The sequence below is a fragment of the Mesorhizobium wenxiniae genome (assembly GCF_002284535.1).
GTDB lineage: Bacteria > Pseudomonadota > Alphaproteobacteria > Rhizobiales > Rhizobiaceae > Mesorhizobium > Mesorhizobium wenxiniae.
The window spans coordinates 1-56,805 of record NZ_NPKH01000020.1; the positions used below are offsets into that span (position 1 = coordinate 1).

Below are 56,805 nucleotides of genomic sequence, written 5' to 3' on the forward strand. Positions count from 1 at the left end.
AAACCATCGAGGCTACAGAATGCAACAACTACTTTGCTAACGCCGGATACGCTTCCGTCAAAACGTGAAAGATTCTAGCGGCTGTCGAACATCCAGCTTCGGTCGCGCCACATTTTCTCGCCGACCTGACAGTCGGTGGCCGGCTTGTCTTGCGCCAGTATCACCGGCGGATGCGCCGCTTCGTCCGCCGCCCATTGCGGTGAGGCAGGCCCGGCAAGCTCGAGCACCAGCTTGCGGCGGATCGCTTCGGGAAACTGCGTCCACTCATTGACCGGGATCATGAACGCGCCGGGCCCACCGATGACGCAGTCGGTGTAGTAGCGGTCGAGATAGTTCACGTCGTAGACACTGGTGAAGCCGCTCCGAGTCATCAGCGGCAGGCCGTTGATGGTGATGCCTTGCTTCACCAGCTCGTCACGGATGATGTCGACTGGAGCACCTTGATTGTTGGGGCCATCGCCTGAAATGTCGATGACGCGCTTGACGCCCTGAAAGCCGCTTTCGGCGAAGAGATCGCTGCCGAATTGCAAGGCACCGGAAATCGAGGTGCGCCGTGCGCTGTTGGGCGCATGGGCGGCGAGCTGTTCGACCACCCGCTCGGCGTCGGCACGATTGGCGATCACCGTCCACGGCACGATGACGTGCTGCCAGGTCGTGCCGGCCCATTCGACATAGGTGACGGCAATCTTGCCATAGGCGCCATCGGCTATCGCCTGCAGTACCGTGTCGTGCGTCAGCGCCGCGACATAACCGCGACGCTGAATTTCGAGCTCCGCCGGTGACATCGACAGCGAAACGTCAACCGCCAGCACCAGTTCGATATCGACGGGTTCGGCGGCGCGGGATTCCGGCGCCAGCCCCAGCATCAGCGCCAGTGCAGCGGCGCCTGAAAGGAGATGTCTTGCGTGGGGAAAAGCAGACATTGCAGCAAGGTAAGCGATAATCGTCGCGCCACAAAGCGAAAAGCCCAGCGCCGGGCTAATGCATGTCGCCAAAAGTGTGCAGCGGTTTGGGGTAATGACATGCATATAAACAATAACTTAAAGCGCGTCGCATGACTCCCCTCAGACACGACGCGCTTTAAGGCTTTGCGTTCACATTTTTGCGAGTCCGCCCCTCACCATCTATTGTGGGAGGCTCAGCTGCGTGGATTGAGGTTCTCCGGGTCGTAGAGCGGCCTGTAGCCGACGGCGGCCACTTCGACCGGGTATGTCTCGCCGAAATATTCGACGTTCAGCTTGCGGCCTTCCTGGCAATACGCCCAGGGCAGATAGGCGAGCGCGATGTTCTTGCCGATGGTCGGGCCATAGGCGATCGAGGTCGTGAACGACCGGCGGCCGAGTTCGTCGACCAGCGTCTCACCCGTTTGCGGGTCCATCACCGGCATCGTGCCGACCGGATAACGGGCTACGCCCCTGGAATCGACATTGTCCGTCATGACAAGCGTGCAAAGCATGACCGGCTGATGCGCGCGGGCGCGATACTCCAGATGCTTTGCCTTGCCGCTGAAATCAGCCTCCTTGACCTTCGGACGGGCAAGATCGGCCTCCAGCAGATTGTACTCGGTCAAAAGATCCGCGTTCTGCAGGCGCAGGCTCTTTTCCATGCGGCGGCTGTTGGCATAGGTCTCGACGCCAAAAGCCATCACGCCGGTCGAACGCAACGCGTCCCATACGGCCAGCCCGTCTTCATATCGCATGTGCAGTTCCCAGCCCTGCTCACCGACATAGGAGATGCGGAAAGCGGTCACGTCCTTGCCGCCGACCTTGACGGGCTTGATCGCTGCAAAGGCAAAGTTCTCCGGCGTCAGCCCGTCCGGGTCCTCGACGACCTTCTGCAAGGTTGAGCGCGCGTTCGGACCCCAGATGCCGACGGTCACGTAGTTCTCGGTCACATCGGTGATGGTGACGTCGAACCCTTTGTCTTCTGCCGTCCGCCGCATGTAGTGGAAGTCCCGCGGGCCGGCATCGGCACCGTCGATGACGCGGCACCGGTCGGCCATGCGGATGACGGTCAGGTCGGCGCGCACCATGCCTTCATCGTCGAGGAAATGCGTGTAGATGCCTTTGCCGATATTGCCGTCGCCGCCGATCTTGGCCGCGCACAGCCATTCCATCAGCGCGACATGATCCGGCCCTGCCACGTCGTACATCGCGAAATGCGATAGATTTACGATGCCGCAATCCTCGCTCATGGCGAGATGCTCGGCATTGGAGACGCGCCAGAAATGGCGGTTGTCCCACTCGTTTTCGCGCACCGGCACCCGGTTGCCGTATTTCTCGAGCAGGTGCTCGTTGGCGGCATAGCCATGGGCGCGCTCCCAGCCGCCGAGCTCCATGAAATAGCCGCCGAGTTCCTTCTCGCGCTCCCAGAAAGGCGAGCGGCGCACGTTGCGAGCCTTGGAGAAGGGCTCGCGCGGATGGACGGCGGGATTGTAGACCTTCATCGCCGTTTCGGTGCAGCGGTCCCAGATGAACTGCTCTTGCGTCTGGTGCGGATAGAAGCGCGAATAGTCGATGGCGTGGTGGTCGATCGACGTCCGGCCGTCCGTCATCCAGTCGGCGATAAGCTTGCCCATGCCGGGGCCGTCCTTGACCCATATTGCGACGGCATACCAGAGGCCCCGCACCTTCTGGCTCTCGCCCATAGAGGGGCCGCCGTCTGACGTCACCTGCAGAAGCCCGTTGAAGGAATGGCTCTCATTATAACCCAGTTCGCCCAGGATCGGCGTCAGTTCCATGGCGCGCTCGAGCGGTGCCAGGATCTGTTCCATGTCGAGGTCGCGTTGCGAGGGCGAAAGACGGGCCTGGTGTTTCTCCAGAAGGTCGCGCGGATGGCAAAGGCGCGGATTGGTCTCCTCGTAATAGCCCCATTCGATCTGCCCGCCTTCGGCGGTCTTGGGGTCGCCGGTGTCGCGCATATAGGCCGAGTTGCCCTGGTCGCGCAGCAGCGGCAAGCCGATCTCCTTGCCGGTGCCGGCGAATTCGGTGTAGGGCCCGAAGAAGGTAAGCGGATGGTCGATCGGCATCACCGGCAGGTCCTCGCCCACCATTTCCGCGATCAACCGGCCCCAAATACCCGCGCACACAATCACGTAGTCGGCCTCGATTGTGCCACGGTCGGTCACCACGCTCTTGATACGCCCGTTCTCGACGACGAGCGACTTGGCCGGCGTGTTAGCGAAGGATTTGAGCTTGCCGGAGGCTTCCGCCTGATCGACCAGCTTGCCGGCGACCGTTTGCGAGCGCGGGATGACGAGACCGGCATCGGGATCCCACAGGCCGCCCTGCACCTTCTCTTCTTCGATCAGCGGGAATTTCTGCTTGATCTCGGCCGGATCGATCAGGCGGGCACGCGTGCCGAAGGCCTTTGCCGAGGCGATCTTGCGCTTGATCTCCTCCATGCGATCGTCGTCGCCGACGCGAGCGACCTCAAGGCCGCCGATGCGGGCGTAATGGCCCATCTTCTCGTAGAAATCGATGGAATAGAGCGTCGTCCAGCAGGACAGGAAGTCATGGCTGGTCGTGTAGCAGAAGTCGGAGGCGTGCGCCGTCGAGCCGATGTCGGTCGGGATGCCTGATTTGTCGATGCCGACGATGTCGTCCCATCCGCGCTCGATCAGGTGATGGGCGACCGATGCGCCGACAATGCCGCCCAGCCCGACGATGACGACCTTCGCCTTTTCCGGAAACCCTGCCATGCCCGCGACTCCAAAAGTGCTGTTGCGGGCGCCGGCGCCCGCTGACCGGCGCACAATATGCAGACGACGGCCATCGCGCTACCGCCTGTTTGCGACACGCCACAGGTGCGGCGCGACCCCGGCGCATGCCCCCGAAAAATTCGAATCGATTTTCGCCTGGATCATGCGCGGAAAAATTCCACAGCGTCCTTTGCGCGCCCAAAAAGACGCGGGGCACTGCAGTTGAGATCAGCTGCTTCAAGGGAAAATGATGCGCGCCAGGCTGGAGACGGACCTCATGGTTCATCTCCCGAAACGACGTGCAACACTGGGGCGCGACGCCCTTCGATGCTCGCCCACAGCGCCATGAAGGGGCCGGCAAGCAGCAGGAACGGCGGGATCAGATAGGGAAAGTAGATGCGGGTGTCGTGGATGGGGAAGACGGTGAACTTGGCCAGCGCGCCGAGCACCAGCGCCGCAAACAGGATACCGGCACGGCGGTCGAGCTTGAAGCCGGCGCGGCTGGTCGCATACCACCCCGCCAGCGCCAGCACCGAGACGCCGACCCAGCTGTTCAGGCTGACGGCGCGGACCAGCGAGGCGGCAAGAGCCCGGAGATAGACGACAGCCGAGAAGGGTGGATCGAAACCGTCCATGTTGTAGTGCTGCTCGACGCTGGAGAACCACAGATGCGGCCACCAGCCGGGATGCTGTGCCCAATGCGAGATGGCGAAATAGGCGACCAGGGAGGCGGCAAATCCGGTCAGAGCGCCCCACCCCTTCTGCCGGAAGGCGACCAGCAATGCGGCGAAGATGGCAAGAAAGACTATGTTGTCAGGCCGCGCCATGAAAGCGAGGAAAAGCAGGATCGCGGTGGCCACTTCGCGACCGCGCACATACGCAAAAAGCCCGCCGAGGAACAGGGCGGAGCATAGCAGATCAGGTGTATTTGCCCGCGCCGCGTCGCCGAATTCGGCCATGATCAGCACCGCGCCGGCGACCGGCGCCAGCGCCAGCGCGCCTTCGGACCGCAGCCAGAGCAGCGCGATCGCACCGAACAGCAGCACCGACAATACTGAGATCACACGCATCGCCTCGACCGGCGACATCACAGAACTCATCGTCGAAAGGATCTCGGCGTAGAGGAACTTGATCCGGTACATGCCGAGCAGCGAATGGAAGTCGGTGGCGTTCCCAGCCATATGACTGCGGAAGCCGCCGCTGTCGTCCGTCAGTGTCTTGTACTCGCCCGCCGAGACGCCGTCCCTAACCGTGCCATAAGCATAGTCGTGCAGCGCCTGCACATCGGGATAGCTGCCCTCCTCGGCGATCGCGAGGTAGGGCAGCATGTCCCAATTGGCGTCGGGGATGAACCATGTCGTCACGGCGATCAACACGATGTAAAGCGCGAAGGCCGCCGCCCCGACCGGTGCGGCAAGACGCGCATAGGTGCCCTCGCCCCACGCCAGACCGGCCTCGGTGACCCGGTCGAGCAGGTTTGTCGAAACGGGAGATTGGGTCAGCATGGTTTCGCTCGGCGGACCTGGCTAGCGGACCTGGCTTTTGACGAAATCCTTCACGATCGACACGATGCCGCGCGACAACAGGCTGTCGAGCGCCTCGACAAAGCGGTCGACATGTTCGCGCTGGCAGATCAACGGCGGTTCGAGACGAATGACATTGCGGTTGTATTCGGTGAAGGCGACGAGCACGTCGTAGTCGCGCAGCAACAGCGCTCCGACGAAGCCGGACAAGGATCCCTTCAGCTTCTCGTCGAGCACGCTGACCACCGGCCGCAGCACCATCGGCAGGGTCTGCGAAAAATCGTGGAATTCCAGCCCGACCATCAGGCCCTTGCCGCGGACCTCCTTGATGATCTTCGGGTATTTTTCCCTCAACGCCTGAAGGCGTTGCAGCAGGTAGTCGCCGGTCACAGCGGCGTTGTCGATGAGCCCCTCGTCGTAAAGCACGTTGAGCGCCTCGATCGAGGTGACGCAGGCCTCACCCATGCCGCCGAAGGTAGCCATGGCGTGGATCATCGCCGTCTTCGGCGTGCCATAGGCCTTCATGTAGACCTCGCGCCTGGCAATCATCGCGCCGACCGCCGCCTTGCCGCCGCCGAGCGATTTTGCCAGCGCCGTCACATCAGGAACGACGCCGTAATGCTCGAAGGCATAGAAACGGCCGGAGCGGCCATAGCCGCACTGCACTTCATCGGCGACCCACAGCACACCGTACTGGTCGCATAGCGCACGCAGCTTCTGCCAGTATTCGGCAGGCGCCTGGATGATGCCGCCACCACCCTGGATGGTTTCCAGCACGATGACGCCGATCTCCGGGTCCGAGCGGAAGGTGCGCTCGACCGCTTCGATGTCGGCGAAAGGGATGCGCACGACATTGTCGGCCACCTTGAAGTCGGCGCGGTAAAGCGAGCCGTCGGTGATCGCCAGCACACCCTTGGTCTTGCCGTGGAAGGAATTCTCGGCATAGACGACCTTTGGCCGCTTCGGGCCGGCGGCGCGCTCGCCGAGCTTCACGGCCGCCTCCATGGCTTCCGAGCCGGACGAGCCCAGAAACACCATGTCGAGATCGCCGGGCGAGCATTTGGCGAGATTGTGCGCCAGGGCGGCCGCATATTGCGACATGAAAGCGATGGCGATCTCCTGCCGCTTCTCCTCCTGGAATTTCTTGCGCGCATTGAGAAGGCGCGGATGATTGTGGCCGAAGGCCAGCGAGCCGAAGCCGCCGAAGAAATCCAGGATCCTGCGGCCGTTCTGGTCGATGTAGAACATGCCTTCGGCGCGCTCGATCTTGATCTTGTGGAAGCCGAGCAGCTTCATGAAATGCAGCTGGCCGGGATTGAGATGCGCCTTGAACAGGTCGGTCATGCGCGCGACGTCCATCGCCTTGGCCTGCTCGACGCTGATCAGAACGGGCTTGGCGGTGATGGCAAGCAAAAGCGCCGGCGCGCTGACCGTGGCGCGCGCAGTCGTGTGGTCTGGTTTCGTCATGACGGTCATCTCAAGGGTCTCCTGCTGCCCTTCACTCGGCGGGCACATGTCTGGCGGCGACGGCATGGCCGTCTTTCTTGGCGCGGTATTCGCTATAGGCGGCGATCAGCATGTCCTCGTCGCGATATTGCGGCACCCAGCCGAGTTGGCGTTCGGCCTTGGACACGTCGAGCACGCAGTCCTCGTCGGCGATCAGATACTGCTCCGGATCCATGATCGGCATGTTCAAGAGATCGAGCAGGTCGAGCGTGCGCTTGACTGCCCAGCCCGGTGTCGGGATCAGGATCGACTTCGACCCGGCATGCCTGATCAGATCGCCGAGCAGTTTCCGGACCGGCGGCGGGTTGAGCGAACCGAGATTATAGGCTTCATCAGGCACGCCGGCTCTCCAGGCAGCGCGCGCTGCCTCGGCGCAGTCGAACACCGAGATGAACTGATACGGGTTCTTGCCCGAGCCGATCATAGGCACCGGAAGATTCCTATCGATCAGCTTGAACAGTTTTTCGAGGATGCCCAGGCGGCCGGGACCGATGATCAGGCGCGGCCGAAACAGCGAGATCGACATGCCGCGCTTGCGCCATTCGGCGGCCAGCTCCTCGGTCTTCTGCTTCGACCAGCCATATTCGCCGAGCGGCGCGACCGGATGTTCCTCGGTCATCGGTTGCGTGATCGTATGGCCGTAGATCATGTCGGTCGTGTAATGGACGAGCTTGGGCGCGCCGGCTCTGTCCATCGCCTTTATGATGTGCTCGGTGCCGTGGAAATTCACCGGGAAGAAGAACTGGCGGCGCTTGGCGCGCACCTGGATCGGCGACAGCATTTTCGCCGAAAGATTATAGACCATGTCGTCGGCCTTCAGCCTGACCGAAGCGACCGAGGCCGGATCGGTGACGTCGCACCTGACATATCGGACCGAACGGTAATGCGGCAGGTCGCTCTTGGCGATGTCGGCGACGACCACCTCCTCGCCGTCGGCCAGAAGTTTCGGGGCAAGGTGGCGGCCGACGAAACCGTCGCCGCCAAAGATCACATGTCTCATCGAACAATCCCGCTGGTGTGAATCTTGTCGGGGGAAAGGCCAGCCGTCTCGTCCTCGTGCTCTCGATCGCCCAAGTCCCGGCCACTTTGGGCGATCAGCACCGTGCCGACGCAGATGAAGGCGATGCCGGCGATGCGCCAGGCATTGAGGTCTTCGCGGAAGATGAAATAGGCGAAGATAGCAACGGCGACATAGGCGAGGCTGAGGAACGGATAGGCGAAGCTGAGCTCGACCTTGGACAGCACATAGAGGTGCGAAGCCATCGAGATGACGAAGGTGCACAGGCCGAAGAAAACCCACGGGCTGAAGACAATCTGCAACAGCTTCAGCAACGGATTGGTGCCCTCGAAGGAGATTGTACCGAGTGACATCATGCCCTGCTTCAGCATGAGCTGCGCAGCGGCGTTGGTCATGACCGTGAACAGAATGAAGACGATGTATTTCATGTTTCTTCCGCCAGCCCTTCAGCCGTTCTATTACAAACCTGCAAACGCTTCATGAACTGTTCTAATTTTATCTATTCTGCGGCTTCAGCGGTTTCGCGCCGAGCCTCGAGTTTTTTCGCCGTTCGCGCCCAGAAACTCGACATGAAGGCGGGATCGCGGATCGCTTCGAGGCGTTGCCATTCCGGAAAGGATGCGGCGAAAGTGTCGGCGCCCATGCGGGCGTCCTTGTAGGGATTGACCGCGCCACCGGCCGCGACCGTGATGTGGTCGAGCTCCTTCAGCAGCGCCAGCGTCCCCCGGCCACGGTTGGAAAAATCCAGCGTCAGCGTGAAACCCGGTCGCGGAAACGACAGCAGTGCCGGCGAGCGGATCGAGCCGAAGCGCTTCAGGACGGTCAGGAACGAGCCCTGCCCCGCCCGTTTTGCCGCCGCAAGCAGCGCCGGCACCGCTCGGCGCGCGACGTCTTCCGGCACCACGCTCTGGTGCTGGAAAAGCCCGTTCGGTCCGTAGAGCCGGTTCCAGTTGCCAACGCCGTCGAGCGGAAAGAAAAATTCCTGATAGCCGACCTGGCGCGGCGCGGTAGACCTGCCTTTCTTCCACCGGTAGGCGGCATTGAAGGCAGTCAGGAACGGCCGGTTGAGCACATTGAACGGCGGCTGGAACGGCACCGAAAGGTTGCCGCCGGCACGAGAGGCCACATGGGAGCCATGCTCGGCGTGATTGCCGCTAAACAGCAGCCCGCGCCCACGGCCGTGGCCGCCGGCAAGCTGGTCGATCCATGCGACGACGTATTCGTTGGCTTGGTCGGCCGCGTCGGCAAGCTCGAAGAATTCGCCGAGGTCGCGGAACGGCGTCGCCGTCTCGACGATGTCGAGGGATGGCACCCGCATCAGCCGGATCGATGCGGACAGGATCAGTCCGGTCAGCCCCATGCCGCCGATCGTCGCCGCAAACAGGCGTGCATTGTCGGTGGCCGAGCAGTAATGGGGCCGTCCATCCGATTTTAGCAGCGTGAACGATTCGACGTGGCAGCCGAAGGTGCCGCGCCGGTGATGGTTCTTGCCGTGAACGTCATTGGCGATGGCGCCGCCGAGCGTGACGACCTGCGTGCCTGGAACGACGGCCGGAAAGAAACCGTATGGCGCTGCATGGGCGATGATGTCGGACAGAAGCACGCCGGCCTCGGCCTCTATCACGCCTGTCTCGGCATTGAAGGCGCGGATCCTGTTCAGCGGCCGCATGTCGACGACCATGCCGGCCTGGTTCTGGCAGGAATCGCCGTAGGAGCGGCCGTTGCCGTAGGCGAGCAAGGCATTTCTTGCCGCCTTGCCGCTCTTCAGCAGCGCAACAGCGTCGTCCGCCGGGATCACATCGAGTGCCGGCGGCGTGGCAAGACCGAAGCTCTGGAACCGCTGCTTCGCCACGCCTACCAGCCTCCGGCGACCAGGAACACGGCGCCGATGAGCACGACGATCTGGCTGCGCCAGTCGCGGATGATGAAGACGACCGGATCGTCATGCATCTCGTCGCGGCGGGCGAGAATCCAGACGCGGATGGTCAGGTACAGGACGATCGGCGCCAGGGGCCAGACCAGCCACGGGTGAGGATAGAGTTCGCGCACCGCAACACTGTCCATATAGAGTGCCAGCACCAGCGCCGAGGAAAAGGCCGAGGCCATGCCCGCCTGGGCGACGATCTCCTGGTCTTCGGTGCGGTAGCCGCGGCCGGCAATGCGTTCGCCGGCCGGAATCGCGGTCGTGCGCAGCTCGACAAAACGCTTCACCAGCGCCAGCGACAGGAAAAAGAAGATCGAGAAGGCCAGCAGCCAGAACGAGACGTCGACGCCGGTCGCCGCGGCGCCCGCCAGAACGCGGATCGTGTAGAGTCCGGCCAACGTCAGCACGTCGATCAGGAGCATGCGCTTGAACGACAGCGAATAGGCGGTGGTCATGACTATGTAGCCGCCGAGCACGCCGAGGAATTCGATAGGCAGCAGAAGCCCTGCACCAACGCCCATTGCAAGCAGCACCATCATCGAACCGAGGCCGAACGGGATCGACAGCGCGCCGCTGGCGAATGGCCGGTTGCGCTTGGTCAGGTGTTTGCGATCGAGCGCGAGATCAAAGAAATCGTTGAGGATGTAGATGGCGGAAGCGACTGCGCTGAACGATACGAAGGCCAGCAGGCATTCCCAGACCATGTCGGCGTTGAAGTATTCGTGCGACAGTACCATCGGCACCGCGATCAGCGAGTTCTTCAGCCACTGATGAACGCGCAGCATCTTGACGATGGTTCTGAACGTCGGCTTCGGCGCCGGCATCATTTCGGCACCGTGGGCGGCCTGCCATCGCGCAGCATGGCGGTCGGGCGCGACGACGATTGCAGCGCGCGCGGCGTCGAATACCCTAAGGTCGTGCCGGCTATTGCCGGCATAGTCGAAGCCGCCATCGCCATAGGCGGCGACAAGCGAGGCGCGCTTTCTGCCTGAGGTCATGTTGTGGGGGCCGTCGGTCGCCAGGACGCGATCGAATATCCCGAGATGTACGGCGATCGCCTCGGCCAATTTGCGCGGCGTACCGGTCGCCAGCACGATCTGGCGGCCCTCGCCATGTTCAATGCGAAGGCGCTGAAGCAGCGCCTCGCGGTAAGGCAGCGACGCAGGATCGATGTCGATGCGTTGAGCGATGGCCTGCTTCAACCGCGCCGGCCCGCCGGCGAGCCAGAACGGCACGAGGAAAAGATAGAGCGGATTCTTCTTGAGAAGGATGAACAGCCCTTCCCACAACAGGTCCGTCGCGATCAGCGTGCCGTCGAGATCGACGGCAAGCGGAATTGCGTTCCTGTCCGACCGCGCGTCCATTTTCCGTTGCCCTGCCTAAAAGCCCATGATCCCGAAAACCGATTTCTCGGAAAGGATCATGCACCATTCCAAAATCCGCGCCGTGCTTCGGCGTCTTCGGCCCGTTATAACGGGGAACAGCGCAGCGAATGTTAAAACGCCCAGCCTGGCCTTGCTTGCGTGACGGTATTTCGCCCTTCATCGTTAAGTTTCGCTGCCCCGAAACCATAAAAGGCCGGGCATTGCCCGGCCTTCGAAAAATCGTCAACGTTTTTTGACGCGGCTACTTGATACGGGCGACGCCGCCCGAGATTTCGATCGTTTCCGAACCGGTCAGCGCCTCGAGGTCGCCATTCGGCATGGTAACGAAACAGCCGGTCGGGCAGAATTCCGCGGTTTCGCCGGCGGCCAGCGCCAGCTCCGTCTTGCCACCGCCTTCGGTCACGACGAGTGTGCGGGTCTCGGCGTCCTTGTTGGTCGCGCTGGCGCCGAAGGCTGAACCGCCCACGGCAAGAAAAGCGATGGCGGCGACGAGAGACTTCCACATTTGCAATATCGGTGTTTCCACCGCCTCTGTTTGCATTTCGCAAGGCATTCTCGCCCTTTGCATGTGAGCTTATATGAGATGCAAGCTGAACGGCAACTGAATGCCGCATTCATGCCGCAATTGCTTTCGCTGTGTCGAAAGCCGGTGATACCTGGATATCAATATTACCCTAATCGGGATCCGGCTTGCGGGTCTTGCGCCCGGATCTGGCCAGGCGTTTCGTCTCGGCCGCGGCTTCGGCCGCCGCGCGCTCCTTCTCGGCGAATTCAGCCTCGATCTGGTCATCGTCGATCGGCCATGCGTCATGCTTTTTGGTCTCGACGACGGCGCGCGGCGCCGACGGAATTTCGATATGCTGATCCGCGAACTCATCGAGGACGGCAAACCGGATGTCGTTCTGTACGATGTTGCCATTCATGACGTCGGCCAGGAACACACGGATTTCGAATTCGAGAGCGGCCGGCCCGAAATTGGTGAACAGCACGAAGGGTTCGGGATTCTTCAGCACCAGCGGATGGCCGCGCGCAATCTCCAAAAGGACAGCATGGACCTGCTTGACGTCGCTGCCGTAGGCGACGCCGACCTTGATGTCGATGCGACCGAGCTTGTTGCGGTGCGTCCAGTTGCCGACGGCATTGTTGATCAGGTTTGAATTGGGCAGGATCACCGACTGCCGCTGGAACGTCTCGATCTCGGTAGCGCGCACACTGATCTTCTTGACCGTGCCGCTGATGTCACCGGCGACGATCCAGTCGCCGACCTTGAACGGCCGCTCGGCCAAAAGGATCAGACCGGAGACGAAGTTGGAGACGACGTTCTGCAGGCCAAAGCCGATACCGAGGGACAAGGCGCCGGCGACAAGCGCCAGATTGGAGAGATCGATGCCCGCCGCCGAGACGCCGACGAGTGCTGCGAGCGCCACGCCGGCATAGCCCACCGCCAGCCGGATTGAGTTTCGCACGCCGGTGTCGACCTTGCCGCGCGCCATCACCGAGCCGTCGAGCCAGCCCTGGAACCAGCGCGTCAGGAAATAGCCGATAATGAAGACAATGATGCCGGTCAGAATGCCGGTCACCGAGATCGTCACCGAGCCGATGGTGAGGCCCGTCGCCAGCTTATAGCCCCAGGCCTGGATGTCGCCGGGCTGGAAGCCCCACGTCAACAGGATCAGCGGCAGGAAAACCAGCACGATCATCAGGTTGATGGCGACGCTGACGACCAGGCCGAGCTGGTCGAGCGCGGACTCCTCATAGCTGGAATTGGTCGATAGCCAGCGCCCGATCGACGTGTTGGCAAAGCCACCTTCCTCGCTGATCGCCCGCGCCGACAGGAAGCCGATATAGGCGGTGACCAGAATGGTTCCGGTGACCACGACTTGCAGCGAGACGAAGATTGCGAGGCCGATATAGCCGAGCAGCGCCGTGGCGATGGTGAAAACGCCGAGCGCGACAGCCGTGTAGCGCAGCCACGCCGGCCAGGGGCGCCAGCTTCCGTCGGGTGCCTTGAACGGTTTCAGCAGCCCCATCAGGATCAGGATGACGCCGACGATGATGGTGGCGACAAAACTTCTGGCGATGGTCAGCGACAGCGGCGAGCCCATCTTGTCGTTGACGACCGACAGGAAATTGTTGACGCCGATCACCACCGCCATGGCGGTCGTCAGCCGCACCAGCCAGCGTGCCGGACCCGTTTCAACGGGTATGAGCCGCCAGTTCGGCAGCCGCGGCTCCAGCGCCGCATTGGTCAGCCGGTTGACGCAGAACACCACCGCGATGACGGCGACCAGCGCATTCAGGAAAACGCCAATGTCGCCGCGCAACACGTTGTAGTAGTTGAAAAAGAACACGGTCGAGACGAGAAAGACGCCGACCGCCAGCGTCGGCAGCAATGTCGACCAGAACGCCACCGACAGCCGGCTGAGATAGGACGGATCCTCGACGGAAGGGTCTGCTTCGAAGACACGTCCGAACAGACGCCGCCCACCGACAAAAAGCACCGCCGCCAGGGAGAGCGCCGTCAAGGTCGCGGCCAGCACGGCCTGGAACTTGAACTTGAAGGCGAAGGTCAGCCAGGACGACACCGCCTTGTAGAAGCCGGTAAATTCACCGTTGGCATCGGAAATAACCTCAGGGCTCAGAGCGTCGGACAGCACGTAGCGCTTAGTGAGCAGATTGCGAAACAGCTCGCTGCGCATATTGGCGATCTTGTCGATGAGGCCGCTGATGCGGATCGACAGGTTTTGCGCCGTGGCGATGACAGCATTGATCTCGGCCTTTTGGGACGCCAGCGCCTGGCGTTCGCTGGTCACGATGTCGGGTTCGGGCGGCTGGCCCGCGGCCGGCGGCACCCCGAGCTGATCGAGCCTTGCGTTGATCTCCGAAAGTCGCGGGCGGAAGGCAAGCGCGCTGTTCAGCGCACCTCGCGACATTTCCTCGAGCTGCAGGCGGATATCGACAAGGCTGGCGTCGTCGGCACCGTCCTCCTGGATTTTCTTTTCGAGATTGTCGGTCCTCGTCGTCAGATCCTGCAGGATTTTCTGCTGGTCGGCGACCACCCCGGACGCAGCATGGTCAAGTCCCTGCGCCGCCGCATCAAGCGAAAGCGGCGCCGAGGCAACGATCGCCAGGACCAGAACGAAGCGGAGCAGTCGGAAAAGCATGATCGTTTGGCGACTCACAGGCGGTAAGGCGTTCTAAAGCTCGTCCTTGATAAAGACGCTCATACCGGGGAGCAAGCCGTCCGCTCTGTCCGGCGGTCTCGGCGTCGGCCAGTCGAAAAGCGATGGCGCAATATTGGCTTTGCGGCAGCGGCCTGCTCTATAGTGTGCCCCATCGCCCAAAACGGATGACAAAAAGCCAGAACGGATAACAAAAAGAATGGCGGAATATTCGGTCTTTTCGCTTCTCAAAAACGCGCTGACCGGCAACAAGGACTGGAAGCCGGCCTGGCGCAAACCGGACCCTAAGGCGTCCTATGACGTGATTGTCATCGGCGGCGGCGGCCATGGCCTGTCGACTGCCTATTATCTCGCCAAGGAGCACGGCATCACCAATGTCGCCGTGCTGGAGAAGGGCTGGCTCGGATCCGGCAATGTCGGCCGCAACACGACGGCCGTGCGGTCCAACTATCTGCTGCCGGCCAACACGCGCTTCTACGAACATTCGATGAAGCTGTGGGAGAACCTCTCGCACGACCTCAACTACAACGTCATGTTCTCGCAGCGCGGCTGCCTCAACCTCGCGCATACACCCGCCCAGCTCGACGATTTTGCCCGCCGCGGCAACGCCATGCGCCATCTCGGCGTCGACGCCGAACTGATGACCACGGCCGAGATCGCACGCCTGGTGCCGGCGCTGGACGTCTCCGCCACGGCGCGCTTCCCAATCGTCGGCGGCCTGATGCAGCGGCGCGCCGGCACCGCCCGCCACGATGCCGTCGCCTGGGGCTATGCGCGCGGCGCCGACCGTCGCGGCGTCGACATCATCGAGAATTGCGAGGTCACCGGCTTCCTGCGCGACGGCGACCGCATATCAGGCGTCTCGACGTCGCGCGGAGAGATCCGCGCCAAGAAAGTGGCGGTCGCGGTGGCCGGCAGCACCGGGCAAGTCATGCGGCTCGCCGGCATCGATACCATGCCGATCGAGAGCCATGTGCTGCAGGCCTTCGTGACGGAATCGCTGAAGCCGTTCATCAACACGGTTCTGACTTTCGGCATGGGCCATTTCTACATGTCGCAGTCGGACAAGGGCGGGCTTGTCTATGGCGGCGACCTCGACGGCTATAACAGCTACGCCCAGCGCGGCAGTTTGCCTGTCGTCGACGAGGTGATGAGCGAGATGCTGGCACTGTTTCCGGGTCTCGCCCGCGTCCGCATGCTGCGCTCATGGGGCGGCGTCTGCGACATGTCGATGGATGGTTCGCCGATCATCACCACCGGTCCGCTGCCGGGCATGTATCTCAACTGCGGCTGGTGCTACGGCGGTTTCAAGGCGACGCCGGCCTCCGGCTGGTGCTTTGCCTGGACCATCGCCAAGGACGAGCCGCACGACTTTAACGCCCCCTTCACGCTCGACCGTTTCCATCGCGGCCTTGTGATCGACGACAAGGGCCAGGGCGCAACGCCTAGGCTGCATTAGGTAGGACATCGATGCTCATCACCTGCCCCTATTGCGGCCCGCGCGACGTCATCGAGTTCACCTATCAGGGCGATGGCAACCGCGAGCGCCCTCAGCCTGCCTCCCAAAACCTCGATGCCTGGAACGCCTATGTCTACAACAGGTTGAACCCGGCGGGCGACCACAACGAGATCTGGCAGCATTCCGGCGGCTGCCGCGCCCACCTCAGGGTCGTGCGCAACACGCTGACACACGAGGTCTCCAGCGTCGCCTTCGCGCGCGGCGACCACAAATCCGCCGCGCGCCACAAGGCGGAGGGCAAGCCATGAGCCCGCGCCGCACCGATGCCGGCGGCCGGATCGACCGGCTGCGAACCATCCGGTTCACCTTCGACGGCGCGCCCTACATCGGTCATGCCGGCGACACGCTTGCCTCGGCGCTGCTGGCCAACGGTGTCACCCTGTTCGGGCGCTCGTTCAAATATCACCGCCCGCGCGGCGTGCTGACATCAGGCGTCGAAGAGCCAAACGCCCTGGTGACGGTGCTGCGGGGCGAGGTTCGCGAGCCCAACATTGCCGCGACCATGGTCGAGATCTATGACGGGCTGACCGCCGTCAGCCAGAACCGCTTTCCATCGCTGTCCTGGGATCTCAGCGCCGCCAACCAGCTCGGCGGCAAGCTTCTGTCTGCCGGCTTCTATTATAAGACCTTCATGGGACCTGCGATCGGCCCGCTGAAAGGCACGCGTTTCTGGATGTTCTGCGAGCATTTCATCCGCCGCGCCGCCGGTCTCGGCCGTGCTGGGATCGCTGCCGACACGGCGCGCTATGAGCGCATGAACGCTTTCTGCGATGTGCTGGTGGTCGGCTCCGGTCCGGCCGGGCTGATGGCTGCCAGGGCCGCCGCCGATCAGGGCGCGCGTGTCATCCTCAGCGAGCTCGAACCGCATTTCGGCGGCTCGGCCAACTGGTCGGGCGAGACGATCGACGGCATGCCGGCCGCCGACTGGGCAGCGCGAGCCGCCGGCCAGCTCGAAGGCTATGACAATGTCCGCCTGCTGCCGCGCACCACGGTCTGGGGCTACTACGATGGCAACACGCTCGCCGCGCTCGAACGGGTCACCGATCATAAGGAGAGGCCCGGCAAGGGCGAACCGCGCCATCGCTACTGGACCATCCGCGCCAAATCGGTGGTGCTGGCCACCGGCTCCTTCGAGCGGCCGCTGGTGTTTCCGGGTAACGACCGGCCGGGTGTGATGCTGGCGCATGCCGCCGAGCGCTACGCCAACGAGTACGGCGTGCTGCCGGGCAACAGGATCGCGCTCTTCACCAACAATGACAGCGCCTATCGCTGCGCGCTTGCGCTGAAGAAGGCCGGTGCGGCGATCGTCGCCATCGTCGACGTGCGGCCGGAGCTTTCGAGCGAGATACGCGAGCTCGCCGACGAAGTGGAGGCCAAGAACCTTTCCGCTCACGCCGTGGTCGCCACCGAAGGCGGCAAAGCGTTGGCCGGTATCAAGGTGCAGCGCTTCGACATGGTCAACGGCGCGCTTGCCGGCGATCGGCGCAGCATTCAAGCCGACTGCCTGCTGATGTCGGGAGGCTGGTCGCCGACCATCCATCTGGCCAGCCAGGACGGCGCCAAGGCGGAATGGAATGCCGCCAGACAAGCCTTCCTACCACCGAACGCGACGCAGCGATGGATTGGCGCCGGCGCCTTCACCGGCAGCTTTTCCACCGCCGAGGCAATCGCCGAAGGCCGCGCCGCCGGCCTTTCCGCGGCGGGTGGAACGGGCACGCCAGCGGCCTTGCCGGTCGTCGAAGCCGCACCCGGCGATCCCGATCCGGCGCCGGTGTTCGAAATCAAGGCTGATGGAAAAAGCTTCGTCGATTTCCAGCACGATGTGACCGCGGAGGATGTGCGGCTGGCGCATCGCGAGGGCTTCATCTCGGTCGAGCACCTGAAGCGCTACACCACGCTCGGCATGGCGACCGACCAGGGCAAGAGCTCCAACATACCGGGCCACGCCATCATGGCCGAAGCATTGGGCAAGCCGATCCCCGAAGTCGGCACGACACGTTTTCGCCCACCCTTTTCGGCGGTGTCGATCGGCTCGCTCGCCGCGGAACGGTTCGGTGATCTGAGGCCCGAGCGGCTGACGCCGATGCATGACTGGCACGTCGCCAACGGCGCAACCATGTATTCGGCCGGCCTCTGGTATCGCCCGATGATCTACGGCCACGCCGGCGAAACGATCGAGCAGGCCTATGTACGCGAAGCTAAGGCGACGCGCGAGAGCGCCGGCATCGTCGACGTCTCGACGCTGGGCAAGATCGCCGTGCAGGGTCCGGACGCGGCGGAATTCCTCGACCGGGTCTACACCAACATGTTCTCGACGCTGGCCGTCGGCAAGGCCCGCTACGGGCTGATGCTGCGCGAGGACGGCCTCGCCTTCGACGACGGCACGACATGGCGGCTCGGCGAACAGGACTTCTTGATGACCACCACCACCGCCAATGCCGGCAAGGTGATGCAGCACCTGGAATATTTCCTCGACGTCATCTGGCCGGAGCTGAAGGTCCACGTCACCTCGGTGACCGACCAATGGGCGGGTGCGGCGATCGGCGGGCCAAAGGCGCGAGCCATTCTTGCTGCTTGCGTCACCGGCACTGCCGTCGACAACGCCGCACTGCCCTTCATGGGCATCGTGCATGGCAAGATATCAGGCGTGTCGGTGATGATCTGCCGGCTTTCCTTCTCCGGCGAAATGGCCTTCGAAGTTTACTCCGGCGCAGGCTACGGCACCCATGTCTGGGAAGCGTTGATCGAAGCCGGCAAGCCGTTCGGACTGGTGACTTACGGGCTTGAGGCGCTGGGCACGATGCGCATCGAGAAAGGCCACGTCACCGGCGCCGAGATCGACGGCCGCACCACGGCGCGCGACCTGCATCTCGACTGGATGCTGTCCAAGAAGAAGCCCTTCATCGGCTCGGCGATGATGGATCGCGAGGGCCTGATCGCACCCGGCCGTTTGGAACTCGTCGGGCTGATTTCGCTCTACAACCAGCCGCTCAACGGCGGCGCGCATATCGTCGAGGCGCTTGACGAAGCCAATCCGCACGATTCCATCGGCCACATCACCGCTTGCTGCTATTCGCCGGCCCTCGGCAAGTACATCGCGCTCGCTTTGGTCAAGGACGGCAAGGCACGGCGCGGCACGCGCGCCCATATCTCCGATCCCCTGCGCAACCGGTTCGGCCCGGTCGAGATCGTCTCCAACCACTTCTTTGATCCGGACGGGAGCCGCATGCATGGTTGAGCGCCAATCACCGCTTGAGCCGGCACCGCTTGAGCCGGAACTGCGCACCGGCTCGCACGGCGATTTCGAACACGGCATCGATGTCATCCTCTCCGAAATCAAGCCGGGGTCGATCCTGCAGCTCGCTGCCTGGCCGGGCCAGGAGAAGGAGTTGATCGCCGGTATCCGCACCGTGACCGGCCTTGCTCTGCCCGATGGCGCCGGCGCCGGCAGCACCGACGGCGTGAGATCGGTGTTCGGTTTCGCGCCAGGAAAATTCACGGTGGTCGACGAGGCCGAGGGCCTGGTGTCGGGCTTTGCCGGTGTCGTGACGCCGGCGATCGGCACGGTGACCGACCTGTCGCATGGCCGCACCGCGATCCGCATCGCCGGACCGAAGGCCGAATGGGTGCTGGCGAAATTCTTCGCCATCGACTTCGCGCTGCCGGCCTTTCCGGTCGGTGCCGGCCGTTCGACCATGCATCATGACGTCTTCGCCCAGATCCAGCGCACCGGCGCCGACCAGTTCGACATCTATGTGTTCCGGTCGTTTGCGCGCTCGTTCTGGAAGGCGCTCTGTCACGCCAGCGAGGAAGTCGGTTACGAAGTGCAGTAGACCGAGACGGCGCGTCGTCGCCTCACTTGGCGCCATCTCATTTGGCGAACGTCACCCACTCGTCCAGCGGCGCGCGGTCGGTGCGGAACTCGTTTTCGGGCTTGGACGTGTCTTCATGGCCGAGCGCCATGCCGCAGACGACGATCTCCTCGTCTGGAATGTTGAGCACCGGCCTGATCTGCTTGTGATAGGGTGCAAAGGCGGCCTGCGGGCAAGTGTGCAGGCCCCTGCCCCGTGCCGCCATCATGATATTCTGCAGGAACATGCCGTAATCGATCCACGACCCCTTGTTCAGCCGCCGGTCGACGGTGAAGATCATGCCGACCGGCGCGTCGAAGAAGACGAAGTTGCGGTCGTGCTGCGCGCGCATCCTGTCCACCTCACGCCGGCCGATGCCGAGAACGCTGTAGAGGCCGAAGCCATTGGCCCGCCGCCGGGTGAGATAGGGTTCGAAGAACTGGTCGGGATAGTAGCGATACTCGTCCCACTCGGCCTTTTCGGCACGGATGCCGGAGTTGAGGATGGCATCGGTGATCCGCTGCTTGACCTCGCCCTTGGTCACGTAGACCCGCCAGGGCTGCATGTTGGTGCCCGAAGGGGCGCGCGCGGCAACGGTGAGAATGGCGCGGATCGTCTCGTCGTCGACCATGTCGGGCAGAAAGGCCCGCACCGAGCGGCGCGACGTGATCGCCTCGTCGACGATCGCCGCATCATCTCTAATCTTAGTCCTGTTTTCCAGCATCGGCGTCCTTTGCGCCTGACCCGGAAACCGGAATCGATTCCGGAAAGGATCATGCGCCGTCCAGAAAATGAAAGAGCACCATTGCGGGTCCAATTTGACGCGTGGCGCTCTATCGTAAGCCTCGACCGGACGCCCTCACTCGCCGTTCGTGGCCGAGCCTTTGCCTGAACTGCCAAAATGGCGCAAGCAATTCTTGTGGCCCTATGAAAATCCTCTTGATTTTTTCACGAACCTGACGTCTCATGAAATTTGCCCCGACTTTTTCACGAAGGGGATTTCTCACCAAGAAATTTCATCAAGAGAAATGGCTTTGCCTTCAACCGCGCTCAGATCGGAGCAGGAAAACCGCGAACGGCTGCTGGCCGGCGATATCAGGGCGCTGCGCAGGGCGCGCGGTCTGACGCTTGCCGAGATCGGCCTGAAGCTCGGCCGCTCCGTCGGCTGGGTCAGTCAGGTCGAGCGCGGCCTGTCGATACCATCGCTGAGCGATCTCAGAGCCTTTGCGGAATTGTTCGGCGTGCCGGTCAGCCTGTTCTTCAGCCACGACGTGCCTGTGGAGAACGAGCGCGGCGTGGTCGTGCGCGCCGGCAGCCGCCGCACGCTTGGTACAAGCGATTCCGGATTGGTGGAGGAGCTTCTGTCGCCCGATCTCGGCGGTAGCTTCGAAATGCTGCGTTCGGTCTTCGCGCCGGGTGCTGAACTGAAGACCGAAGCGCGCCGGCCGACGGAGGAAGCCGGGTATGTTGCTTCCGGCAGCTTCGACATCGAGATATCAGGCGTCTGGCACCGGCTTGGCGAAGGCGACTCCTTTCGCTTCGACGGCAAGCCGTTCCGCTGGCGCAATCCTGGAGCAGAGCCGGCGGTAGTCATCTGGGTGGTTTCGCCACCTGTTTACTGAATGCATGTCCCCCAAAAGTGTGCAGCGGTTTTGGGATAACGACATGCATCAAAACAGAAATAAGCGCGCTGGACCGCGCTTTAGGTTTGGAGAAAAACATGGCCGGTTTGCCGATCACGGCACGTGTGGTGATCATCGGAGGCGGTGTCGTCGGCTCCTCCTCGCTCTACCATCTCGCCAAGGCGGGCTGGACCGACTGCGTGCTCCTGGAAAAGAATGAGCTCACCTCCGGCTCGACCTGGCATGCGGCCGGCAACGTGCCGACCTTCTCCTCGTCATGGTCGCTGATGAACATGCAGCGCTATTCGACGGAGCTCTATCGCGGGCTGGCCGACGCGGTTGGCTATCCCATGAACTACCACGTCACCGGTTCGCTCAGGCTGGCCCATACGGCCGAGCGAATGCAGGAGTTCGAGCGCGCCAAGGGCATGGGCCGCTACCAGGGGATGGACATCGACTTGATCGGGCTCGACGAGATCAAGCGCCGCTACCCGTTCATCGAAACGCATGAGCTGAAGGGCGCGCTCTACGATCCGAACGATGGCGACATCGACCCGGCGCAGCTGACCCAGGCGCTGGCCAAGGGCGCCCGCGACCTAGGTGCGAAGATCATTCGCTTCTGTCCGGTCACCGGCGTGCGCCGCGAGAACGACGAGTGGGTGGTCGAGACCGCGCAGGGCGAAATCCGCTGCGAGGTGGTCGTCAACGCCGCCGGTTACCGTGCGGCCGAAGTCGGAAAGATGTTCGGCCGCGACGTGCCTATGATGGTGATGAGCCATCAATATATCCTGTTCGAGGAAATCCCCGAACTGGCCGCATGGTCGAAGGAGCAAGGCAAGAAACTGCCGCTGCTGCGCGACGTCGACACCTCCTATTACCTGCGCCAGGAAAAGAACGGCATGAATCTCGGCCCCTATGAACGCAATTGCCGTGCGCATTGGGTCGGTCACAACGACCCGATGCCAGACGATTTTTCTTTCCAGCTGTTCCCCGACGATCTCGACCGGCTGGAGGACTATCTGGCCGATGCCGTCGCCCGCGTGCCGATCCTTGGCACCGCCGGTCTGTCCAAGGTCATCAACGGCCCGATCCCCTACGCACCGGACGGCAATCCGCTGATCGGGCCGATGCCCGGCGTGCCCAACGCCTTCGAGGCCTGCGTCTTCACCTTCGGCATCGCCCAGGGCGGCGGCGCCGGCAAGGTGCTGGCCGAATGGGTGACTGAGGGCCAGACCGAGTGGGACATGTGGTCCTGCGATCCGCGCCGCTTCACCAGCTTTGCCTCGGCCCCGGATTACTGCGTCGCCAAGGGCATGGAAATCTACGGCAACGAATACGCCATTCAGTTTCCGCGCCATGCATGGCCAGCTGGGCGCGACCGCAAACTGTCGCCGATCCATGATCGCATCAAGGCGCTCGGCGCCCAGTTCGACGCCTATAATGGCTGGGAGCGCGCCACCTGGTACGCGCAAGCCGGCGACGATGTTTCGGAAGCCGCGACGCTGACCTTCCGTCGCGACGGGCCATGGCAGCATCGCGTCCGCGAAGAATGCCTCGCCGTGCGCGACGCCGCCGGCATTTTGGACCTGCCCGGCTTTTCCCGCTTCAACCTCGACGGCCCTGGCGCTGCGGAATGGCTGAGCCAGCAGGTTACGGGGCTGGTGCCGAAACCCGGCCGCATCGGCCTCGTCTATTTTGCCGACGACAAGGGCCGCATCGTGACCGAAATGTCGGTGGTGCGCCACGATGAGAATTTGATGACGCTGATCACCGCCGCGGTGGCGCAGTGGCACGATTTCGAGTGGCTGAAATGGCGCATGCCGAAGGACGCTTCATTCAAGCTGGTCGACCGGACCGAGGAATACTCCACGCAGATCCTCGCCGGGCCCAATTCGCGAAAAATCCTCGCCGATGTCTGCGCCGCCGACCTTGCTCTGCCCTGGCTGACGCACCAGGAGACGACGGTCGCCGGCCGTTGGGCAAGGCTGGTGCGCGTGTCCTTCGCCGGCGAACTCGGCTGGGAAATCCACACCAAGGTCGACGCCACCGCCGCCGTCTTCGACGCTGTCTGGGCGGCCGGCCAGAAGCACGGCCTGACGCCGTTCGGCATGTACGCGCTGGATTCGCTGCGGCTCGAAAAAGGCTATCGCGCCTGGAAAGGCGACCTGTCGACCGACTATTCGATCCTGCAGGGTGGGTTGGAGCGTTTCGTCAGATGGGACAAGCCCGACTTCCGCAGCAAGGCAGCGCTTCAGAACGAGAAGCAGCAGGGCGTCAAGAAACGCTTTGTCACGCTGATCATCGAAAACCCCGGCGACTGCGATGCGCCTACCATGTCGACGCTGTGGCATGACGGCCGGATAGTCGGCGAGACGACGTCCGGCGGCTGGGGTCATCGTATCGACAAATCGATCGCGCTCGGCATGCTGCGGGCCGATCTCACTGAGCCGGGAACTACGGTCGAGGTCGAGATCTTCGGCGAGCGCTTCAAAGCGATCGTGCAGAAGGACGAACCGCTGTGGGATCCAAAGAACGAGAGGTTGCGCGCGTGAATACGGTTATCCTCACTGACGGCGGCATGGGTCAGGAACTGGTACGCCGCAGCAAGTCCGATCCCACCCCGCTATGGTCGGCCAGGGTGCTGATCGACGAACCGGACCTGGTGCGCGACCTGCATGCGGAGTTCATCCGGGCCGGCGCCCGTGTCATCACCATCAACACCTATTCGGCAACGCCCGAACGGCTGGCGCGGGAGGGCGCGGAAGAGCTGTTCAAGCCGCTGCAGAAGCGCGGCATGGAACTGGCAAGGCAAGCTCGCGACCAGGCCGGCGACGCGGCAATCGCCGGCTGCCTGTCGCCCCTGTTCGGCAGCTACGCGCCGGCACTGACGATATCCTTCCAGGATACGCTCGACATCTACCGCCGCATCGTTGCCGAGCAGGCTGACGGCGTCGATCTGTTCCTGTGCGAAACCATGGCGTCGGCCGAGGAGGCGCGCGCGGCTGTCACCGCGGCGTCGGAAAGCGGCAAACCTGTGTGGGTGTCTTGGACACTTGCCGATCACGGCGCACCACGACTGCGCAGTGGCGAAGCCATTGCGGCTGCGTCGAGCGCTCTCGACGGGCTGCCGGTCGCAGCTAGACTGGTCAATTGCTGCAGGCCCGAAGCGATTGCTGCAGCGTTGCCCGAACTGATCTGCCTCGGCGGCCCGGTCGGCGCCTATGCCAACGGCTTCACCTCGATTGAGGCGCTCAAGCATGGCGGCACCGTGGAAGTGCTGCACGCCCGCCACGACCTTGATCCGGACGCCTATGCAGGCCAGGCAGTCGGCTGGGTTGAGGCCGGCGCCGGCATCGTCGGCGGCTGCTGTGAAGTCGGACCGCCCCACATCGCCGCCCTGCGTGACCGGCTCGAACAGGCCGGCTACGAAATTTCGGGAGTAGCATAATGCCCAAACCATCATCGCGCATTTCCGGCATCGTGCCTTCCGGCAAGGATGGCTGGGAGGTTCATTTCGCTGCCTGGACACGCAAGGAGGCCGGCGAGGACATCATCATGCTGTCGGTTGGCGACCACGATTTCGACACGCCGGCGGAGACGATCGAAGCCTGCGTGACCGCGGTTCGCGCCAGCAACCACCACTACACCCCGCTTCCCGGCATTCCGCGCCTGCGCAAGGCAATGGCGGCGGCGTCGACCGTGTGCACCGGCATTGCGACCAACCCCGACCAGGTCATCGCCACGCCAGGCGGACAGGCAGCGCTTTACGCGGCGGTACAAGCCGTTCTCGACCAGGGCGACCATGCCATCGTGGTGGCGCCCTATTACGCAACCTACCCCAACACGTTCAGTGCAGCGGGCGCCGATTTCACCGTAGTCGAGACACCCCCCGAGGATGGTTTCCAGCCGCGAGCCGCCGACATTCGTGCCGCGCTCCGGCCGAACACGCGCGCCATCCTCATCAATACGCCCAACAACCCGACGGGTGCTGTCTACTCGCGCCAGCGGCTGGAAGACCTGGCGCACATCTGCCGGGAACATGACCTCTGGCTGCTGTCGGACGAGGTCTATTGGACGCTGGGCGGCGGCGAGCACATCTCACCGCGCTCGCTACCCGGCATGGCGGAACGCACGCTGGTCATCAATTCCATGTCGAAGAGCCACGGCATGACCGGCTGGCGCATGGGCTGGCTGACCGGGCCAGAAGAGATGATCTCGCTGCTGACCAACCTCAATCTGGTGACGACCTACGGCCTGCCGGCCTTCATCAGCCTCGCTTGCGCCGAGGCGCTGGAAAACGGCTATGGCGTCAAGGAGATCGCCGAACGCTATGCCGCAAGGCGCAGCGTCGTCCTCGACGCAATGCACGGCATGAACAACATCACCGTACGCGGCTCCGAAGGCGGCATGTATGTCATGCTCGACATCTCGGCCATCGAGCCGGACGACGAGAAATTCGCCTGGGCTTTCCTCGACAAGGAAAAAGTCGGCGTCATGCCGGGCTCGAGTTTCGGCGATGCCGCCGCCGGCCACATCCGCGTCAGCCTCTGCCAGCCCGAGGCGATACTTTTGGAAGCAGCCCTTCGGCTGCGCCGCTTCGCTTCTAACTATCGCCGTGAGGCGGCATGAGCGCCCTGCCCCAGAATACCATCCCGACAAAGGCCATTCCTCCCAAAGCAAGGGCCGTCATCATCGGCGGCGGTGTTTCAGGCTGTTCGGTCGCCTACCATCTGGCCAAGCTCGGCTGGACCGATATCGTGCTGCTCGAACGCAAGCAGCTGACATCGGGCACGACATGGCACGCCGCCGGCTTGATCGGCCAGCTGCGCGGTTCGCAGAACATGACGCGGCTGGCGAAATATTCGGCCGACCTCTACGTCAAGCTCGAAGCCGAGACCGATGTCGGCACCGGCATGCGGCAGGTCGGTTCGATCACCGTGGCGCTGACCGAGGAGCGCAAGCACGAGATTTATAGGCAGGCGTCTCTCGCCCGCGCGTTCGATGTCGACGTGCGCGAGATTTCGCCTGATGAAGTCAAGGAGATGTACCCGCATCTCAACATTTCCGATGTGGTCGGCGCCGTGCATCTGCCGCTCGACGGCCAGTGCGACCCGGCCAATATCGCCATGGCGCTGGCCAAGGGTGCGCGCCAGCGCGGTGCGACGATCGTCGAGAACGTGAAGGTAACCAAGGTCCATACCAGGGATAGCCGCGTTGCCGGCGTCTCCTGGACGCAAGGCGACGAGCAGGGCATGATCGAAGCCGATGTCGTCGTCAATTGCGCGGGCATGTGGGCGCGCGAGCTCGGGCGCCAGAACGGCGTCACCATCCCGCTGCATGCCTGCGAGCACTTTTACCTCGTCACCGAACCGATCCCCGGCCTGACCCGCCTGCCGGTGCTGCGCGTGCCGGACGAATGCGCCTACTACAAGGAAGACGCCGGCAAGATGATGCTCGGCGCCTTCGAGCCGGTGGCCAAGCCATGGGGCATGGACGGCATCCGCGAAGATTTCTGCTTCGACCAGTTGCCGGAGGATTTCGAGCATTTCGAGCCGATCCTTGAAATGGGCGTCAACCGGATGCCGATGCTGGCCAGCGCCGGCATCCACACTTTCTTCAACGGTCCGGAGAGTTTTACGCCTGATGATCGCTACTATCTCGGCGAGGCGCCGGAGCTTTCCGGCTACTGGATGGCGACCGGCTATAATTCGATAGGCATCGTTTCCTCCGGCGGCGCCGGTATGGCCCTGGCGCAATGGATCAATGACGGCGAGGCACCCTTCGATCTGTGGGAGGTCGACATCCGCCGCGCCCAGCCGTTCCAGAAGAACCGCCGCTACCTGAAGGAGCGCGTCTCCGAGACGCTCGGCCTGCTCTATGCCGACCATTTTCCGTACCGCCAGATGGCGACGTCGCGGAACGTCAGACGCTCGCCGCTGCACGACCATCTGAAGGCGCGCGGTGCGGTGTTCGGCGAGGTTGCCGGCTGGGAGCGCGCCAACTGGTTCGCCAGTCCCGGCCAGGAGCGCGAATACCGCTATTCATGGAAGCGGCAGAACTGGTTCGACAACCAGCGCGAGGAACATCTGGCCGTCCGAAACGGCGTCGGCCTGTTCGACATGACCTCGTTCGGCAAGATCCGTGTCGAGGGCCGCGATGCCTGCGCCTTCCTGCAGAAACTCTGCGCCAACGACATGGACGTGGCGCCGGGCAAGATCGTCTATACCCAGATGCTCAACCAGCGCGGCGGTATCGAGAGCGATCTCACCGTCTCACGGCTATCTGAAACGGCCTACTTCCTGGTCGTGCCTGGCGCGACGCTGCAGCGCGATCTCGCGTGGCTAAAAAAACACCTCTCCCATGAATTCGTCGTCATCACCGATGTCACGGCTGCCGAAGCCGTGCTTTGTCTGATGGGTCCGGATGCGAGGAAGCTGATTCAAAAGCTGAGCCCGAACGATTTCTCCAACGAAACCAACCCGTTCGGGACGTTTCAGGAGATTGAAATCGGCATGGGGCTGGCCCGCGCCCACCGTGTAACCTATGTCGGCGAACTGGGCTGGGAGCTTTATGTCTCGACCGACCAGGCCGCCCACGTGTTCGAGGCGATCGAGGAGGCCGCCGCCGATGTCAGCCTAAAACTCTGCGGCCTGCACACGCTGGATTCCTGCCGCATCGAAAAGGCCTTCCGGCACTTCGGCCACGACATCACCGATGAGGACAATGTGCTGGAGGCAGGCCTTGGCTTCGCAGTGAAGACTGCCAAGGGCGATTTCCTTGGCCGCGACGCCGTGCTAAGAAAAAAAGAAACCGGATTGGACCGGCGGCTGCTGCAGTTCCGCCTGAAAGACACGCAACCCTTGCTCTTTCACAATGAGGCGATCCTGCGCGACGGCAAGATCGTCGGCCCGATCACCTCGGGCAATTACGGCCATCATCTCGGCGGCGCCATCGGCCTCGGCTACGTGCCTTGCAAGGGCGAGAGCGAGGCGGACGTGCTGTCGTCGTCCTACGCGATCGAAATCGCCGGCGAGCGCTTCGCCGCCGAGGCATCGCTGAAGCCGATGTATGATCCGAAATCGGAACGGGTGCGGATGTAGATCAGAAGCGCTCCAGCTTCGTTCGCACTTTCTCCAGGAACGCCGCCCTCGTCTTCGGTGTCGATGAGTCCATCAGGTAGTGCGCCAGAAAGAACGTCCTGCAGCGGGTGGCGCAGAGTGCCCGCATGCCGCGCAGGATTGTCTTGCGTCCCGGCTGGCCGACGACGATGCTCCACCAGGTCGGTGCGCCGCAGGTCGTGATCACCCCGATCTTCGTCACATGCCTCATCAGCGACTGAATCCGTCGCTTGCCGGCCGGCAGCCGGAAGGCGACGTCGGTCGCCCAGACCCGGTCGAGCCAGCCCTTCAGCATTGCCGGCAGCCCATACCACCATGTCGGATAGATAAAGAGGATTGCCTGGGCCCAGTCGAGATTTTCGATGTGCGGCTTGAGCGCCGGATCCTGTGGGGCGTGTTCATTGTAAGAGCGTCGCTCGCCGCAGCCCATGACCGGATCGAAATTTTCCGCATAGAGGTCGAGCAGCCGCACCTCCCAGCCCCTCGCCTTCAGCACCTCGATGGCACTATCCCGGATCGAGGCGCAAAAGCTTTCCGGGACCGGATGGCAGTAAACCACCAGGACCCGCATCAGAAGGCATCCATGCTGGCGGCGACTTTCGCCGTGAATCTCTTCCGCGTTTCATCGGTCGACAGGTTCATCGAATAATGCGCAAGATAGGACACGGAGGCACCTGGCTTGACCGTGGCGCGCAACACTCGCTTGACCAGCTTGCGCGGCGGGTCGCCCATCAGCATGGCGTGCAACCGGCTGCCGCCATAGGTGGTGACCGCCGCCAGCTTGCGGATGTTGTGCAGCGACGGCTGCACCTTGCCATTGACCAACTTGAACGAGACGCCGGGCAGGAATACGCGGTCGAAAAAGCCTTTCAGGATCGCCGGATAGCCGAAGTTCCACACCGGAAACGACAGCACCAGCGCCTCGGCCCGCAGCAGGCGCTCGACATAGGGCGCTGCCGGATCACCGGCGCCGCGATCGTTGTGATAACCGAGCCGCTCGGCCCGCGTCAGCCGGGGATCGAAATTCTCGGCGTAGAGATCGCAGTCGTCGACGGCGTGGCGGGCTGCCGTCAGCCGCTCGACGATCACCTTGTGCAAACCGGCATTGAAGCTGGTCTCGACCGGATGGGCGTAGAGAACGAGGATGTTCATCACCCCGCCTTCTGCAACCCCTTGAACAGGAACGACTTGCCCGAGCGATAATCGTAGTCCGGGTTTTCCCAGGCGATCATCTTGCCGGGATTGAGCAGCCCTTGCGGATCGGTCTCGTGCTTGAAGGCGAGCTGCACCTCGTCCGTCTGCTTCATGCCGCCCTCTTCCAGCGTGTAGCGGTGCGGGTTGAAGACCCAGCAGCCATTCTCTTCGTGGATGCGGATTATCTCGTCGAGCCGCTCGGCCGTCGTGAAGCGGACCAGCGGCAGCCCGGCCACGCCGATCGCGCCGTCGAAGCGGATGAATTCGAGATGTGTCGGCACTTCGTCGCCGAAGCGGTCGATCATCGCCTTGACGTAAGCGAGGTGATCCGGCGAAGGATAGCGGGTCTGCAGATAGGTAATCGTCGGGTCGACCCTGATGGCGCGCAGCGTCGTGTGGTTCCAGGTCAGCTCATAGGCCGGCGGCAGGCCCTTGAGATCGGCCTCCTTGTCGGCGCGGAAGACGATCTCGCCCTTGCTGCGCGCAGTAAGAGCGACAAAGGCGTCCATGGCATGCGGCGTGATCATGCAGACGACGATGCTTTGCTCGCGCCTGAAAAACCGCTGGTGCCGCTTGAAATAATCGTAAGGGATGGGCGCGGCGATCGGCGTGATCAGCTTCGCTAGAATGCCGTCCTGAATGGCGAGATCGTTGCCGAAGCCGGCCGCATCCATGAAATCGTCGAAGCCGACGATGACGTCGATCCAGTCGTAAGATGCGGTCAGCGGCATCTCGACCTCGGTGATGATGCCGTTGGTGCCGTAGGCATGCATCACCTTCAGCACCTCTTCGCCGGTAAGATCCATGATGCGAGGCTCCGCCTCCATCGTCACGGTCCTGAGCCGGATGACATTGCCGAGGTCGCGCAGCCCACCCCAGCGGATCGAGCCGACGCCGCCCGATCCGCCGGCGACGAAACCGCCGATCGACGCGGTGTTATAGGTCGATGGCGACATTCGCAGCTCCTGGCCGGAATGCGCGCGCGTCGCCCTGTCGATGTCGGCGAGGACGGCACCGGGTCCGGTCACGACGCGGCCGGGCGCGATCGTCTTGACTGCATTCATTTCGGCGAGATTGAGCACGACGCCGCCGGACAAAGGCATCGCCTGCCCGTAATTGCCGGTGCCGCTGCCGCGCGGCGTCACCGGCATGCTATGCCGGTGACAGGCGGCAAGCACTCGGATCACCTCGTCTTCCGTCTTCGGCGTCACGATCAGATCGCCGGTCACATGGTCGAGCTGTTGCTTCAGCACCGGGCTGTACCAGTAGAAGTCACGGCTCTTTTGCTGGACGATCGCCGGATGGTCGTCGATCTTCAGACCGTCGAGATCGCGTTTGAGCGTAGCCAGGTCCATCATCCCACCATCAGATCATCGAGTTCGGCATAATCGGGCAATTGGCGCTCGATGGCGCGGCCGTCGCGCACCACGATGCGATCCGATTCAGGCCGCGACAGCAATTCCGTCCAGCTCCGCCCCTTGAAGACGACGAAATCGGCGGCGCCGCCGGCTGCAAGGGTGCCGAAACCGTCGAGCCGCATCACCTGGGCCGGAGTTGAAGTCACCGCCTGTGGCCAATCGCCGACCGGGTGATCGAAATGCAGGATGCGTGTCGCCATGCGGTAGACCTCCAGCATGTCGAGATCGCCATAGGCGTAGAACGGATCTCGGGTATTGTCGGAGGCGACGGCGACAGGAATGCCGCGCGCTTTCATCTCGTGCAGCAGCGTCACGCCGCGCCAGCGCGGCGTGGTCTTGTCGCCGCGCCGGTCCTGCAGATAGAGATTGCACATCGGCAGCGACACCACGGCAAGCCTCGCCTTCGCCACCTTATCCAGCGCGTCGAGCACATCGAGATCGGGCTGGCGTGCCAGCGAGCAGCAGTGGCCGACGAGGATGTTTCCCTCAAAACCGTTCCACAAGGCCGCCTCGGCGATCTTCTTCAGCGAGATCGCCGAGATATCGTCAGTCTCGTCGGCGTGGAAATCGAGGTCGAGGCCATGCTTGATCGCCTGCGCGAACACCTGGTCGAGAAGCTCTTCCAGGTCCGGCAGCATATAGGTGACGACGCCGAGCACGCCGTTGGCCGCGGCGACGCGTTTGGCCAGCCTTTCGAACCACTTCCTGTCGCGCACGCCTTCGATGCCAAGCAGGCAGGCCGCTTGCAGCTCGATGCGGCCACGCCATGTCTCCCGTATCGTCTCGAACACCGGCCAGGAGATCTCTTCCTGCGGCGCGACGCTGTCAAGATGGGTGCGCATAGCCCTGGTGCCGTGCGCGTAGGCTGAGCGCAGCGAAAAATCCATGCGGCGGGCAACGTCGTCTGCGCTCCAGCGGGCAGCGCGATCGGCGCCGGTGGCGTTCAACGCGCCCATGAACGTGCCGTTCGGATTGGGTTTTCGAGGCCAGATATGGCCCTTGTCGATATGCGTGTGGCAGTCGACGAAGCACGGCATGACGACGCGGCCGCCGAGGTCGGCGGCAGCTGCAGGCGAATTGGACTGGCGATGCGCGACGATGCTGGAGATTTTGCCGTCGGCGACGGCGATATCGGCGAGCGCAAAGCCGTCGGCATCGAAGGCTGCGGCAAGGCCCGGCGTCAGTGATGCGTGAAGCCGGACGTTGGTAAGATGGTAAGGACCAGAGGCCGGTATCTCCAACATTTCATCGCTCCTGCTTCAGCGCGCTTTCATGCCAGCGCCGCAAAATGAGATGCGAGATCAGCGACAGCACCAGGAAGATCAGAATGCCGGTGAACGAGATCAGGATCAGGGCCGCAAACAGCCGCGGGGCGTTAAGCCGGTAACCGGCCTCGATGATGCGCGAGGCAAGCCCCGACGACTGGCCGGTTGCCCCGGCGACGAACTCGGCCACCACCGCGCCGATCAGCGACAGGCCGCCGGCGATCTTCAGCCCGCCAAGAAAATACGGCATCGCTGCCGGCAGCCTGAGATAACGCAATTGCTGCCAGCGGGTCGCGCCGTTAAGCCTAAACATGTCGCGCAGATTGCGGTCGACGGAATTGAGGCCGAGCGTGGTGTTGGACAGGATCGGAAAGAAGGCGACAATCCAGGCACACAGCAGAAGCTTCGTCGTCTGGTTGTCGACGTAGATGTTGATCAATGGGAAGATCGCGACGATCGGCGTCACCTGCAGGACGATGGCAAACGGGAAGAACGACATCTCCACCCATTTCGATTGTGCGAACAGGACCGCCAACCCAACACCGCCGACGATGGCCAGAAGCAGGCTGAGGAAGGTGACCCTGAGCGTCACCAGCAGCGAGGAAAACAGCAGCCCGGCATCGTCAAACAGCGTTTGCAACACCACACCGGGGCGCGGCAGGATATATTTCGGGATGTCGTTCCAGACGCAGATGCGGTCCCACAGCCAGATGGCCAGAATCATGATCGCCAGCGGCAGCACCCATCGGCCGATGCGCTCGAGCCGCTCCTGGCGCACGCGACGCGCCTCCTCGGGATCGAGCCTCAGCACGTGTTCTTCAATGGCCGTCATGGTGCGGTCCGGCAGTTGAGTTGATGGCGCCGATCAGCACATCGGACGCCTGACGGCAAAGCGCGGCATAGGCGGGCGAAGTACGGAAGGCTTCATTGCGCGGATAGGGCGCATCGATGACGAGTTCTTTGAACACCCGGCCCGGTCGCGCCGCCATGACGACGACGCGGCTGGAGAGGAAAACGCTTTCGAAGACGCTGTGGGTCACGAAGACGACGGTAAAATGCTCGTCCTGCCATAGCTCCAGAAGATCGTTGTTGAGCTTGAAGCGGGTGATCTCGTCGAGCGCTGCGAACGGCTCGTCCATTAAAAGCACGCGCGGCTTGGTCACCATGGCGCGGGCGATCGAGACGCGCATCTTCATGCCGCCGGACAGCTCGCGCGGCACGGCATGCTCGAAGCCGGTCAGGTGGACCCGCGCCAGCATCTCCATCACGACAGGCGCAGCCTTGGCCCGCGACACGCCCTTCAGCCGCAGCGGCAGCCAGACATTGTCGAAGACATCGGCCCAGGGCAGCAGCGTCGGCTCCTGGAAGACGAAGCTGATATTCGAGCGGTCGACAGAGCTGCTGCCGCGCCAGTCGAGCACGCCGGAGGTCGGCGTCGCAAGACCAGCAATGAGGCGCAAGGCCGTCGACTTGCCGCAGCCGGACGGGCCGAGAAGGCTGAGAAAGTGGCCTTCCCGGATCGTCAGGTCGACATCGCTGAGCGCCGTCACGCCGTTGGAAAAGACCTTGCCGACGCCACGCAGCGCCAGCAGCATCGGACCTTTGCCCGATGCGCTTGCCGGCGCTTGCGGCACTTTCTCCTGCATCATGCCTGGGTGCTATTTCTTCAGGTCGATCCCGACGCCCTTGTTAACGAAGGCCAGCGTGTAGGACTTCTTGATGTCGACGCCGGCCGGCACGACCTTGGCCTTGACCATCTTGTCGTAGAAGCTTTCGATGCGCGCGTCAGTCATCGCACCGATGCCGAGTTTTTCCGTGTCGCCGGAATCGACGATGCCGAATTTCTTCATCTGCTCGATCGAAAACGCGATCTGCTCGTCGCTGATGTCGGGGTTATCCTTCTTGATCGCCGCGTTGGCGGCAGCGTTGTCGCCGTAGAGATAATTGTACCAACCCTTGGCCGAGCCATCGACGAAGCACTGAACCACCTCCGGCCGCTTGTCGATCGTGGCCTGCATGGTCTCGATCGTCGTCGCATAGGTGTCGAAGCCGTAGTCGGCGAGCAGGAACAGATTGGGCTGGAAGCCGCCTTCCTTGGCGACGGCGAAGGGCTCCGAGGTCACGTAACCCTGCTGGATCGACTTCGGATTGGCGATGAAAGGTGCGGGGTTGAACGTATAGGGCACGCGCTTGGCCGGATCGAAGCCGAACTCCGTGATCATCCATTGGAAGTAGCTCTGTGCACCTTCGTCGCCAATAATGTACTGGTCCGCGTCCTTCAAATCCTCCCATTTGTCGAGGCCCTGACCCGGATGGCTCATGATCACCTGCGGCTCTTTCTGGAATGAGGCGGCGACCACGCGCAGCGGAATGTCCTGCTGAACGGCGTCGAAGGCCTGCAGCATGTTGCCGCCCATGTAGAAGTCGATCTTGCCGGCGAGCAACAGCGGCCGACCGCTGACCTGCGGGCCACCTTGCATGATCGTCACGTCGAGCCCGCAAGCCGCATAGGTGCCATCAGCGGCCGCCTGATAGTAGCCACCGTGCTCGGCCTGGGCGAGCCAGTTGGTGCCGAAGGTGACCTTCTCGTTCGCTGCCGCGCTTAGCGTGCTTGCGGCAAGCAGCACGATCGCGCCCACCGAAATCTTAAGTTTTCCGTCCATCCACACCACCCTCTGTTGGCTCCGGTGCGCCACGCACCGGGCTCGACACCATCGACTCAAGAAGCAAGACACATGCCATCACCGAGGCCGCCCGCCTGCGCAACGGTGGTGCACGAAGGCCGGACGGTCATGCTGTACCGGGGGCATCGTGCCTATTTTTTGAACGCCTGTCCACAATCGCCCTGATAGTATGCACTGCATCTTGAACGGGCCGCCAATCCGGCTTTAGGCTGACATCAGATTGGAGATTTTCATGTTCAAATTCCTGGCGCCGAAGTCGATCAAGCCGCCCTTCGCCCGCTACAGTCATGGCATCGAGGTGCCTCCCGGCAAGAGGCTGGTGCTGTGTTCGGGCCAGGTCGCCATCGCTCCGGACGATCAGATCCCGGAGGATGCCGACGCACAGGCCGAACTCTGTTTTCAGAACATCGCGGCGATTCTTGGCGAGGCCGGGCTTGGACTTTCCGACATCGTCCGCATCAACACCTATGTCACCGACCGCGCCTTCCTGCGGCCCTATATGGACGTTCGCGATCGGCTGTTCACCAGCCCGGCGCCGGCTTCGACGCTGATGATCGTGTCCGGTTTCGCGCGGCCGGAATTCAAGGTCGAGATCGAGGTCATCGCGGCAGGGTGATCGACAGGCGATCCTTCCCGCGCTAGGTCTGGCCGTGCATCGAAGAGGCCAGTCTATCGAAAAGGCCAGTCTATCGAAAAGGCATGACATGACCGCTGCAAACAAACGCGTGTGGTGGGGCGACTACCGGACCACCGAATACGCCACGATCGATCCGGAGGCGACGATCGCCGTTCTGCCGGTGGCGGCGATCGAACAGCACGGCCCGCATCTGCCGGTTTCGACCGACACCTCGATCATGACCGGCATGCTCGACACGGTGATCGCCCGCCTGCCCGCCGATCTCGACATCCGCATCCTGCCCGTCCAGGCGGTGGGTAAGTCGAACGAGCACCTGCATGCACCGGGAACCCTCACTCTGCCGGCGCCGATCTTGATCGAGGCGTGGACCGAGCTTGGCCTGTCGATCGCGCGGGCCGGGCTAAGGAAACTGATCGTCGTCAACTCGCATGGCGGCAACGAAGAGATCATGGGCATCATCACGCGCGAATTGCGCGTGCGTGCAAAGATGCTGGCGGTGAAGACGAGCTGGCAGCGCTTTGGCCGGCCGGCCGGCATGTATACCGAGCTTGAGGATCGCCACGGCATCCATGGCGGCGATGTCGAGACCTCGCTGATGCTGCATTTCCGGCCGGATCTGGTCGACATGGCAAAGGCCGACAATTTCGTGTCCAACGTCGCCCGCGCCGAAAAGGAATTTTCACTGCTGCGCCACACCGGAACGCACGCCTTCGCCTGGATCGCCACCGATCTCAACCCGAACGGCGTGGTCGGGGACGCCAGCATTGCAACGGCCGAAAAGGGCAGGCTTACCGCCAACCATCAGGCCGACGGCTTCATCAGCCTGTTGAAGGATGTGCGCAAGGCGAAGCTGGCCGACTGGCTGGCATAGTCAGGCCATGGTCCCGAACTGAAGGTCAGCGCAGCAAACAGCGGAAACCGGGTTTCGGAAAAGATCTTGGTCAAACTCTAAAGCGCGTCGCGTCTGAACGGATTTATGCGACGCGTTTTAAGCTCTTGTTTTTATACATGTCGTTACCCCAAAACCGCTGCGCACTTTTGGGCGACAGCATTAGGCGTCGATCTTCAACTCAAAAGGCGTACCTTCGAAGGCGTCCGCGCCGCGCCCGATCGCCTGGATCGCGCCGATCATGCGGCCGTTGCGATCGAGCAGCGTATCGGCGACCGCGATCAGCCGCGGGTTAGGTGTCGCCGTCGGCGACAACGCGCGCAGCGTCTCAGCCAATTCGACCTCGCAGCGCTTCGGCGCCAATGCCGCCGCGATGATGTAAGCCGAGGCGGTCGAACGGCTGATGCCGGCATAGCAATGCACGACCAGCGGCCTTGCACGATCCCATCGGCGCGCGAAATCGAGCAGATCGCGGACATGGATTTCGCCCGGCATGGTCATGCCCTCTTGCGCCACCGCAATGTCATGCATGACCAGATGCAGATGGTTTTCCCGGGCGATCGACGCCGGCCGCATCACCTCGGTACCTGCAGCCAGCAGGGAAAGCAGCCGCTCGGCGCCGGTTCTCGCGACCGTTTCCTCGACCTTCGATAGCGAACAGACATGGATCATTGCTTGACCTCCTTGGTGTTATCGTCGCGCTGTTGCGCCCAGTCGGCAAGAGCCGATTCGAGCCGCTGCCATTCCTCGTCAGGACCCGGCAGCCCGGCGCGCAGCACATGCGGCCGGCCGGAAAAATGCCGAAGCAGGATGCCGCGCTCGCCAAGCGCCGAAAACAGTCCGGCGGCGTCCGCCAGCCCGATATAGCGGAACAGCGTGGTCCCGCCGGCGACTGAGACGCCGAAGCGGCCGAACAACGCATCGAGCCGTGCTGCATCCTCTGCCAGACGGCATCGCATCTCGGCCCGCCAGCCGCTGTCGGCAAGCGCGCGGATACCGTATTCGAGCGCTGGGCCGGCGACCGCCCATGGCCCGAACTGCGCCTCGAGCTGTTCGACCGTCAGCGCGTCGGCCAGTGCAAAGCCGAGCCGCAGGCCGGCGAGGCCAAAGAATTTGCCGAAGGAACGCAGCACGACAATGCCGCCTTGCTCGACATCGCCGGCCAGGCTTTCCGCGTGCGGCCCGACATCCATGAACGCCTCATCGACGACCAGCAACCCGCCTTTGGCGCGCAATTTTCCGGCAAGATCGAGCAGCTTCTTGCGTTCGATGATGCGCCCGTCCGGATTGTTGGGGTTGACGATGATGGCGAGATCGGCTCCTGCCAGGACCTCGAAAACATCGACCTCCGTCACAGCATGGCCGGCGATTGCCGCTGCCCGGTGATGTTCAGCATAGGTCGGCCCGAGCACCAGCGCCTTGCCGGGGCTCGCCAGCGAGGCGACGCGCGGCAACAGGATCTGCGTGCCCGGCGTCGCCACCACATTCGCTGCCGATGGCGCGCCATAAACGCTTGCCGCGACTTCGGCCAACTCGCGGACCCGCGCTGCTTCCGGCAATCTGGACAGGGCGGTGGCGGGCAGATCGAAAAACGGATAGGAGTGCGGATTGATACCGGTCGAGAGGTCGACGAAGGGCTGCGGCGCATGCGGAAAAAGCGCCCTCGCCCGGCCAAGGCTTCCGCCGTGATCCACCACTGTCGCCGCTCCATCAAGAGACTTCATGTCGATCCTGACCGCTTTCCTGTCACTGGTTGTTGAATTCGCCGTGGGTTACCCGGCCTGGCTGTTCGGCGCCATCGGCCATCCCGTCACCTGGTTCGGCAGGCTGATATCCTTTCTCGACCGCAGGCTCAACCGCGATACTGATTCCGACGCCCTGCGTCGCCGGCGCGGTGTTCATGCGCTGCTGATCATCGTGCTGGTGCCGGCCGCCATCGCCTTCGCCGTGGAAGCCATGCTTTCGGGCATTCCAGCTGGACTGGTCCTCACGGCAATCCTGGCGACGTCGCTGCTGTCGCAGAAGAGCCTGGCCGAGCATGTCGAGGCGGTGGCCGACGGACTGGACAATGGTGGACTCGACATTGGCCGTGCTGCCGTCTCAAGGATCGTCGGCCGCGATCCGGAAAAGCTCGACAGAGCCGGCGTCTGCCGCGCGGCGATCGAAAGCCTGGCCGAGAATTTTTCCGACGGCGTCGTTGCGCCCGTCTTCTGGATCGGCGTCGGCGGGCTGGCCGGCGGCGTCGCCTACAAGGCCGCCAACACGGCCGATTCGATGATCGGCCACCGCACCCCGCGCCACGAGGCCTTCGGCAGGGCGGCAGCGCGCTTCGACGATCTGATCAACCTGCCGGCGTCGCGGCTGACCGCACTGCTCATCGTGGGTGCCTCTTTCTTCGTCAAAGGCGCCGATGCCGGCAACGCCTGGCGCACCGTGCAGCGCGACGCGACAAAGCACCGCTCGCCCAATGCCGGCTGGCCGGAGGCGGCGATGGCCGGCGCGCTTGGCCTGGCGCTCGCCGGCCCGCGTTCCTATGACGGCGTCATGGTCGACGATACGTTCATGGGCGAAGGCGGCCACCGCGATGCCGAGAGCGCCGACATCAGGCGGGCGCTGAAACTCTATCGGGTCGCCGACTTTTTGCTGATCGCGCTGTTCGGCGTGCTGTCGGTGATCGTCATCGCTGCGTGACCCATCGGACGGGTCGGGAACTCAAGTCACCAAGTAACGCGGACTTCCCTTGCTCTTGAATCAGCGGCCTTGCCAAACCTTTTGATCGCATAGCCACCGACAGCTGCAGGAGAAGATTTCAATACTGGTTCAATCACAACAAAGAGTCGCTCAGCATCTGGCCCGTACATATAGAGGATGCACTTGCCGTCGCCAAACTCATCGCCATCAAACTCACCGACCGAAGCATTGCCGAGGACTTGCTCTAGCCGATCTTCCAGCGCGAGAATGGAAGCGCGTTCTTTCGACGTTCCAAACTGCCCGTCATTCAGAAGAAGATAGACGATTACCGCTTGTTCCAACAGACAGTTCTCCTGCTGCGAAGTGATCAGAACTCGATTCCTTGCTGTGCCTTCACGCCAGCGGAAAAGTGATGCTTGGTCACGCCCATCTCGGTGACAAGATCGGCGGCATCGACCAGCGCCGGCTTGGCGTTGCGGCCGGTGACGACGACATGCAGGTTTTCGCGGCGGCCTTTCAGCGCCGCCACCACTTTGTCGAGATCAAGATAATCGTAGCGCAGCGCGATGTTCAGTTCGTCGAGCACCAGAAGGCTGATCGACGGATCGGCCATCAGCTCGAGCGCCTTGGCCCAGGCCGCTTCGGCGGCGGCGATGTCGCGCTTCAGATCCTGCGTTTCCCAGGTGAAGCCCTCGCCCATTGTATGCCAGACGACCCGGTCGCCGAAGGCGGCAAAGGCGTCCTTCTCGCCGGTGTGCCATTTGCCCTTGATGAACTGGACGACGCCGACGCGCCTGCCGTAGCCGACCATCCTCAGCGCCAGCCCGAAGGCGGCAGTGGTCTTGCCCTTGCCTGGCCCGGTGTTGACGATCAGCAGCCCCTTCTCGACCGTTTTTGCCGCGACCTCGGCGTCCTGCACCGCTTTGCGCTTGGTCATCTTGTCGCGATGGCGCTCCTCGTCCTTGGGATCGATAGTATCAGCCATGTCACTTCACCTTGAGCGGCAGCCCCACCACCATCAGCAGCACCGTATCGGACACTGCCGCGACTTGCTGGTTGAGCCGGCCGGCGGCATCGCGAAACCGGCGAGCCAACGCATTGTCCGGCACGATGCCCTGGCCGACCTCGTTCGAAACCACGAACCACGGCCCGCGCGGTCGTGACAGCACATCCGCCAGCCCTCGGCATTCGGCCTCAACGTCATGTTCGGCCAGCATATGATTGGTCAGCCACAAAGTCAGGCAGTCGATCAGGACGGGCCGGCCGTCAGGCAGCGCCTCGATCGCGCCGACGAGATCGAGCGGCGCGTCGATGGTCGTCCAGCCCTCGCCGCGCCGCGACCGATGCAGCGCAATACGTTCGCGCATCTCGTCGTCATAGGTTTGCGCCGTGGCGATATAGGCCCACGGCGCCGGGCAGGCCGTCGCCAATTTTTCGGCATGCGCGCTCTTGCCGGAGCGTGCACCGCCGATGACCAGGGTCAGCGTCCCGGCAACGCGATCAGGCAAAGCTGTCGCGCAGGCCGGTCGCGGTGCCGGTCAAGCGGCCACGCACCACGCCGACGATGCCGCCGAGCACCAGCCAGAACACCAAATTGGTCAGCGTCACCGCCACCACGAACTGGTGATGCAGGCCTTCTGGGATGGGCGATTCGAAACTGTCGGGCTGCGGCGCGCCGACGATATGCGGCGCCACGATCAACGCTACGGCAATCAGCGCCAGTGGCAAGGACTTGCGGAAGGCAAGCAGGCCGAGACCCGCCGCGGTCGCCATCACGGTCGCCGTCCACCAGATCTGGCGCTGGGTGAGATCGGCCGCCGGCATCGCCGGCAATTCGGGCGGCAGGCCAAGGTTCGGAGCCAGCGTGAATACGGCAAAGCCGGCAAAGCCCCAGAACAGGCCCTGACGCCAATTGCCGATGCCGCCGGCGAACTCCGAAGCGGCGACCAAGATCAGCGCAAAGCCGATGCCGGTGACCACATTGGCAACGATATTGAAGGCGAAGCGCTCGAAGCCGTCGGCCGGCGTCCAGCCCTCCTCTTCCGGGGCGGCAGCTTCGGCCGGCGCTGGCGCCGCGCTGGTCATAGCATTCGTATCCCCGGCGTTCGCAGCCGGCGCCGCGGCATGGTCATGCGTGTGACCACCGCCGGCCTGTTCGTAGACTTCCGCTTTCAGAATGAGCGGCACCGTGGCATAGGCCTGCATGCAGGCGAGAACGACGCCTGCCACAAGCCCTGCGATCGCCGCGATGAACACGACGTTGCGAAACAGTGTCATGATGTCAGCCCCTCGTCAGTGGCAGGGGAACGCCATCGAATGGCGATAGTCGTGAGCGGCATTGTGGACCGCATCGATATGCGAGAAGCCGACAAAGCCCATCACGAAAATGCCGAGAAATGCAGCAAGCGCCAGCTGCACGAAGCGCGACTGCGAGGAGACGGAAGTGCCGAGCGAGACGGAAGCGGTATTCATGTCTTGTCCTTTCGCCCTCCACCCGAGGGCATAGAAGTCAGTTTTCCTGTCGCCGGCAGGTCTCCTGGCTCGCGGATCAACGCCCTTCCCCACCTTCCCGAAGAAACTCTTCAGTGGCATATGGAGAGGACTAACCGCACACAGTTGCGGGGGCAGCCACGGCATTGGGCCAACAATTCGCCCTCACCGCATTCCCTTTAGGGCGCCGTGCGTCCGAATGGACGCACAAGGACGCTCTAACACTTAGACTCTGCGCATGACCTTTCCGGAACCGATTCCGGTTTCGGGATCATCCGCGGCTCCAAACGGAACCGACGACAGCTGCGACTATAGGCAGAATCGTCGCGTCCGGCAAACCAAATTCCGCCAGCCACCAGCGCGAATGCGCCTCTCGGCAGGCCAGCCAGCCCGGCGCTGCGATTGACAGTGTTCGCGACCGGGTGTCGGCTGGCGTATCACAGGAGCCGGTCATGCAGCCCAGCCCGAGCGAGCACGATCCCTTTAACGGTTTGACGCGACTTGAACCGTCGCTGCCGTCCTCGGCCTACTGGGACATCGAGGCCTATCAGCGCGATCTCGACGCCATCTGGTATCGTAGCTAGCTGCTCGTCTGCCGAGAGGCCGACCTTGCCCAGCCGCTGGCGTTCAGGACGTTCTGTGTCGGCACTGAGGAGATCGTCGCGGCTGGTGTCGATCTATGGCCGCGGCCTGATGGGTCGGGACGACGACCCCGAACGGACCCGTCACGCCGACAATGATGCGCCGGAGTTTCCGGTGGCCTGCGGGCCGGAGCCGTGACATGGTCGCGAGACGGGCGCGTCCACGGCCGGTCTTTCCCGACCTGACTTCAGCCGAGCGTTCCGCCGGGCAGACCTACGCCACCAGCCTGCCGTCGATGTTCATCGTCGGCCATGTCGACTATGTCAGGACCGTGCGGCTGGTGCCGCTCGGCTCGGAGCAGACCGAACTGACCGCCGAATGGCTTTTTTCGTCCGAAGCGCTCGCCGATCCAACGGCTAATATCGACAAGATCGTCGCTTTCGGCAGGCAGGTGCTGGAGGAGGACGCTGATATCTGCGAGATCAACCAGAAAGGCCTGCGCTCGATGCGCCACAAGGCCGCATGCTGATGCCCGAGGAATATGAATTGCATCGCTTCCACAACTGGGTGCGCGAGCGGCATACAACGCTTTCACCAAGATTCTGACGATCAAAGCGACTTCGGCAGATACCGCCAGGTGACAAAACCGCAGCCCGCCGCCAGCAGGCCGAGCGTGGCGAACACCGAGCCCAGCCCGAAAAACGCCAGCACCACCGAATAGACCAACGGCGGTGTCAGCTCGGAAAAGTCGAGATAGGTGCGATAGACCGCCGCCATCTCAGCCCTTTCATAGAACCGCACCGAGCGCATGAAGGCGGTCGAGCCCAACGCGTCGAGAGCGATGGCGAAGAGCGCGCCGCACAGCAGCAAGGCGCCGGTAAGAAACGGCACGGATTCGCCGACGGCGCCTGCCGCCAGCAGCATGGCCGACAGGGCGAAATAGGCTGACGTCATGGTTCGCCGGCCGCCGAAACGCTGTCCCACTCTGCCCCAGAAGATGGCCGTGAACAACAGCGCATTGCCCGCTGAGACCAGCAGGCCGCCAGCGAGCTCGCCCTCGCCTGTGATCACCATGAACAAAGGCCCGTAGACGAAAAATGTCGTCCAGAAGCAGGAGCGGCCGAAGGCGATCAGCCAGGCCAGCCTGAGACGCGGCTGCGCGACGAAGCGGCCGATATTGGCGAGCGGATTGGCCGGCCGCGTCTTGCCAGGGCGGATCGACTGATCGTCGCCGAGCCGGTTGGTCCAGAACAGCGCCAGCAGGGCCATGGCGAAGATGGCGACCGCGCCATGCGCGGCATAGATGCCAAAACGCGTGTAGAGGAAGATGCCGAGTGTCGGCCCGCTTGTCCAGGCGAGCATCGACCACGCCATGCGCAGCGATTCGGCCTGCATGAAATCGGTCTTGCGGATGTGGTCCATAATGTAGAGGCTGAGCGTGATGGACAACGCGCTGGCGCCCATCACGCGGCAAAGCATGCCCACCAACTGCCCAGCGAGCGTGTGCGTGACGAAGAACAGCGAGCCGACGGCAAGCAGGCAGGCACCTGATGTGTAGACCCAGCGTCGGGCAAAGCGCCGGATGAGCATCGGCATGAACAGCGTCACCGACAGGCCGAGCAGCGCCGCGACGGTGTAGAGGATCGAGACGATCTGCTCGTTGCGGAGGATTTCGTAGGCCTGGATCGGGATGACGCTCGACACGGTGGCGCGCGCGAAGGATTCGACCGCATAGAGCGAGGCGAAGGTGCGCGCATCCGCTGGTCGCAAGGCCGGAAGCCCGAGTGGATGGCGCACATGGGTAGCCATTGCTGTCCCCGAAGCAGAATCGCCCAAAGCAGGACGTGAGCGCCAAATCTGCCGTGGCCATCCCTGGGTCGGTAACAGGAAACCGACCCGTTCACGGCAAAAAGCGAACCGGCCAAAGGCTTTCCGGCGCTGGCCTACCGCATCGGCCCGAAATCGGAATCGATTCTCGGAAAGCACGATGCGTAGATTCAAAAGCGTTAGAGCGAACTTTGTGCGTCCAAGTGGACGCACGTCGCTCTAATGCCGGCCTTGATGCGACGCCGGCGCGAACCGGAGCCGAGGCCGTGTGTGGCCGCCTTCTTTTGTCCGGGGCAATCGTGATAGTCGTCTTGCTCTGCTGAATCAGAATTGCGAGACCATGAGCATCGACACGCTGACCGTATCCGTTCAGGATCAACCGAAGCCGAAGCGCATCATCGCCATCGACGTCGCCCGCGGCGTCGCTTTGCTTGCCATGGCGAGTTACCATTTCACCTGGGATCTCGAATTCTTCGGCTACACCGATCCCGGTCTGACCGCCTTCGGCTGGTGGAAATTCTACGCGCGCTGCATCGCTTCGACCTTCCTGTTCCTGGTCGGCGTCAGTCTGTTCCTCGCCCATGGCAAACAGATCCGCTGGAACGGTTTCTGGAAACGCTTCGCCATGGTCGCTGGTGCGGCGCTCGCCATATCCGCTGCCACGAGGCTTGCCACGCCGGACAGTTTCATCTTCTTCGGTATCCTGCACGAGATCGCGCTCGCCAGCCTGCTCGGCCTGGCGTTTCTGCGGCTGCCGGCGCTGCTGACGCTTGTTGTCGCGGCTTTCGTCATCACCGCGCCGCTCTACCTCAGGTCCGAGATCTTCGACCATCCGGCCCTGTGGTGGGTCGGCCTGTCGGCAACCAATCCTCGCTCCAACGATTATGTGCCGCTGTTTCCATGGTTCGGCGCCGTGCTTGTGGGCATCGCGGCGGCAAAACTCGCCTTCACTTCCGGCTTGCTGACGCGGCTGGCGGGCCTGACGCCCGGCCGCTGGACAAATCCGCTGGTCTTTATCGGCCGGCACAGCCTCGCCTTCTATCTGATCCACCAGCCGGTGCTGATCGGCTCGGTCTGGCTGCTTTCGCAAGTGGTGCCGGCACCGGTCGAGACCAGGCAGGTCACCTTCCTGAAAGAATGCCAGACATCGTGCGAGCAATCGCGCGACACGGAGTTCTGCTCCAGCTATTGTGTGTGCATGCTCGATACACTCGAGGGCGAGGCCACGCTTGATCGGCTCTACCGCACCGACCAGGCTGCGGAATGGAAGGCACATCTCAACGAGCTCGCCGGCGCCTGCACTGCCAAAGCCGACAGCACTTTGATGGAGGGAGGAGCACAATGACCGACCATCAACAGAAACCGGGGCAACCTAAACCGGGGTTTATACCTTGGCCGCCGCTGATCTATGTCGCGGCCATCGCCGTCAGCATCGGGCTTGGCTTGCTCTACCCGCTGCCATGGATCGGCGGCCTGCTCGGCGACATCCTGTTCGCGGCCGGCTGGGTGGCATTGTTCGGCGTCGTCGCACTCTGGTTCACGGCGATCCGCACCATGATCCGGGCAAAGACGACGCTCCACCCAAACGCCGTGCCGGACCATCTGGTGACATCAGGCCCCTTTGCTGTCAGCCGCAACCCAATATATCTGGCCAACACACTGCTGCTGATCGGCGTGGCCCTTGTCTCCGGGATCGTATGGTTCCTGCCGCTGGCGATCATCGCCGCCTTCGCAACGCAGAAAATGGCGATTGAGGGCGAGGAAAAAGTGCTGACGACGAAATTCGGCAAGAAATACCGGGACTACGCGAAAAAGGTGCGACGCTGGATTTGAGGCGTGCAGCAAGGTCTTTTCAGAGTAGAATTATCGAAAGGGCCGGTCAGGTGTTGACGCCGAGCTCCACCAATCGCTCGACGCAGGATTCCTCGGCCTGGTCGAGTTCGGCCAAGGTCTCTTCGAGGTCCCGGCGCTTCTGGCGCAGATCCTCGCGCTTTTCCTCAATGCGTTTGATCATCAGGTTGAGCTGACCGACCTCCCCGGGCGGCTCCTTATACATCTGGATGATTTCGCGGATTTCATTGATCGAAAAGCCGAGTCTCTTGCCGCGCATGATCTGGCGGATGAGGTGCCGGTCCGACGGGCGAAACAACCGCGTACGGCCGCGACGTACCGGCTGCACCAGCCCCTCGTCCTCGTAGAAGCGCAGCGTCCGCGTCGAAATATCGAATTCGCGGGTCAGTTCGGTGATCGAATAATATTCCCGCATCGTCACTCCAAATGCCCAGCCGCGCTGCGAGTTCCAACCATGCGGCCTCGCTATCGTCCAGACGCGCGTCAGAATCGGCCGACAGGCACTTCCAAAATCTCGCATGGCATTTACGTAAAAGTCAATTGAAGGCATAACCGCACGTTCGCTCAGCGCACGCCGAACCACCATGTGGCGAGGCCGAGGAAGGCAAAGAAGCCGACGACGTCGGTGACCGTCGTGACGAAAACCGCCGAGGCCACGGCCGGGTCGATCTTGAACCGGTCGAGCAGCAGCGGGATCAGGATGCCGGCAAGTGCGGCGACGAACATGTTGATGATCATCGCCGCTGCGATGATGCCGCCCAAATTGGGATCGCGGAACCAGGCGGCCGCGACGATGCCGATCAGGATGGCGAAGATGATGCCGTTGATGAAGCCCACCCCCATCTCGCGGCGGATGATGCGGCCGGCATTGTAGATGTCGAGGTCCCTGGTTGCCAGCGCCCGCACCGTGACCGTCATGGTCTGCGAGCCGGCATTGCCGCCCATGCCCGCGACGATCGGCATCAGCACGGCCAGCGCCACGATGTGCTCGATCGTGCGGTCGAACAGGCCGATCACCGAGGCCGCCAGGAACGCCGTCAGCAGGTTGACGAGCAGCCACGGAACCCGCGAGCGCGAGGTCGAAAGAATGCTATCCGACAGCTCTTCGTCGCCGACACCGCCCATGCGCAGCAGATCCTCCTCGGCTTCCTGCTGGATGACGTCGACCACGTCGTCAATGGTCAGCACGCCGACCAGCCGCTCGTTCTCGTCGACGACGGCGGCGGAGAGAAGGTCGTATTGTTCGAATTCGCGCGCCGCCTCTTCCTGGTCCATCGTGGCCGGAATGGCGTGCCTGGTCTCATGCATGACCTCTTCGACCTTGATCGAGCGCTTGGTGCGCAGAATCTGGTCGAGATCGATGGCGCCGAGCAGCTTGAAGCTCGGATCAATGACGAAGATCTGGCTGAAGCGGTCGGGAAGGTTGTTGTCCTCGCGCATGTAGTCGATGGTCTGGCCGATCGTCCAGAACGGCGGCACCGCGACGAACTCCGTCTGCATGCGGCGGCCGGCGGTCTCTTCGGGATAGTCGAGCGAGCGGCGCAGCCTGATCCGCTCGGTGAACGGCAGTTGCGACAGGATCTCGTCCTGGTCTTCCTTTTCGAGATCCTCGAGAATGTAGACCGCGTCGTCGGAATCGAGATCCTGCACCCCCTGGGCAATCTGCGCGTTGGGCAGGCTGTCGACGATGTCGCGGCGGATCGCCTCGTCGACCTCAGTCAGCGCGGAAAAGTCGAAATCGGCGCCCAACAAGTCGACCAGCGCGCGGCGCTGTTCGGGATGAAGCGCCTCGAGCAGATCGCCAAGTTCCGATTGGTGCAGGTCGTCGACTTCACGCTTCAGCGTCAGCGTGTCGCGATCGGCAATCGCTGCACCGATCGCGGCAAGGAAGGAAGACAGAATGGCGCCGTCCTCGCCATAAATGTCGGCGTGGCTGTCCTCAGCGGCCCTGGCGCCGGTCGTCTGTTCGTCCTGGCCTTTCACCAGCGCCTCCCGCCATCAGAATTCCGGAAAAGGTGCCTGTCAGGTCTAGAGCATTGGACCCAGAAGTGGAAACCGGTTTTGGGAAAATCCGATGCTCAAACACAAAGATAGAGCGGCGGCACGATTCGACCTGAGGCTCCGCAGCTCTATTGCGCAATGCGCGGGAATATCAAACGAAATCCACCCTTCCTCACCGGGGAGCGAAGCCAGGCGCAACCGGATTGAGGGACGGACGTTGATGCCGCACTCGGCCATCTCCTCAAGGAGGCGTAGGCTCAGCTCCTGAGCCAGAGACCAACGGGCGCAAAGGATGACAGACCGATCGAAATGGCGGCCTTTGGACACCATAAATCCTCGAACAACCGTCCAACGCTGTTTGAGGCCACTCGGTGACCGAAACATGCAACAGAGCCGGTTTGCCTTACCATCACGTCAATTGCGTTGACCTGAGCGCGTGCCTGGAATTTGCGGATGGGTGGTGGAATCCTTATAGTTGTGAATTGGCGCACGCTTTCGACTGCGGGCGTGCAGAATCGTAGAGAAGGATACAGATGCCGGACGTCAACTCGGATGCGGCGACACCTCGAATTGCACTCATTTCAACCCACGGCTACGTAGCTGCCAACCCACCACTCGGCGCGGCCGATACCGGCGGACAGGTGGTCTACGTCCTGGAACTTGCTAAAAAGCTGGCCCAATTGGGCTATGCCGTCGATATCTGGACGCGGCGATTTGAAGACCAGCCTCCTATCGATGAAGTGGCAGACGGGGTTCGTGTCCTGCGTGTCGCCTGCGGCGGACCCGATTTTATTCCGAAGGAATACCTCCACCGCCATCTTCTCGAGTGGTGTGAAAACGCGTTGCGCCTGATTCGCAGGGAAAACCTCTCCTACGACTTCATCAACAGTCACTACTGGGATGCGGGCCTGGCGGGGCAGCGACTGTCGGAAGCTCTTAATATCCCGCACATCCATACGCCGCATTCGCTCGGCATATGGAAGAAGCGCCAGATGAAGACGGACTACCCGGACAAGGCCGATACATTCGAGGCCGAGTTCAATTTCACCGAGCGCATAAAGCACGAGACCATCATCTATCGAAGCTGTGCCATGGTGATTGCAACAACGCCGCCGCAGTTGGATATGCTGGTCGAGGACTACAGTCTCGAGCGCGACCGCGTGCACATGATCCCGCCCGGTTACGACGACAACCGGTTCTTCCCCGTCAGCGAGGCGTCTCGCCGGCTGATCCGCCATCGGCTCGGCTTCGAAGGGCGAACGATCCTGGCGCTCGGCCGGCTCGCCACCAACAAGGGGTACGACCTGCTGATCGATGCGTTTTCCGTGGTGGCGCCGCGTGTGCCGGATGCGGTCCTGAGACTTGCAGTCGGCGGCGAGAACATGGACGAGCAGGAACAGAAGATCCTGAACCAGCTCAAGGAACAGGTTGAACAGCTAGGCTTGCAGGATCGTGTCGTCTTCTCCGGATATGTTGCCGACGAGGATCTGGCCGACACGTATCGGGCGGCGGACATGTTCGTCCTGTCGAGCCGCTACGAGCCGTTCGGCATGACCGGGATCGAGGCAATGGCCTGCGGAACGCCCACCGTGGTTACGATCCATGGCGGCCTCTATCGCGGGATCAGCTATGGCCGGCACGCGCTGTTCGGTGATCCGTTCGACAAGGAAGATCTCGGCATCACGATCGTCAAGCCTATGAAGCACCAGCGCCTCTACGGCCGACTGGGTCGCATGGGTGCGCACAAGGCGCGCAGCCTGTTCACCTGGACAGGTATCGCGCAGCAGCTTGTCAGCCTTGTCGAAGGACGTCCGGTGCTGAAGGCGGTCGACGACCATGATTGGGATGAGCCGTGGAACGACGGCGATTGAAACCGATCGCGCTTCTATCGAGTGACCTCGACGGGACTCTGGCAGGCGATGCGCCGGCGACATCACGCTTCCGTTCCAAATGGGAAGCGCTCGACCCCGAGCACCGGCCGGTTCTCGTCTACAACAGCGGTCGTCTGGCCGACGATATTTTAAACTTCGTCGACGAAGTCGGCCTGCCAGCGCCGGACTACGTGATCGGCGGTGTCGGCACAATGCTCGCCGGTCCGCGGCACACCTCGCGTCTCGCACACTTTACTGATCTGGGGCACTTTACCCAGAGGTTTTCGGAAGGCTGGTCTCTTGAGAAAGTCGATGCGGTGCTCGGATCGCTCGAAGACACCGTTCGCCAACCCGATGGCTATCAACACGCCTTCAAATCGAGTTGGTACCTGCACGAAGCAAGTCCGGAAGCCCTTGCCAGCATCGAGCGCGCTCTGGCCGAGGCCGGCCTGTCGGTGACGATGATCTATTCCAGCGGACGCGATCTCGATATCCTGCCGCGTTCGGCAGACAAGGGCCAGGCGCTGGCCTGGCTCTGCAATGAACTCAGCATCGGCCTGGATGAGGTGGTGGTCGCCGGCGATACCAACAACGATCGCAGTATGTTCGACCTGCCGGGTGCGCGCGGGATTGTCGTCGCCAATGCCCTACCCGAACTGCTTGACATGGCTCGGGACAACCCGCTGATTTACAGCGCGAAGGAACAGTTTGCCTTTGGCGTCGTCGAAGGCCTCGTTCATTGGTCGGTGTTTGACGACGCCCGATCCTAAACTGGAAAGATTGATCTCCTTGTCACGGTTTGAGCGCCCATACCGTCGCGTGTAGAACGGCGCCCGTTTCGGCGATGAGACGCGCCGATTGTACTGGCTCAAAACCGCTGATCCGCTTCGTGCCAGCCCATCGACCGCGATCCGCGAAGACCTCGATCGATCCGTAGTCGAGGAATATCCGCAGCCGTCTTGGACGGGCTCCCTTGGCGATATAGTGAGGAGACTGAGCTGCGCCCCCGTCTTCATGACAAATGGCAAGTCCCTCGTCGTCGACGACAACCTCGAGGCGAACAGTTGGATGATGGAGCTTCAGGCGGAAATGGGCACCCGGCTTTTCCAACTCGAACAGGATTTCGACGGAGCCGTTGATAAAGCTTACCTGCTCTCCGGCTGCAAGGCGCGTTCGGTCCAGAATATGGCTCCGCAGGCTCTCGGCTGCTCCGATGGGCGGGGTATGCAACTCGCCTGCAGACAAATGGATGTTGCGAGGCAACGTCATGGCTGTGGGGAAATCGATCGCCGGTCCGGTATCGGCCCAGTTGGCAAGCCATCCAATACCGACAATGGCATCACCGTCGACGAAGGCCTGGAAGGCGTAGTTATCCGTCCCGAAGTCCAGTTCCTGTTCGAATTCCTTGGAAAAGGTCTGACCATCGAACCAGCCGACAATGGCCATTGTCAGATTCTTGCGCCGGGTGGACTGGTCCTCACTATTCATCAGGCCGAGAATTAGAACCCAGCGCGTCGCGGGATCGGTCGCAGGCCCGTCGAGCGGCAGCAGACAGGGACATTCGATCGCCGTCGTCCGATAGTGTTTCTCGACCAGAAGCTTGCCGATGTATGTCCAGCCGGTGGCGGCCGTATGGTCCTGGGTTTCGTAGAGCAGGACAACGCCGCCCTCATCGCTCTGGCTGCCCAGCAGCATTTTCCAACGGCCATCCGGTCCCTTGAAGACGTATGGGTCACGAAAATCGGTGGTCAATCCCTCGTCAAGGGGGCGGTAGGGCAGGATGACGTCGGCATTTCCCGCCGTAATGAGGTCGCTGGAAGTGGCAGTGAGCTGGATCTGCTGTTCCGGGATACGGTCCTGTACCTGCTCGGTGAAAAAGACGCGAATACCAGGGCCATCGGCAAGCGGGATGGCTGAGCCGGAATACGCACCGCCCCGTTTGTCGGGCCTTGCGGTAAGATCTTCCGACGGGAACAGGAAGATGGGCATGTGACGCCATCGCAAATAGTCGGAAGATACGGCGTGCCCCCAGTGCATCGTGTTCCACCGAAGCCCATGGGAATAATGCTGGTAGAAGAGATGTGGGCGACCTCCAAACCGGCCGAATCCGTTTGGATCGTTCATCCAGCCGAACGGCGGGCGAAAATGATAGCTGTCAGGAATGTTCGGCGGGGCATTTCCCGGATTGGTGTGGATAACTGTAATGCCTGTCTCCAGCACGTCGGCCAATGCGAACCAGTAGGCGACCGATACCGAGGTCTGATCCGTGTCGTAGTCGAGTTCGACACTGCCACCGCCGAAGACGTGAAAAATTCTGAATTCATACTCTTCGGCGTTCGTAACGCTCACCTCGCCGAACTTGCCACGGACATTGGAAAAAGACAGCGAGCCCGGAACGTCCGGCTTGGCCGCCTTAAGCCAGATATGGAACGTGGCGTTGACTGGCAGGTCGGCATGCAGGCTTCGAATGGCGTTCCCACCCGCAATCCTTACCTTGACCTGGCTGTCACTCATGAAGCTGGCTCCGTTCCGTGCGGCGTTCCCGGACAGATAGAGGATCAAACCCGGTTTTCGACCTGGAAATGCGCTGCAGAAGGTTAAAGCTGGATCTTCATTTTAGCAAAGCCATTCCCGGAATCGGCCAAGACCTTCTCTTTTCCAAGGTTTGACCTCGCCGTCGCTGTGGGGCGTCTGCAATTGCTGGCGCGGCCAATAAATTAACCAGCGCTGTTGCCCCTGGCTGACATTGTCAGGCGTCGCACATCTAACCTTCTATGGGTTGGCGTATCGCAAACTGTGTCTCAATTTGCGCTGGCTGGCGTCCGGTTACCCACCAGATCACCGACACCACAATAATGGAGACGTAGCCGTCAACAGCATAGTGCCATCCGGTATATACCGAACCGTACATTATCAGGGCTGCGAATATCCAACCGAGAATACCGAGCCAGATATTGAGGGAAGAAAGCAGATAGGCATTCAGTGTGGCAAAGGCGACGTGCATGCTTGGCATGGCCGAGATGCCGCCGCCAAGGTCTGGCCGGCCGCTCTGGTAAGCCGTGAGAAGATATGCGGCGGGCTCCCGCACCATGTGGCTATAGTCGAGACCGTCCATGGCGACCTTGAGTCCGCTGAAGCGGTCCTCGCCAACAAACTGGTGGTAGTAGATCGGCCCGACCGACGCCAGCGCCGAGGCCAAGATGGTGCCGAGGATGCATAACGTCAGCGCTGCTGCCCAGAGGTAGCGGATGCGGCCAATCTTGTCCGACCAGAGAGACACGAAAAGCATGGTGCCGAACCATTGGAAAAACCAAATCACCTCATAGCTGTTGAAGACGACGATCGACCACGTATTGCTGTCGAGCCTGTGCGTGAGTTCCCACGGCGCAGTCCCGTGCAGCCATTCATCCAGATCGGCTAACCAGTTGTCCGCATAGAATGGAACGACGGACGGGATGGCCATCTTGTAGGTAGAGTACGCGGTCAAGCTCGCGAAGAAGAACAGCAGAACCAGTAAACAGGCACGCCAGCGCCCTCGAACCAAATCTACGACGTAGCGAGTTGGCTCTGCTCGGCCGTAAATAAGCGCAGCAGAACAGACCCCACTGATAAACAAGATCGGAATACCGACGGTGAATTTCTGAGCATAAACCAGCATTAGGTGGAAGAAAGACTGCGGACTTAGTGCAGACGCGCCTGCCACGTAAGTTGCCATAAACAAGGCAAGGCGCAACGACCATCTTGTCGATGGACTGTAGTCCCTTACCCCTATAGTTAATGACATACTAATTTACCGAGATGCAGAATATGCCATCGATGGCATTATCAATGTGATAGCGAAGCAAGCTTACCATGCGGTTACTTCGCGCCCCGCCCGTCCGGACCAACTGCCGGGTTGGATCGGACCGTCGGTCCTGCGCTATGACTGAAAGCTGAATTTAGGAGGATCTCATGGCCATCGGTCCTGACACCAAAGGTGTCTACACCATTGCCCCGACGCCGTTCGAGGCGGATGGCAAGATCGACTGGGAATCACTTGATTCGATGGTCGATTTCTACGAGCGCTGCGGCGTCGATGGGATGACAATCCTCGGCATCATGGGCGAGGCCCCAAAGCTCGACGCTGGCGAATCGCTCGAGATCGTGAAGCGCATCGTGGCGCGCACCAGGCTGCCGGTCATCGTCGGCGTCTCCGCCCCTGGCTTCGCCGCCATGCGCAGCCTTGCGCGCGCCTCGATCGAGGTTGGCGCGCAAGGCGTGATGATTGCGCCGCCGCCGGCGCTGCGCACCGATGACCAGATCGTCACCTATTTCCGCAACGCATCCGAAGCGGTCGGCGAGGATGTTCCTTTCGTCCTGCAGGACTATCCGCTGACCCTCTCGGTCGTCATGACCCCGGTCGTCATCCGCCGCATCGTCACCGACAATCCGGCCTGCTTCATGCTCAAGCACGAGGACTGGCCGGGCCTGGAGAAGATCAGCGCGCTGCGCGGCTTTCAGAAGGACGGCTCACTGCGGCCGCTGTCTATCCTCACCGGCAATGGCGGCCTCTTCCTCGACTTCGAGATGGAGCGCGGCGCCGACGGCGCGATGACCGGCTATTCCTTCCCCGATATGCTCGTCGACGTGGTGAAATTGTCGGTCGCCGGCGAGCGCGACAAGGCGCACGATCTTTTCGACGCCCACCTGCCCTACCTGCGCTATGAGCAGCAACCCGGTGTGGGACTTGCGGTACGCAAATATGTGATGATGAAGCGCGGTGCCATCGCGTCCGACGCCCAGCGCAAGCCGGGCAGTGCGTTGTCGGCGGCGGCCAGACAAGAAGTCGACTATTTGCTTATGCGGCTGGAAAGTCGCGTCCGCAAACAAGCCCCGAGATAATGCAACCAGCGGACTATTTGCCGCGCATCACATCAATAGATAGCCGCGTGAGCTTGCGTGAAAAGCGCATTTTTTGCCGAGAATTCCCAAGGGCCCGCTTCGCGACACGGTTCGGGTCTTTGAAGCAGCTGGCATTTGATGACGGCTCAACCATGCGCTTAGCGCGCGGCATTCCGCGCCCAACCAGCCGCAGGTTCGCACAGCGTTTCAGCTTGCACAAACAGACTTGGGAAGAGCTGTAGTGAAAAAGAAAATTGCGTAATAAAATAAGAGATTATTGGATAAAGCTGGTGCGGTCGAGAAGACTCGAACTTCCACGGGTTGCCCCACAGCGACCTCAACGCTGCGCGTCTACCAATTCCGCCACGACCGCACGTGGTAGGAGCCGAAACGAACCGGCTCGCGGCGTGTAGCAAATCGTTTCCGGCGAAACAAGGGCGCGTCGCGCAATAATTGCCCGGGATTCGGCATAACGCTCCAAAGGGGTGGAACGCGCTCGGAACTGGACGTTTCAGCCGATTGCCGCCATATGTGAGGCGACACGAGACACGCCATGACAGAACGCAGCCAGATCGCCACGTCGTTCCTGCCCCTGCCCGGTTCGGCACCGGTCGAATGGCGGATCGAACCCGGCCTCACCGCCTATCCGGATGCGCTTGCCGTCATGGGGGCGCGTGCCGAAGCGATCCGAAGCGGCGCCGCCGGCGAGATGGTCTGGCTGGTCGAGCACCCGCCGCTCTACACCGCTGGCACCAGCGCCCGCATCGATGACCTGATCGAGCCGGACCGTTTTCCGGTATTCGCGGCCGGGCGCGGCGGCGAATACACCTATCATGGGCCAGGCCAGCGCGTCGCTTATGTGATGCTCGACCTGAAGCGGCGGCGCGAGGATGTCCGCGCCTTCGTCGCGGCGCTCGAACAATGGATCATCGGCACGCTCGCCACCTTCAACGTGCGCGGCGAACGGCGCGAGGACCGCGTCGGCGTCTGGGTGGTACGGCCGGATCGCCCGGTCCGACCCGACGGCTCGCCGGCCGAGGACAAGATCGCCGCCATCGGCATCAGGCTGAGGCGCTGGGTGAGCTTTCACGGCATCGCCATCAATGTCGAGCCGGATCTCAGCCACTTTAGCGGCATCGTGCCGTGCGGCGTGCAGGATCACGGCGTCACCAGCCTAGTCGACCTCGGCCTTCCCTTGGGGATGGCCGACCTCGATCTCGCGCTGAAATCCGCCTTCGAGGACATCTTCGGACCCGCGGCACCTTTGCTTGTCGAAGCAGCCCGCAAGGCCGGCTGACAAAGCAGCACTGAACCACCGAGCTCCGACGGCTGCCCCACCCCGTGAAGAACGTCAGCGTTTGAGCCACGTCTTCAGCGCTGCCTCACATCGCTCCGATCCAGATCGCCATGGAAATGAGAAACGTGCTCATGCACACTAGTGACACGACATCGTGAACAAGACCGGTCATAACGCTCTCCTGTTTTCAGTATGTTCGTCATTTGTTCTAATTTTGTTCAAATGTCAACGGCGTCAATCCGCGCGGCCGCCGAAATTCCGGCGCTCAGTTCGGCAAGGTTAAGGAATCGTTGAAAGCCCACCGTGACCGCCTGCCGGAAAATGCGGCTCGCGGTCGGCCCGTTGGGGAATGTGAGGTCCAGGCCTTCTAAGCATGACGCCAGGCCGGCGGCAGGCCGAAGGCCGGAAACAGTTTCGGGCCGAGCGGCGGCACATAGACCGTCAGGGCCGCGATTCCGCCGTCAGCGGGCTCGATCACATGCAGGGAATGGGCTCGCCACGCAGGGTCATTGTGGCTGCGGGAATAGACACCGACTGCCGGCTGGGCATTGGCACCGGTTGCCATGGTGCGGAAGCCCGCAAAGTTACCCCAGATGGTCTCGAGGAAACCGCGGATCGCCGCGCGTCCTTGATACCATTCCCGCCAGGGCGGCATGCGATAGGTGGCGTCCTCCCGCAGCAGCTCGATCAGGCTGTCGAGATTGGCGGCCTGCCAGGCCTGCATGTAACGTTCGAGCAGCAGGCCTTCTTCCCGGCCGGGCTTCGATCGCTGCATGGGACGTCCCTCTGGATATCGCGCCGCGAGGGTTGCGCGGGCCTGCTGCAATGCGCTGTTGATCGAAGCTGTCGATCCACCCAGCAGTCCCGCCGTCTCGACAG

At 62.4% G+C, this 56,805-nt stretch carries 52 protein-coding genes, 1 tRNA gene, 1 pseudogene and 1 riboswitch (1 of these 55 only partly in view); of the genes and pseudogenes, 21 read left to right on the top strand and 33 right to left on the bottom strand.

Annotated features, from left to right (window positions below; all coding sequences use genetic code 11):
- Window positions 1–74 precede the first annotated feature (74 nt).
- From CIT31_RS10275 to CIT31_RS10320, 10 genes are all read right to left on the bottom strand, one after another.
- Complete coding sequence (locus CIT31_RS10275; protein ID WP_065012255.1) at window positions 75–923, bottom strand: DUF1194 domain-containing protein; 849 nt, start codon at window positions 921–923, stop codon at window positions 75–77.
- Window positions 924–1,138: 215 nt separating this feature from the next.
- Window positions 1,139–3,700 (bottom strand): GcvT family protein, encoded by a 2,562-nt coding sequence (locus CIT31_RS10280; RefSeq protein ID WP_095518529.1) that lies wholly within the window; start codon window positions 3,698–3,700, stop codon window positions 1,139–1,141.
- A gap of 275 nt (window positions 3,701–3,975) precedes the next feature.
- Window positions 3,976–5,205, bottom strand: coding sequence for a DUF2029 domain-containing protein (locus CIT31_RS10285; protein WP_095518530.1), 1,230 nt, complete (start codon window positions 5,203–5,205; stop codon window positions 3,976–3,978).
- 21 nt (window positions 5,206–5,226) lie between these two features.
- Entirely contained in the window at window positions 5,227–6,699 is a 1,473-nt protein-coding gene (locus tag CIT31_RS10290) for an aspartate aminotransferase family protein (protein ID WP_095519305.1), read from the bottom strand.
- A 22-nt stretch (window positions 6,700–6,721) separates the two neighbouring features.
- A complete protein-coding gene (locus tag CIT31_RS10295; RefSeq protein WP_095518531.1) occupies window positions 6,722–7,729 on the bottom strand; it encodes an NAD-dependent epimerase/dehydratase family protein in 1,008 nt (335 codons plus the stop codon).
- Window positions 7,726–8,175: an EamA family transporter gene (locus CIT31_RS10300; RefSeq protein WP_029351963.1), complete on the bottom strand. Its 450-nt coding sequence runs from the start codon at window positions 8,173–8,175 to the stop codon at window positions 7,726–7,728. The genes CIT31_RS10295 and CIT31_RS10300 overlap by 4 nt, the downstream gene beginning before the upstream one ends.
- A gap of 71 nt (window positions 8,176–8,246) precedes the next feature.
- A complete protein-coding gene (locus CIT31_RS10305) occupies window positions 8,247–9,599 on the bottom strand; it encodes an FAD-binding oxidoreductase (RefSeq protein WP_095518532.1) in 1,353 nt (450 codons plus the stop codon).
- Between the two features lie 2 nt (window positions 9,600–9,601).
- Window positions 9,602–11,035, bottom strand: a complete 1,434-nt coding sequence (locus CIT31_RS10310; RefSeq protein ID WP_095518533.1) for a UbiA family prenyltransferase — start codon at window positions 11,033–11,035, stop codon at window positions 9,602–9,604.
- 262 nt (window positions 11,036–11,297) lie between these two features.
- Entirely contained in the window at window positions 11,298–11,561 is a 264-nt protein-coding gene (locus CIT31_RS10315) for a hypothetical protein (RefSeq protein ID WP_029351968.1), read from the bottom strand.
- A 169-nt stretch (window positions 11,562–11,730) separates the two neighbouring features.
- Complete coding sequence (locus CIT31_RS10320; RefSeq protein WP_095518535.1) at window positions 11,731–14,220, bottom strand: mechanosensitive ion channel family protein; 2,490 nt, start codon at window positions 14,218–14,220, stop codon at window positions 11,731–11,733.
- A gap of 217 nt (window positions 14,221–14,437) precedes the next feature.
- On the opposite strand from CIT31_RS10320, the gene CIT31_RS10325 reads away from it, so the two are divergent.
- Genes CIT31_RS10325 through CIT31_RS10340 form a run of 4 tightly spaced genes read left to right on the top strand, consistent with a single transcriptional unit; the run spans window position 14,438 to window position 19,590 of the window.
- On the top strand, window positions 14,438–15,697 hold the full coding sequence (locus CIT31_RS10325; RefSeq protein WP_095518536.1) for a sarcosine oxidase subunit beta: 1,260 nt from the start codon (window positions 14,438–14,440) through the stop codon (window positions 15,695–15,697).
- An 11-nt stretch (window positions 15,698–15,708) separates the two neighbouring features.
- On the top strand, window positions 15,709–16,005 hold the full coding sequence (locus CIT31_RS10330; RefSeq protein WP_095518537.1) for a sarcosine oxidase subunit delta: 297 nt from the start codon (window positions 15,709–15,711) through the stop codon (window positions 16,003–16,005).
- The gene (locus CIT31_RS10335) at window positions 16,002–18,995 is read left to right on the top strand and encodes a sarcosine oxidase subunit alpha (protein ID WP_095518538.1); all 2,994 of its coding nucleotides are present in this window, start codon (window positions 16,002–16,004) and stop codon (window positions 18,993–18,995) included. Before CIT31_RS10330 ends, CIT31_RS10335 begins: the two co-directional genes overlap by 4 nt.
- Window positions 18,988–19,590 (top strand): sarcosine oxidase subunit gamma, encoded by a 603-nt coding sequence (locus CIT31_RS10340; protein ID WP_095518539.1) that lies wholly within the window; start codon window positions 18,988–18,990, stop codon window positions 19,588–19,590. Before CIT31_RS10335 ends, CIT31_RS10340 begins: the two co-directional genes overlap by 8 nt.
- Before the next feature lie 37 nt (window positions 19,591–19,627).
- Here CIT31_RS10340 and CIT31_RS10345 read toward each other — a convergent pair whose 3' ends face one another.
- Window positions 19,628–20,332 carry a nitroreductase gene (locus CIT31_RS10345; RefSeq protein WP_095518540.1) on the bottom strand — a complete coding sequence of 235 codons (705 nt, stop codon included), beginning with the start codon at window positions 20,330–20,332 and terminating at the stop codon, window positions 19,628–19,630.
- Window positions 20,333–20,636: 304 nt separating this feature from the next.
- Here CIT31_RS10345 and CIT31_RS10350 point away from each other — a divergent pair, with 304 nt between their 5' ends.
- From CIT31_RS10350 to CIT31_RS10370, 5 genes are all read left to right on the top strand, one after another.
- Window positions 20,637–21,230, top strand: a complete 594-nt coding sequence (locus tag CIT31_RS10350) for a helix-turn-helix domain-containing protein (protein ID WP_095518541.1) — start codon at window positions 20,637–20,639, stop codon at window positions 21,228–21,230.
- Window positions 21,231–21,328: 98 nt separating this feature from the next.
- Window positions 21,329–23,782 (top strand): GcvT family protein, encoded by a 2,454-nt coding sequence (locus CIT31_RS10355; protein WP_095518542.1) that lies wholly within the window; start codon window positions 21,329–21,331, stop codon window positions 23,780–23,782.
- Entirely contained in the window at window positions 23,779–24,678 is a 900-nt protein-coding gene (locus CIT31_RS10360) for a homocysteine S-methyltransferase family protein (RefSeq protein ID WP_095518543.1), read from the top strand. The genes CIT31_RS10355 and CIT31_RS10360 overlap by 4 nt, the downstream gene beginning before the upstream one ends.
- On the top strand, window positions 24,678–25,859 hold the full coding sequence (locus CIT31_RS10365) for a pyridoxal phosphate-dependent aminotransferase (protein ID WP_095518544.1): 1,182 nt from the start codon (window positions 24,678–24,680) through the stop codon (window positions 25,857–25,859). The genes CIT31_RS10360 and CIT31_RS10365 overlap by 1 nt, the downstream gene beginning before the upstream one ends.
- A complete protein-coding gene (locus CIT31_RS10370; RefSeq protein ID WP_165778406.1) occupies window positions 25,856–28,330 on the top strand; it encodes a GcvT family protein in 2,475 nt (824 codons plus the stop codon). The genes CIT31_RS10365 and CIT31_RS10370 overlap by 4 nt, the downstream gene beginning before the upstream one ends.
- Before the next feature lies 1 nt (window position 28,331).
- Here CIT31_RS10370 and CIT31_RS10375 read toward each other — a convergent pair whose 3' ends face one another.
- From CIT31_RS10375 to CIT31_RS10405, 7 genes are read right to left on the bottom strand one after another with little or no spacing between them, the layout of a single operon-like run.
- The gene (locus tag CIT31_RS10375) at window positions 28,332–28,919 is read right to left on the bottom strand and encodes an NAD(P)H-dependent oxidoreductase (RefSeq protein WP_095518545.1); all 588 of its coding nucleotides are present in this window, start codon (window positions 28,917–28,919) and stop codon (window positions 28,332–28,334) included.
- Window positions 28,919–29,500, bottom strand: a complete 582-nt coding sequence (locus tag CIT31_RS10380; protein WP_165778407.1) for an NAD(P)H-dependent oxidoreductase — start codon at window positions 29,498–29,500, stop codon at window positions 28,919–28,921. The genes CIT31_RS10375 and CIT31_RS10380 overlap by 1 nt, the downstream gene beginning before the upstream one ends.
- The gene (locus CIT31_RS10385) at window positions 29,500–30,900 is read right to left on the bottom strand and encodes an FAD-binding oxidoreductase (RefSeq protein WP_425350583.1); all 1,401 of its coding nucleotides are present in this window, start codon (window positions 30,898–30,900) and stop codon (window positions 29,500–29,502) included. The genes CIT31_RS10380 and CIT31_RS10385 overlap by 1 nt, the downstream gene beginning before the upstream one ends.
- Window positions 30,897–32,204 carry a cytosine deaminase gene (locus tag CIT31_RS10390; RefSeq protein ID WP_095518547.1) on the bottom strand — a complete coding sequence of 436 codons (1,308 nt, stop codon included), beginning with the start codon at window positions 32,202–32,204 and terminating at the stop codon, window positions 30,897–30,899. The genes CIT31_RS10385 and CIT31_RS10390 overlap by 4 nt, the downstream gene beginning before the upstream one ends.
- 1 nt (window position 32,205) lies before the next feature.
- Window positions 32,206–33,057 carry an ABC transporter permease gene (locus CIT31_RS10395; protein WP_095518548.1) on the bottom strand — a complete coding sequence of 284 codons (852 nt, stop codon included), beginning with the start codon at window positions 33,055–33,057 and terminating at the stop codon, window positions 32,206–32,208.
- A complete protein-coding gene (locus tag CIT31_RS10400; RefSeq protein ID WP_095518549.1) occupies window positions 33,044–33,874 on the bottom strand; it encodes an ABC transporter ATP-binding protein in 831 nt (276 codons plus the stop codon). Before CIT31_RS10400 ends, CIT31_RS10395 begins: the two co-directional genes overlap by 14 nt.
- Before the next feature lie 9 nt (window positions 33,875–33,883).
- Window positions 33,884–34,888 (bottom strand): ABC transporter substrate-binding protein, encoded by a 1,005-nt coding sequence (locus tag CIT31_RS10405; protein WP_065012276.1) that lies wholly within the window; start codon window positions 34,886–34,888, stop codon window positions 33,884–33,886.
- 253 nt (window positions 34,889–35,141) lie between these two features.
- Between CIT31_RS10405 and CIT31_RS10410 the strand changes: the two genes are divergently transcribed.
- Entirely contained in the window at window positions 35,142–35,525 is a 384-nt protein-coding gene (locus CIT31_RS10410; protein ID WP_095518550.1) for a RidA family protein, read from the top strand.
- A gap of 88 nt (window positions 35,526–35,613) precedes the next feature.
- The gene (locus tag CIT31_RS10415) at window positions 35,614–36,417 is read left to right on the top strand and encodes a creatininase family protein (RefSeq protein WP_095518551.1); all 804 of its coding nucleotides are present in this window, start codon (window positions 35,614–35,616) and stop codon (window positions 36,415–36,417) included.
- Between the two features lie 180 nt (window positions 36,418–36,597).
- On the opposite strand, the gene CIT31_RS10420 is transcribed toward CIT31_RS10415, so the two are convergent.
- Both CIT31_RS10420 and cobD read right to left on the bottom strand, forming a co-directional pair.
- Entirely contained in the window at window positions 36,598–37,107 is a 510-nt protein-coding gene (locus tag CIT31_RS10420; RefSeq protein WP_095518552.1) for a tyrosine phosphatase family protein, read from the bottom strand.
- Window positions 37,104–38,159, bottom strand: coding sequence for a threonine-phosphate decarboxylase CobD (cobD, locus tag CIT31_RS10425; RefSeq protein ID WP_095518553.1), 1,056 nt, complete (start codon window positions 38,157–38,159; stop codon window positions 37,104–37,106). The genes CIT31_RS10420 and cobD overlap by 4 nt, the downstream gene beginning before the upstream one ends.
- On the opposite strand from cobD, the gene cbiB reads away from it, so the two are divergent.
- Window positions 38,158–39,126: an adenosylcobinamide-phosphate synthase CbiB gene (gene cbiB, locus CIT31_RS10430; protein ID WP_095518554.1), complete on the top strand. Its 969-nt coding sequence runs from the start codon at window positions 38,158–38,160 to the stop codon at window positions 39,124–39,126. The two genes, cobD and cbiB, sit on opposite strands and share 2 nt — an antisense overlap.
- A gap of 26 nt (window positions 39,127–39,152) precedes the next feature.
- Here cbiB and CIT31_RS10435 read toward each other — a convergent pair whose 3' ends face one another.
- Genes CIT31_RS10435 through CIT31_RS10455 form a run of 5 tightly spaced genes read right to left on the bottom strand, consistent with a single transcriptional unit; the run spans window position 39,153 to window position 41,598 of the window.
- Complete coding sequence (locus CIT31_RS10435; protein WP_095518555.1) at window positions 39,153–39,467, bottom strand: hypothetical protein; 315 nt, start codon at window positions 39,465–39,467, stop codon at window positions 39,153–39,155.
- Between the two features lie 26 nt (window positions 39,468–39,493).
- Window positions 39,494–40,111, bottom strand: coding sequence for a cob(I)yrinic acid a,c-diamide adenosyltransferase (cobO, locus tag CIT31_RS10440; protein ID WP_095518556.1), 618 nt, complete (start codon window positions 40,109–40,111; stop codon window positions 39,494–39,496).
- 1 nt (window position 40,112) lies between these two features.
- Window positions 40,113–40,634 (bottom strand): bifunctional adenosylcobinamide kinase/adenosylcobinamide-phosphate guanylyltransferase, encoded by a 522-nt coding sequence (gene cobU, locus CIT31_RS10445; RefSeq protein ID WP_095518557.1) that lies wholly within the window; start codon window positions 40,632–40,634, stop codon window positions 40,113–40,115.
- The gene (locus tag CIT31_RS10450; protein WP_095518558.1) at window positions 40,627–41,403 is read right to left on the bottom strand and encodes a CbtA family protein; all 777 of its coding nucleotides are present in this window, start codon (window positions 41,401–41,403) and stop codon (window positions 40,627–40,629) included. Before CIT31_RS10450 ends, cobU begins: the two co-directional genes overlap by 8 nt.
- A gap of 15 nt (window positions 41,404–41,418) precedes the next feature.
- On the bottom strand, window positions 41,419–41,598 hold the full coding sequence (locus CIT31_RS10455; protein ID WP_029352005.1) for a CbtB domain-containing protein: 180 nt from the start codon (window positions 41,596–41,598) through the stop codon (window positions 41,419–41,421).
- A 37-nt stretch (window positions 41,599–41,635) separates the two neighbouring features.
- A riboswitch (cobalamin riboswitch) is annotated at window positions 41,636–41,838 on the bottom strand.
- Window positions 41,839–42,068: 230 nt separating this feature from the next.
- On the opposite strand from CIT31_RS10455, the gene CIT31_RS35710 reads away from it, so the two are divergent.
- Genes CIT31_RS35710 through CIT31_RS10460 form a run of 3 tightly spaced genes read left to right on the top strand, consistent with a single transcriptional unit; the run spans window position 42,069 to window position 42,727 of the window.
- On the top strand, window positions 42,069–42,200 hold the full coding sequence (locus CIT31_RS35710; protein WP_280950325.1) for a hypothetical protein: 132 nt from the start codon (window positions 42,069–42,071) through the stop codon (window positions 42,198–42,200).
- Window positions 42,201–42,255: 55 nt separating this feature from the next.
- Window positions 42,256–42,396: a hypothetical protein gene (locus tag CIT31_RS34150; protein ID WP_165778408.1), complete on the top strand. Its 141-nt coding sequence runs from the start codon at window positions 42,256–42,258 to the stop codon at window positions 42,394–42,396.
- Between the two features lies 1 nt (window position 42,397).
- A complete protein-coding gene (locus CIT31_RS10460) occupies window positions 42,398–42,727 on the top strand; it encodes an SRPBCC family protein (protein ID WP_245316168.1) in 330 nt (109 codons plus the stop codon).
- Window positions 42,728–42,807: 80 nt separating this feature from the next.
- On the opposite strand, the gene CIT31_RS10465 is transcribed toward CIT31_RS10460, so the two are convergent.
- Complete coding sequence (locus CIT31_RS10465) at window positions 42,808–44,007, bottom strand: MFS transporter (protein ID WP_095518560.1); 1,200 nt, start codon at window positions 44,005–44,007, stop codon at window positions 42,808–42,810.
- 358 nt (window positions 44,008–44,365) lie between these two features.
- On the opposite strand from CIT31_RS10465, the gene CIT31_RS10470 reads away from it, so the two are divergent.
- Together CIT31_RS10470 and CIT31_RS10475 are read left to right on the top strand one after the other, a co-directional pair.
- Window positions 44,366–45,370 (top strand): heparan-alpha-glucosaminide N-acetyltransferase, encoded by a 1,005-nt coding sequence (locus CIT31_RS10470; RefSeq protein WP_095518561.1) that lies wholly within the window; start codon window positions 44,366–44,368, stop codon window positions 45,368–45,370.
- The gene (locus CIT31_RS10475; RefSeq protein WP_065012285.1) at window positions 45,367–45,858 is read left to right on the top strand and encodes a methyltransferase family protein; all 492 of its coding nucleotides are present in this window, start codon (window positions 45,367–45,369) and stop codon (window positions 45,856–45,858) included. Before CIT31_RS10470 ends, CIT31_RS10475 begins: the two co-directional genes overlap by 4 nt.
- 46 nt (window positions 45,859–45,904) lie before the next feature.
- Here CIT31_RS10475 and CIT31_RS10480 read toward each other — a convergent pair whose 3' ends face one another.
- The 3 genes and pseudogenes from CIT31_RS10480 to CIT31_RS33400 all read right to left on the bottom strand — a co-directional run.
- A complete protein-coding gene (locus CIT31_RS10480) occupies window positions 45,905–46,291 on the bottom strand; it encodes a MerR family transcriptional regulator (RefSeq protein WP_065012286.1) in 387 nt (128 codons plus the stop codon).
- Between the two features lie 149 nt (window positions 46,292–46,440).
- Window positions 46,441–47,859 carry a magnesium transporter gene (gene mgtE / locus CIT31_RS10485; RefSeq protein ID WP_095518562.1) on the bottom strand — a complete coding sequence of 473 codons (1,419 nt, stop codon included), beginning with the start codon at window positions 47,857–47,859 and terminating at the stop codon, window positions 46,441–46,443.
- Between the two features lie 231 nt (window positions 47,860–48,090).
- A pseudogene (locus tag CIT31_RS33400) lies at window positions 48,091–48,207 on the bottom strand (IS6 family transposase); the annotation flags it as partial.
- Window positions 48,208–48,410: 203 nt separating this feature from the next.
- Here CIT31_RS33400 and CIT31_RS10490 point away from each other — a divergent pair.
- Window positions 48,411–49,748, top strand: a complete 1,338-nt coding sequence (locus tag CIT31_RS10490; protein WP_095518563.1) for a glycosyltransferase family 4 protein — start codon at window positions 48,411–48,413, stop codon at window positions 49,746–49,748.
- Window positions 49,745–50,518, top strand: a complete 774-nt coding sequence (locus CIT31_RS10495) for an HAD-IIB family hydrolase (protein ID WP_095518564.1) — start codon at window positions 49,745–49,747, stop codon at window positions 50,516–50,518. Before CIT31_RS10490 ends, CIT31_RS10495 begins: the two co-directional genes overlap by 4 nt.
- A gap of 22 nt (window positions 50,519–50,540) precedes the next feature.
- Here CIT31_RS10495 and CIT31_RS10500 read toward each other — a convergent pair whose 3' ends face one another.
- Window positions 50,541–52,262, bottom strand: a complete 1,722-nt coding sequence (locus CIT31_RS10500; RefSeq protein WP_095519308.1) for a GH32 C-terminal domain-containing protein — start codon at window positions 52,260–52,262, stop codon at window positions 50,541–50,543.
- Window positions 52,263–52,512: 250 nt separating this feature from the next.
- Window positions 52,513–53,481, bottom strand: coding sequence for a phosphatase PAP2 family protein (locus CIT31_RS10505; RefSeq protein ID WP_245316169.1), 969 nt, complete (start codon window positions 53,479–53,481; stop codon window positions 52,513–52,515).
- Window positions 53,482–53,699: 218 nt separating this feature from the next.
- Between CIT31_RS10505 and CIT31_RS10510 the strand changes: the two genes are divergently transcribed.
- Window positions 53,700–54,629, top strand: a complete 930-nt coding sequence (locus tag CIT31_RS10510; protein ID WP_095518566.1) for a dihydrodipicolinate synthase family protein — start codon at window positions 53,700–53,702, stop codon at window positions 54,627–54,629.
- Window positions 54,630–54,917: 288 nt separating this feature from the next.
- Here the strand turns inward: CIT31_RS10510 and CIT31_RS10515 are convergent.
- Window positions 54,918–55,002 (bottom strand) — tRNA-Leu (locus tag CIT31_RS10515).
- Between the two features lie 180 nt (window positions 55,003–55,182).
- Here CIT31_RS10515 and lipB point away from each other — a divergent pair.
- A complete protein-coding gene (gene lipB, locus CIT31_RS10520; protein ID WP_095518567.1) occupies window positions 55,183–55,926 on the top strand; it encodes a lipoyl(octanoyl) transferase LipB in 744 nt (247 codons plus the stop codon).
- Between the two features lie 367 nt (window positions 55,927–56,293).
- Here the strand turns inward: lipB and CIT31_RS10525 are convergent, their stop codons facing one another.
- A protein-coding gene (locus CIT31_RS10525; protein ID WP_245316170.1) for an RNA polymerase subunit sigma-70 crosses the window boundary here: on the bottom strand, window positions 56,294–56,805 show its final stretch. It continues 532 nt past the right edge of the window; only the last 512 of its 1,044 coding nucleotides appear in the window; its start codon lies off the right edge, out of view; the stop codon is at window positions 56,294–56,296.

Coding starts and splice junctions, on each gene's coding strand:
- CIT31_RS10275 (WP_065012255.1), bottom strand. CDS start 923: ATGTCTGCTTTTCCCCACGCAAGACATCTCCTTTCAGGCGCCGCTGCA.
- CIT31_RS10280 (WP_095518529.1), bottom strand. CDS start 3,700: ATGGCAGGGTTTCCGGAAAAGGCGAAGGTCGTCATCGTCGGGCTGGGC.
- CIT31_RS10285 (WP_095518530.1), bottom strand. CDS start 5,205: ATGCTGACCCAATCTCCCGTTTCGACAAACCTGCTCGACCGGGTCACC.
- CIT31_RS10290 (WP_095519305.1), bottom strand. CDS start 6,699: ATGACCGTCATGACGAAACCAGACCACACGACTGCGCGCGCCACGGTC.
- CIT31_RS10295 (WP_095518531.1), bottom strand. CDS start 7,729: ATGAGACATGTGATCTTTGGCGGCGACGGTTTCGTCGGCCGCCACCTT.
- CIT31_RS10300 (WP_029351963.1), bottom strand. CDS start 8,175: ATGAAATACATCGTCTTCATTCTGTTCACGGTCATGACCAACGCCGCT.
- CIT31_RS10310 (WP_095518533.1), bottom strand. CDS start 11,035: ATGGACGCGCGGTCGGACAGGAACGCAATTCCGCTTGCCGTCGATCTC.
- CIT31_RS10315 (WP_029351968.1), bottom strand. CDS start 11,561: ATGTGGAAGTCTCTCGTCGCCGCCATCGCTTTTCTTGCCGTGGGCGGT.
- CIT31_RS10320 (WP_095518535.1), bottom strand. CDS start 14,220: ATGCTTTTCCGACTGCTCCGCTTCGTTCTGGTCCTGGCGATCGTTGCC.
- CIT31_RS10325 (WP_095518536.1), top strand. CDS start 14,438: ATGGCGGAATATTCGGTCTTTTCGCTTCTCAAAAACGCGCTGACCGGC.
- CIT31_RS10330 (WP_095518537.1), top strand. CDS start 15,709: ATGCTCATCACCTGCCCCTATTGCGGCCCGCGCGACGTCATCGAGTTC.
- CIT31_RS10335 (WP_095518538.1), top strand. CDS start 16,002: ATGAGCCCGCGCCGCACCGATGCCGGCGGCCGGATCGACCGGCTGCGA.
- CIT31_RS10340 (WP_095518539.1), top strand. CDS start 18,988: ATGGTTGAGCGCCAATCACCGCTTGAGCCGGCACCGCTTGAGCCGGAA.
- CIT31_RS10345 (WP_095518540.1), bottom strand. CDS start 20,332: ATGCTGGAAAACAGGACTAAGATTAGAGATGATGCGGCGATCGTCGAC.
- CIT31_RS10350 (WP_095518541.1), top strand. CDS start 20,637: ATGGCTTTGCCTTCAACCGCGCTCAGATCGGAGCAGGAAAACCGCGAA.
- CIT31_RS10355 (WP_095518542.1), top strand. CDS start 21,329: ATGGCCGGTTTGCCGATCACGGCACGTGTGGTGATCATCGGAGGCGGT.
- CIT31_RS10365 (WP_095518544.1), top strand. CDS start 24,678: ATGCCCAAACCATCATCGCGCATTTCCGGCATCGTGCCTTCCGGCAAG.
- CIT31_RS10370 (WP_165778406.1), top strand. CDS start 25,856: ATGAGCGCCCTGCCCCAGAATACCATCCCGACAAAGGCCATTCCTCCC.
- CIT31_RS10375 (WP_095518545.1), bottom strand. CDS start 28,919: ATGCGGGTCCTGGTGGTTTACTGCCATCCGGTCCCGGAAAGCTTTTGC.
- CIT31_RS10380 (WP_165778407.1), bottom strand. CDS start 29,500: ATGAACATCCTCGTTCTCTACGCCCATCCGGTCGAGACCAGCTTCAAT.
- CIT31_RS10385 (WP_425350583.1), bottom strand. CDS start 30,900: ATGATGGACCTGGCTACGCTCAAACGCGATCTCGACGGTCTGAAGATC.
- CIT31_RS10390 (WP_095518547.1), bottom strand. CDS start 32,204: ATGTTGGAGATACCGGCCTCTGGTCCTTACCATCTTACCAACGTCCGG.
- CIT31_RS10395 (WP_095518548.1), bottom strand. CDS start 33,057: ATGACGGCCATTGAAGAACACGTGCTGAGGCTCGATCCCGAGGAGGCG.
- CIT31_RS10400 (WP_095518549.1), bottom strand. CDS start 33,874: ATGATGCAGGAGAAAGTGCCGCAAGCGCCGGCAAGCGCATCGGGCAAA.
- CIT31_RS10405 (WP_065012276.1), bottom strand. CDS start 34,888: ATGGACGGAAAACTTAAGATTTCGGTGGGCGCGATCGTGCTGCTTGCC.
- CIT31_RS10410 (WP_095518550.1), top strand. CDS start 35,142: ATGTTCAAATTCCTGGCGCCGAAGTCGATCAAGCCGCCCTTCGCCCGC.
- CIT31_RS10415 (WP_095518551.1), top strand. CDS start 35,614: ATGACCGCTGCAAACAAACGCGTGTGGTGGGGCGACTACCGGACCACC.
- CIT31_RS10420 (WP_095518552.1), bottom strand. CDS start 37,107: ATGATCCATGTCTGTTCGCTATCGAAGGTCGAGGAAACGGTCGCGAGA.
- cbiB (WP_095518554.1), top strand. CDS start 38,158: ATGTCGATCCTGACCGCTTTCCTGTCACTGGTTGTTGAATTCGCCGTG.
- cobD (WP_095518553.1), bottom strand. CDS start 38,159: ATGAAGTCTCTTGATGGAGCGGCGACAGTGGTGGATCACGGCGGAAGC.
- cobO (WP_095518556.1), bottom strand. CDS start 40,111: ATGGCTGATACTATCGATCCCAAGGACGAGGAGCGCCATCGCGACAAG.
- CIT31_RS10450 (WP_095518558.1), bottom strand. CDS start 41,403: ATGACACTGTTTCGCAACGTCGTGTTCATCGCGGCGATCGCAGGGCTT.
- CIT31_RS10455 (WP_029352005.1), bottom strand. CDS start 41,598: ATGAATACCGCTTCCGTCTCGCTCGGCACTTCCGTCTCCTCGCAGTCG.
- CIT31_RS35710 (WP_280950325.1), top strand. CDS start 42,069: ATGCAGCCCAGCCCGAGCGAGCACGATCCCTTTAACGGTTTGACGCGA.
- CIT31_RS10460 (WP_245316168.1), top strand. CDS start 42,398: ATGGTCGCGAGACGGGCGCGTCCACGGCCGGTCTTTCCCGACCTGACT.
- CIT31_RS10465 (WP_095518560.1), bottom strand. CDS start 44,007: ATGGCTACCCATGTGCGCCATCCACTCGGGCTTCCGGCCTTGCGACCA.
- CIT31_RS10470 (WP_095518561.1), top strand. CDS start 44,366: ATGAGCATCGACACGCTGACCGTATCCGTTCAGGATCAACCGAAGCCG.
- CIT31_RS10475 (WP_065012285.1), top strand. CDS start 45,367: ATGACCGACCATCAACAGAAACCGGGGCAACCTAAACCGGGGTTTATA.
- CIT31_RS10480 (WP_065012286.1), bottom strand. CDS start 46,291: ATGCGGGAATATTATTCGATCACCGAACTGACCCGCGAATTCGATATT.
- CIT31_RS10490 (WP_095518563.1), top strand. CDS start 48,411: ATGCCGGACGTCAACTCGGATGCGGCGACACCTCGAATTGCACTCATT.
- CIT31_RS10500 (WP_095519308.1), bottom strand. CDS start 52,262: ATGAGTGACAGCCAGGTCAAGGTAAGGATTGCGGGTGGGAACGCCATT.
- CIT31_RS10510 (WP_095518566.1), top strand. CDS start 53,700: ATGGCCATCGGTCCTGACACCAAAGGTGTCTACACCATTGCCCCGACG.
- lipB (WP_095518567.1), top strand. CDS start 55,183: ATGACAGAACGCAGCCAGATCGCCACGTCGTTCCTGCCCCTGCCCGGT.